Annotated in this window: 51 protein-coding genes (1 of these 51 cut by a window edge); 23 read left to right on the forward strand and 28 right to left on the reverse strand. The window is 71.1% G+C overall.

Annotated elements, in window-relative coordinates; genetic code table 11:
* Window positions 1–366 precede the first annotated feature (366 nt).
* Entirely contained in the window at window positions 367–1146 is a 780-nt protein-coding gene (locus tag ACIRB1_RS21315; RefSeq protein WP_403466584.1) for a hypothetical protein, read from the forward strand.
* 44 nt (window positions 1147–1190) lie between these two features.
* On the opposite strand, the gene ACIRB1_RS21320 is transcribed toward ACIRB1_RS21315, so the two are convergent.
* The 5 genes from ACIRB1_RS21320 to ACIRB1_RS21340 all read right to left on the reverse strand — a co-directional run bounded on the left by ACIRB1_RS21320 (window position 1191) and on the right by ACIRB1_RS21340 (window position 5669).
* On the reverse strand, window positions 1191–2027 hold the full coding sequence (locus ACIRB1_RS21320) for a TIGR03943 family putative permease subunit (protein WP_403466829.1): 837 nt from the start codon (window positions 2025–2027) through the stop codon (window positions 1191–1193).
* Window positions 2024–3013, reverse strand: coding sequence for a permease (locus ACIRB1_RS21325; RefSeq protein ID WP_403466830.1), 990 nt, complete (start codon window positions 3011–3013; stop codon window positions 2024–2026). The genes ACIRB1_RS21320 and ACIRB1_RS21325 overlap by 4 nt, the downstream gene beginning before the upstream one ends.
* Before the next feature lie 201 nt (window positions 3014–3214).
* Window positions 3215–4558, reverse strand: a complete 1344-nt coding sequence (locus tag ACIRB1_RS21330) for a helix-turn-helix domain-containing protein (protein ID WP_352179989.1) — start codon at window positions 4556–4558, stop codon at window positions 3215–3217.
* 48 nt (window positions 4559–4606) lie between these two features.
* Entirely contained in the window at window positions 4607–4861 is a 255-nt protein-coding gene (locus tag ACIRB1_RS21335) for a DUF397 domain-containing protein (RefSeq protein WP_352179988.1), read from the reverse strand.
* A complete protein-coding gene (locus tag ACIRB1_RS21340) occupies window positions 4833–5669 on the reverse strand; it encodes a helix-turn-helix transcriptional regulator (protein ID WP_352179987.1) in 837 nt (278 codons plus the stop codon). Before ACIRB1_RS21340 ends, ACIRB1_RS21335 begins: the two co-directional genes overlap by 29 nt.
* A 112-nt stretch (window positions 5670–5781) precedes the next feature.
* Between ACIRB1_RS21340 and ACIRB1_RS21345 the strand changes: the two genes are divergently transcribed.
* Window positions 5782–6099 (forward strand): DUF6401 family natural product biosynthesis protein, encoded by a 318-nt coding sequence (locus ACIRB1_RS21345; RefSeq protein WP_328830490.1) that lies wholly within the window; start codon window positions 5782–5784, stop codon window positions 6097–6099.
* Window positions 6100–6404: 305 nt separating this feature from the next.
* On the opposite strand, the gene ACIRB1_RS21350 is transcribed toward ACIRB1_RS21345, so the two are convergent.
* The gene (locus ACIRB1_RS21350; protein WP_352179986.1) at window positions 6405–7229 is read right to left on the reverse strand and encodes a mechanosensitive ion channel family protein; all 825 of its coding nucleotides are present in this window, start codon (window positions 7227–7229) and stop codon (window positions 6405–6407) included.
* 169 nt (window positions 7230–7398) lie between these two features.
* Between ACIRB1_RS21350 and ACIRB1_RS21355 the strand changes: the two genes are divergently transcribed.
* The gene (locus ACIRB1_RS21355) at window positions 7399–8637 is read left to right on the forward strand and encodes an amidohydrolase (protein WP_352179985.1); all 1239 of its coding nucleotides are present in this window, start codon (window positions 7399–7401) and stop codon (window positions 8635–8637) included.
* A gap of 11 nt (window positions 8638–8648) precedes the next feature.
* On the opposite strand, the gene ACIRB1_RS21360 is transcribed toward ACIRB1_RS21355, so the two are convergent.
* From ACIRB1_RS21360 to ACIRB1_RS21385, 6 genes are all read right to left on the reverse strand, one after another.
* Window positions 8649–10007 carry an extracellular solute-binding protein gene (locus ACIRB1_RS21360; RefSeq protein ID WP_352179984.1) on the reverse strand — a complete coding sequence of 453 codons (1359 nt, stop codon included), beginning with the start codon at window positions 10005–10007 and terminating at the stop codon, window positions 8649–8651.
* Window positions 10007–12583 carry a caspase family protein gene (locus ACIRB1_RS21365; RefSeq protein WP_352179983.1) on the reverse strand — a complete coding sequence of 859 codons (2577 nt, stop codon included), beginning with the start codon at window positions 12581–12583 and terminating at the stop codon, window positions 10007–10009. Before ACIRB1_RS21365 ends, ACIRB1_RS21360 begins: the two co-directional genes overlap by 1 nt.
* A 4-nt stretch (window positions 12584–12587) precedes the next feature.
* The gene (locus ACIRB1_RS21370; protein ID WP_352179982.1) at window positions 12588–12938 is read right to left on the reverse strand and encodes a hypothetical protein; all 351 of its coding nucleotides are present in this window, start codon (window positions 12936–12938) and stop codon (window positions 12588–12590) included.
* Window positions 12939–13020: 82 nt separating this feature from the next.
* The gene (locus tag ACIRB1_RS21375; protein ID WP_352179981.1) at window positions 13021–14208 is read right to left on the reverse strand and encodes a hypothetical protein; all 1188 of its coding nucleotides are present in this window, start codon (window positions 14206–14208) and stop codon (window positions 13021–13023) included.
* 86 nt (window positions 14209–14294) lie between these two features.
* Window positions 14295–15515: a PP2C family protein-serine/threonine phosphatase gene (locus tag ACIRB1_RS21380; RefSeq protein WP_403466585.1), complete on the reverse strand. Its 1221-nt coding sequence runs from the start codon at window positions 15513–15515 to the stop codon at window positions 14295–14297.
* Window positions 15516–15519: 4 nt separating this feature from the next.
* The gene (locus ACIRB1_RS21385) at window positions 15520–15804 is read right to left on the reverse strand and encodes a hypothetical protein (protein ID WP_403466586.1); all 285 of its coding nucleotides are present in this window, start codon (window positions 15802–15804) and stop codon (window positions 15520–15522) included.
* A gap of 101 nt (window positions 15805–15905) precedes the next feature.
* On the opposite strand from ACIRB1_RS21385, the gene ACIRB1_RS21390 reads away from it, so the two are divergent.
* Window positions 15906–16391, forward strand: coding sequence for a hypothetical protein (locus tag ACIRB1_RS21390; RefSeq protein WP_352179979.1), 486 nt, complete (start codon window positions 15906–15908; stop codon window positions 16389–16391).
* An 85-nt stretch (window positions 16392–16476) separates the two neighbouring features.
* Here ACIRB1_RS21390 and ACIRB1_RS21395 read toward each other — a convergent pair whose 3' ends face one another.
* The gene (locus tag ACIRB1_RS21395) at window positions 16477–17040 is read right to left on the reverse strand and encodes an SH3 domain-containing protein (RefSeq protein ID WP_403466587.1); all 564 of its coding nucleotides are present in this window, start codon (window positions 17038–17040) and stop codon (window positions 16477–16479) included.
* A 201-nt stretch (window positions 17041–17241) separates the two neighbouring features.
* On the opposite strand from ACIRB1_RS21395, the gene ACIRB1_RS21400 reads away from it, so the two are divergent.
* Window positions 17242–18219, forward strand: a complete 978-nt coding sequence (locus tag ACIRB1_RS21400; RefSeq protein ID WP_403466588.1) for a hypothetical protein — start codon at window positions 17242–17244, stop codon at window positions 18217–18219.
* On the opposite strand, the gene ACIRB1_RS21405 is transcribed toward ACIRB1_RS21400, so the two are convergent.
* Entirely contained in the window at window positions 18101–19465 is a 1365-nt protein-coding gene (locus ACIRB1_RS21405) for a PLP-dependent aminotransferase family protein (protein ID WP_403466589.1), read from the reverse strand. The genes ACIRB1_RS21400 and ACIRB1_RS21405 overlap by 119 nt on opposite strands.
* Window positions 19466–19553: 88 nt before the next feature.
* Between ACIRB1_RS21405 and ACIRB1_RS21410 the strand changes: the two genes are divergently transcribed.
* The 7 genes from ACIRB1_RS21410 to ACIRB1_RS21440 all read left to right on the forward strand — a co-directional run bounded on the left by ACIRB1_RS21410 (window position 19554) and on the right by ACIRB1_RS21440 (window position 29551).
* Entirely contained in the window at window positions 19554–20306 is a 753-nt protein-coding gene (locus ACIRB1_RS21410; RefSeq protein WP_403466590.1) for an alpha/beta fold hydrolase, read from the forward strand.
* A gap of 76 nt (window positions 20307–20382) precedes the next feature.
* The gene (locus tag ACIRB1_RS21415; RefSeq protein ID WP_403466591.1) at window positions 20383–21381 is read left to right on the forward strand and encodes an endonuclease/exonuclease/phosphatase family protein; all 999 of its coding nucleotides are present in this window, start codon (window positions 20383–20385) and stop codon (window positions 21379–21381) included.
* Between the two features lie 26 nt (window positions 21382–21407).
* On the forward strand, window positions 21408–23435 hold the full coding sequence (locus ACIRB1_RS21420; RefSeq protein WP_403466592.1) for an FUSC family protein: 2028 nt from the start codon (window positions 21408–21410) through the stop codon (window positions 23433–23435).
* A 261-nt stretch (window positions 23436–23696) separates the two neighbouring features.
* Window positions 23697–25505, forward strand: a complete 1809-nt coding sequence (locus ACIRB1_RS21425) for a VWA domain-containing protein (RefSeq protein WP_403466593.1) — start codon at window positions 23697–23699, stop codon at window positions 25503–25505.
* A 188-nt stretch (window positions 25506–25693) separates the two neighbouring features.
* The gene (metG, locus tag ACIRB1_RS21430) at window positions 25694–27421 is read left to right on the forward strand and encodes a methionine--tRNA ligase (protein ID WP_352179972.1); all 1728 of its coding nucleotides are present in this window, start codon (window positions 25694–25696) and stop codon (window positions 27419–27421) included.
* 13 nt (window positions 27422–27434) lie between these two features.
* Window positions 27435–29006, forward strand: a complete 1572-nt coding sequence (metG, locus tag ACIRB1_RS21435) for a methionine--tRNA ligase (protein ID WP_403466594.1) — start codon at window positions 27435–27437, stop codon at window positions 29004–29006.
* Window positions 29007–29074: 68 nt separating this feature from the next.
* A complete protein-coding gene (locus ACIRB1_RS21440; protein ID WP_403466595.1) occupies window positions 29075–29551 on the forward strand; it encodes a hypothetical protein in 477 nt (158 codons plus the stop codon).
* Between the two features lie 159 nt (window positions 29552–29710).
* Here ACIRB1_RS21440 and ACIRB1_RS21445 read toward each other — a convergent pair whose 3' ends face one another.
* From ACIRB1_RS21445 to aspS, 4 genes are all read right to left on the reverse strand, one after another.
* Window positions 29711–31060: a polysaccharide lyase family 1 protein gene (locus ACIRB1_RS21445; protein WP_403466596.1), complete on the reverse strand. Its 1350-nt coding sequence runs from the start codon at window positions 31058–31060 to the stop codon at window positions 29711–29713.
* Between the two features lie 154 nt (window positions 31061–31214).
* The gene (locus tag ACIRB1_RS21450) at window positions 31215–31598 is read right to left on the reverse strand and encodes a hypothetical protein (RefSeq protein WP_403466597.1); all 384 of its coding nucleotides are present in this window, start codon (window positions 31596–31598) and stop codon (window positions 31215–31217) included.
* A gap of 165 nt (window positions 31599–31763) precedes the next feature.
* Entirely contained in the window at window positions 31764–32735 is a 972-nt protein-coding gene (locus ACIRB1_RS21455; protein WP_403466831.1) for an intradiol ring-cleavage dioxygenase, read from the reverse strand.
* 145 nt (window positions 32736–32880) lie between these two features.
* The gene (gene aspS / locus ACIRB1_RS21460; RefSeq protein WP_403466598.1) at window positions 32881–34644 is read right to left on the reverse strand and encodes an aspartate--tRNA ligase; all 1764 of its coding nucleotides are present in this window, start codon (window positions 34642–34644) and stop codon (window positions 32881–32883) included.
* Between the two features lie 165 nt (window positions 34645–34809).
* Between aspS and ACIRB1_RS21465 the strand changes: the two genes are divergently transcribed.
* Window positions 34810–36996, forward strand: coding sequence for a SpoIIE family protein phosphatase (locus tag ACIRB1_RS21465; RefSeq protein ID WP_352179966.1), 2187 nt, complete (start codon window positions 34810–34812; stop codon window positions 36994–36996).
* Here ACIRB1_RS21465 and ACIRB1_RS21470 read toward each other — a convergent pair.
* A complete protein-coding gene (locus tag ACIRB1_RS21470) occupies window positions 36924–38012 on the reverse strand; it encodes an AI-2E family transporter (RefSeq protein ID WP_352179965.1) in 1089 nt (362 codons plus the stop codon). The genes ACIRB1_RS21465 and ACIRB1_RS21470 overlap by 73 nt on opposite strands.
* 117 nt (window positions 38013–38129) lie before the next feature.
* On the opposite strand from ACIRB1_RS21470, the gene ACIRB1_RS21475 reads away from it, so the two are divergent.
* Window positions 38130–38366: a hypothetical protein gene (locus ACIRB1_RS21475; RefSeq protein WP_352179964.1), complete on the forward strand. Its 237-nt coding sequence runs from the start codon at window positions 38130–38132 to the stop codon at window positions 38364–38366.
* Between the two features lie 65 nt (window positions 38367–38431).
* On the forward strand, window positions 38432–38635 hold the full coding sequence (locus ACIRB1_RS21480) for a cold-shock protein (protein ID WP_352179963.1): 204 nt from the start codon (window positions 38432–38434) through the stop codon (window positions 38633–38635).
* Between the two features lie 96 nt (window positions 38636–38731).
* Here ACIRB1_RS21480 and ACIRB1_RS21485 read toward each other — a convergent pair whose 3' ends face one another.
* From ACIRB1_RS21485 to ACIRB1_RS21500, 4 genes are all read right to left on the reverse strand, one after another.
* Window positions 38732–39703 (reverse strand): pirin family protein, encoded by a 972-nt coding sequence (locus ACIRB1_RS21485; protein WP_352179962.1) that lies wholly within the window; start codon window positions 39701–39703, stop codon window positions 38732–38734.
* A gap of 129 nt (window positions 39704–39832) precedes the next feature.
* Window positions 39833–40306 carry an SseB family protein gene (locus ACIRB1_RS21490; RefSeq protein ID WP_019073480.1) on the reverse strand — a complete coding sequence of 158 codons (474 nt, stop codon included), beginning with the start codon at window positions 40304–40306 and terminating at the stop codon, window positions 39833–39835.
* 64 nt (window positions 40307–40370) lie between these two features.
* Window positions 40371–41936: a zinc ribbon domain-containing protein gene (locus ACIRB1_RS21495; protein WP_403466599.1), complete on the reverse strand. Its 1566-nt coding sequence runs from the start codon at window positions 41934–41936 to the stop codon at window positions 40371–40373.
* 185 nt (window positions 41937–42121) lie between these two features.
* Window positions 42122–42901, reverse strand: coding sequence for a GntR family transcriptional regulator (locus ACIRB1_RS21500; RefSeq protein ID WP_352179960.1), 780 nt, complete (start codon window positions 42899–42901; stop codon window positions 42122–42124).
* Between the two features lie 241 nt (window positions 42902–43142).
* On the opposite strand from ACIRB1_RS21500, the gene ACIRB1_RS21505 reads away from it, so the two are divergent.
* From ACIRB1_RS21505 to ACIRB1_RS21515, 3 genes are all read left to right on the forward strand, one after another.
* Window positions 43143–44969: an acyl-CoA dehydrogenase gene (locus ACIRB1_RS21505; protein ID WP_403466600.1), complete on the forward strand. Its 1827-nt coding sequence runs from the start codon at window positions 43143–43145 to the stop codon at window positions 44967–44969.
* Between the two features lie 120 nt (window positions 44970–45089).
* Window positions 45090–46403 carry a M18 family aminopeptidase gene (locus ACIRB1_RS21510; RefSeq protein ID WP_352179958.1) on the forward strand — a complete coding sequence of 438 codons (1314 nt, stop codon included), beginning with the start codon at window positions 45090–45092 and terminating at the stop codon, window positions 46401–46403.
* Between the two features lie 89 nt (window positions 46404–46492).
* Entirely contained in the window at window positions 46493–46732 is a 240-nt protein-coding gene (locus tag ACIRB1_RS21515; protein WP_352179957.1) for a DUF6458 family protein, read from the forward strand.
* 131 nt (window positions 46733–46863) lie between these two features.
* On the opposite strand, the gene ACIRB1_RS21520 is transcribed toward ACIRB1_RS21515, so the two are convergent.
* Window positions 46864–48696, reverse strand: coding sequence for an NHL domain-containing thioredoxin family protein (locus tag ACIRB1_RS21520; RefSeq protein ID WP_352179956.1), 1833 nt, complete (start codon window positions 48694–48696; stop codon window positions 46864–46866).
* A gap of 29 nt (window positions 48697–48725) precedes the next feature.
* Complete coding sequence (locus tag ACIRB1_RS21525; RefSeq protein ID WP_352179955.1) at window positions 48726–49124, reverse strand: cupin domain-containing protein; 399 nt, start codon at window positions 49122–49124, stop codon at window positions 48726–48728.
* Between the two features lie 52 nt (window positions 49125–49176).
* Here ACIRB1_RS21525 and ACIRB1_RS21530 point away from each other — a divergent pair, with 52 nt between their 5' ends.
* Both ACIRB1_RS21530 and ACIRB1_RS21535 read left to right on the forward strand, forming a co-directional pair.
* The gene (locus tag ACIRB1_RS21530) at window positions 49177–50202 is read left to right on the forward strand and encodes a GlxA family transcriptional regulator (RefSeq protein ID WP_403466601.1); all 1026 of its coding nucleotides are present in this window, start codon (window positions 49177–49179) and stop codon (window positions 50200–50202) included.
* On the forward strand, window positions 50199–50690 hold the full coding sequence (locus ACIRB1_RS21535; RefSeq protein ID WP_352179953.1) for an LURP-one-related family protein: 492 nt from the start codon (window positions 50199–50201) through the stop codon (window positions 50688–50690). The genes ACIRB1_RS21530 and ACIRB1_RS21535 overlap by 4 nt, the downstream gene beginning before the upstream one ends.
* A 23-nt stretch (window positions 50691–50713) precedes the next feature.
* Here the strand turns inward: ACIRB1_RS21535 and ACIRB1_RS21540 are convergent, their stop codons facing one another.
* The gene (locus ACIRB1_RS21540) at window positions 50714–51538 is read right to left on the reverse strand and encodes a carbon-nitrogen family hydrolase (RefSeq protein ID WP_403466602.1); all 825 of its coding nucleotides are present in this window, start codon (window positions 51536–51538) and stop codon (window positions 50714–50716) included.
* 180 nt (window positions 51539–51718) lie between these two features.
* On the opposite strand from ACIRB1_RS21540, the gene ACIRB1_RS21545 reads away from it, so the two are divergent.
* On the forward strand, window positions 51719–52543 hold the full coding sequence (locus ACIRB1_RS21545; RefSeq protein WP_352179951.1) for a maleylpyruvate isomerase family mycothiol-dependent enzyme: 825 nt from the start codon (window positions 51719–51721) through the stop codon (window positions 52541–52543).
* A 334-nt stretch (window positions 52544–52877) separates the two neighbouring features.
* Window positions 52878–53675 (forward strand): SAM-dependent methyltransferase, encoded by a 798-nt coding sequence (locus ACIRB1_RS21550; protein ID WP_403466832.1) that lies wholly within the window; start codon window positions 52878–52880, stop codon window positions 53673–53675.
* A gap of 181 nt (window positions 53676–53856) precedes the next feature.
* On the opposite strand, the gene ACIRB1_RS21555 is transcribed toward ACIRB1_RS21550, so the two are convergent.
* Window positions 53857–55176 (reverse strand): MFS transporter, encoded by a 1320-nt coding sequence (locus ACIRB1_RS21555; RefSeq protein WP_352179949.1) that lies wholly within the window; start codon window positions 55174–55176, stop codon window positions 53857–53859.
* A complete protein-coding gene (locus ACIRB1_RS21560; protein ID WP_352179948.1) occupies window positions 55173–55880 on the reverse strand; it encodes a GntR family transcriptional regulator in 708 nt (235 codons plus the stop codon). Before ACIRB1_RS21560 ends, ACIRB1_RS21555 begins: the two co-directional genes overlap by 4 nt.
* A 334-nt stretch (window positions 55881–56214) precedes the next feature.
* Here ACIRB1_RS21560 and ACIRB1_RS21565 point away from each other — a divergent pair, with 334 nt between their 5' ends.
* Window positions 56215–56621 carry the 5' end (the start) of a serine hydrolase gene (locus tag ACIRB1_RS21565; protein WP_352179947.1) on the forward strand. The gene runs 505 nt beyond the window's last position, so the window shows 407 of its 912 coding nt (coding positions 1–407); the start codon lies at window positions 56215–56217; its stop codon lies beyond the right edge, outside the window.

A 56621-nucleotide genomic window follows, 5' to 3' on the forward strand; every position in this document is an offset into this window, starting at 1 on the left:
TGCGGTGTGCTCTTCCGATCTGGCGCGAGGAACTGCGCGACCGGCCCCCACCGAACCCGCACCCGAAAACCGCAAGGAAGCCCCCCCCTCAAACCGCCCGGAGCGTCACCCCCCAGGGGCGCGGGGAACTGCGCGACGAGCCCCCACCGGCCCGGCACCCGAAAACCGCAAGAGAGCCAGCCCCTCAAACCCCCCGGAGCGCCACCCCCCAGGGGCGCGAGGAACTGCGCAACCAGCCCCCACCGAACCCGCACCCGAACCGCACCCGGGGTACCCCCACTCACCCGGACGGCCCGGCGCGCTGGTGGACGGCCCAAGGCGATGGTGCCGTTGGGGAAACGCACCCCGCCCCAGGAGGGACCCTCGATGACCCGTACCCCGGCCCGTGTCCTCCTCGCCGTGATACTCGCCGCGGGCACCCTCACCACCGCCGGCTGCGCGAACGAGGCCATCCTGCACGAAGTGACGACCGCCCCCTCCCCCTCGGCCGTACGGACCACCCCCGCAGCCCACGCGTCCTCCGCCGCCGCCCCCGTCCTCACCCCCGCCCAGGCCCAGTCCGCCCTCATCACGGACGTGGACCTCGGCGCCCCGTGGACCCCGACGCAGGGCACGGCGACCTGGCGGGACTCCCTGCTGAAGGCGAAGACGAACATCCCCGACTGCCAACGCCTGCTGGACGCCCTCTACGCCGACGAACTCCTCGGCACCCCGGCCACCACCCAGGCGGTGACCACCCTGGACGACCCGGACGACGACGCCCAACTCCGTTACCAGGTCGCCGCGTTCCCCCAGGCAGACGTGAACCGCACCCTGGACTGGCTCCGCACCCTCCCCCAGAAGTGCGCGAACTTCACGGCGACGACGACCCGTTCCGGCGTCCAGACCATCCAGGTCACCGAGGCCACCCTCCCCGAGGTCGGCGACGCCCGCGAAGGCCTCCACCTCACCGTCACCGGCACCACCCCCGAGGGCGACCAGTCGACCCTCACCCTCGACACGGCCGCCGTCCGCATCGGCGACGACACCATCACCCTCACGAACGGCGGCCCGGGCACCGTCCCCGCGGACGCGACACAACAGGCGGTGCGGACCGGCACCCAGCGGCTGACGGATGTGCAGAAGCAGGGACGGGTGCAGGTCTAGCCCAGGCCCGCGACGAGCGAGCAGCCTCCTGAACCGAGCCGGCGTCAACGCTTGTCATACGGGTCAGCCGGTTCCTTCACCTGTTTGACGGTGGTCGCCTTCAGCACCGGCGGCCACGCCCCGTCCGTTCCCAGCCTGCCCTTCGGGAGCCATGTGCCGGTGACCGTGACCCAGCTGTCGGTCTGCGGGGCGCCGTCGACCTCGTCGCCGCGGATCTCGACCTTGCTGATCGTCGCGTCGGCGGCGCAGCAGGTGACGAGGAGGCGGGTGAGGTACCAGGTGCCGTCGGAGCCGTGGGTGACGAAGCCGGTCATGCGGAGGGTTCGGCCCTTGAGGGAGTGGCCGGTGTCGTAGATCGCGCGGGAGCTGTACTGGGCCACCGAGATGTCCAGCGGGTCCCCGCCGGGCAGCGCCGAGAAGGTGCCGACGCCCTGTGCCGCCCGTTGGGCCTCCTCGCGGGATGCGCTGTACGAGCCGAGGGCGGGGGGTGGAAAGAGGAGCAGGGCCAGGGCGGGGAGTGTCAGCAGCCAGGCGATTCCCGGACCGCCGTGCGTATGCCCATGCGCGTCCCCATGCCCATGCCCATGTCCGTCTCCACGCCCATGTCCGTCTTCATGCCCACGCGCGTGGTCGTGCCCCTCTTCCTCCCCCGCTTCCCCCGCTTCCTCCTCCTCGGCCTCCTCCCCGTCCTCCCCGTTCCTCTGCCGCATCCCCCTCACCGCCGCCACCAGCCCCAGCAGCGTCAACAACCCACCGGACACCACCAGATACGGCCTCAACGCCGGCTGCACATACCGCAGATACAGCTCGCTGAAGAGGGAGATGCGCAGGATCGCCGCGCCCACCAGCAGCAGCAGGACCGCCGAGCCGTGGCGCCTCACAGCAGCCACCAACCCACCAGCGTGCCGGCGGTCACCGCCACCAGCCATGTCGTCGAGGAGAAGCGGAAGGCGAAGGCGCGGCCGAAGGTGCCTGCCTGGAGGGCGATCAGTTTGAGGTCGACCATGGGGCCCACGACCATGAACACCAGCTTCGCCGCCGGAGAGAAGCCGCTCAGGGATGCCGCGACGAACGCGTCCGCCTCGCTGCACACGCACAACACCACTGCCAGCAGGGCCAGTAGGAGGAGCGACAGCCACGACGAACCCGTGAAGACGGCCAGGACCGAGCGCGGTACGGCGATGTTGAAGGTCGCCGCCGCTGCCGCGCCCAGGACCAGGAAGCCGCCCGCGTGCAGGAAGTCGTGCTGCAACCCGGCCACGAACGCCTTCACGCCGACCGTCGAAGATGCGGTCCGCGTGCGCTTGGGCAGGCGCAGCCACTCCTCCCTGCCGAATCTCGCCCAGAGCCAGCCCATCACCACCGCCGTCGCCAGCGACGCGACCAGGCGGGCCAGCACCATCTGCGGCTGGTTCGGGAACGCGATCGACGTGGCCACCAGGACCACCGGGTTGATCGCGGGCGCCGAGAGCAGGAATGCCAAGGCTGCCGCCGGGGCCACGCCCCTTCTCATCAGGCTGCTCGCCACCGGTACCGACGCGCATTCGCAGCCGGGGAGGACGGCCCCCGCCGCGCCCGCGATCGGGACCGCCAGGGCCTGGTTGCGGGGGAGGAGCCGGGTGAACACCCGCTCGGGTACGAACGCTCCGATCGCCGCCGACACCACCGTGCCCAGCAGCAGGAACGGCACGCCCTGTACCGCGACCGCCGTGAAGACCGTCCACCAGGCCGCCACGGGCGGGGTGTAGAGGTCGATCGCCAGCATCGGGCCGAGGACCGACACCACCGTCGCGATCGCCAGCAGCGCCGCGCCGCCGAGGACCGCGTAGACGATCGCGCGCACGGCCAGTCGCAGGCCGTCGGCCACGGTCCGGTCATGCGGGCCGTCGGCCACAGTCCGGTCGTGCGGGCCGCCGGCCGCAGCCCGGGCGTGCGGGCCGTCGGCCACGGTCCGTTCGTTCTGCACGCGCACGCGCCTGTCTCATCCCGTTTCGCACGACTACGGCCACGACTCGTCCGTCGCTCCGTCGCACGCTAACCGTCCGGGCTGTGCGCTATCTCCGTTTTGTCAAAGAGGAGGCTGTGCGGGGGCCGGGCCCAGGGTCGTGGTGCCGGGGGCGGTGCGGTGGCCCAGGCCGGTGCGGTACGCGTCGAGGGCCGCCTCGACCCGGCCGGTGCGGCGGAGCAGGTCGCCGAGCATGCGGCACAGATCGGCCAGGTCACCGGCGGCGCCCGCGCGTTCCAGCAGGCTGAGGGCGCGGACGTAGTGCTCCTCGGCCGCCTCCGTGTCCCGGGAGTCCTCGGCGATGATGCCGAGTAGGCGGTGCGCGGCGGCGGAGTGCAGGGCGCCGCGTTCGGAACTGAGGTCGCTGAGGACGTCGTGGAGCAGGACGGCGGCCTCGTCGGACTTGCCGCGCTTGTGGAGTACGTCGGCCAGCTCGACGGCGACCTGACTGCTGTAGAGCGCCGCGCGCTTCGCCGTCAGCATCGCCAGCGCCTGCCTCAACTCGACCTCTGCGCGCTCGAGTTCGCCGTCCTGCGCGTAGACGTAGCCGCGCATCCAGTGGCAGTTGGCGAGTTCGGTACGGAACTGGAGCTGGCGGTACAGGTCGGCCGCCTTGGCGAGGGAGGCGTCGGCCTCCGCCACCTTGCCCTCCGCTATCAGCGTCCGCGCCACCGACCGGTGCATGCGCGCCAGCAGCGCCGGGTCCGCCACCTGCGGCGCGAGCGCGAGCGCCAACTCCGCCGCCTGGGCCGCCCGCGCGTGCGCACCCATGTCCATGTACGGCCCTATCGCGCTCGCGTAGAGCAGCAGCAGGGCGTCCGGGTCGTGCAGGCCGCCCCGGTTCAGCTCGTCGAGGGTCGACTCCAACAGGTAGACGGCGTACCGGAGTTCACCGGTCAGGTAGTGCGCCACCGCTCGGCCGCGGATCGCCGGGACGCGGGACGGGAGCGGTTCGTCGGCCAGGCGTTGTTCGGCGCGCTCGAAGTACAGGCGGGCGGCGGCGAGGTCACCGGTGTCGAGGCCGCACTCGCCGAGACCGAGCAGCGCCACGGCCTCCTCGTCCGCGAGTCCGAGCAGCTCCGCTTCCTCCAGGAGGTCGGCGTACTGCTCGGCCGCCTCCTCCGACTCCCCGGTGGCCAGGGTGCGTTGGGCCTCGGTGAGGCGCAGTCGGAGTTCGGTGGCGAGGTGGGCGGGACGGCCGGTCGCCAACTCCTCGTAGGCGACGCCGAGTCGCTCCGCGAGGTGACGCAGCGCGTCGTCGGAGGGGCGGACCCGGCCGGCCTCAAGCGTGGAGATGTACGCGGGCGTGTAGGCGGGCTCGGCCAACTGCCGCTGGGTGAGCCCGCGTTCGTGCCGCAACTGCTGGACCCTGCGCCCGATGACTTCCGGGTCGTCCCGTCTCACCATGCATTAATCATGCCAGTAAGCGGACTTACGGACTGGCCAGTAAGTCAGTTACATGGACAGGGAGTTGATGAATTCCTCGAAGCGGGCCCGGTTGACGGTCAGAACGGCACCGTCCGGGTTCTTGGAGTCACGGATCGCGACGCAGGGGGCACCGGTGGCGACCTCGACGCAGTCACCGCCGCTGCTGCCGCTGAAGGAAGACTTGCGCCACGCCACGGTGCCGATCGGGGCGCACTCGACACACTCGCCGCCATTGGTGCCGCTGTAGCTCGACTTACGCCACGTCTGTCGGTTGGTCTCCATAACGCTCCTCCGTCACGCGTGCGATCAGGTCGGCCGAGCCCTCCACCGAGAGGGCGGCGGCCTGCAAACGAGCGTATCCGACCGAACGTTCCCTGATGACTTCCGGGTTGGCCGTCATGTGCCCTTGGTCGTAACCCTCGGAATAGTGGATGTCGGGGTCGTCGTCGAAGCGCAGGAGGGTGAACGAGCCCATCATTCCGGTGTGCGCTCCCACGGAGAACGGCAGCACCTGGATGTTCACCCACGGGTTGTCCCGGAAGCTCACCAGATGGTCGAGTTGCTTACGCATGACCTTGCGGTCACCGACCATCCTGAAGAGCACGGACTCGTCGAGGATGACCCAAACCGCCGACGGCTGCATCTTGTCCAGAATGCGCTGCCGTTCCATGCGAGCCGAGACCATTTCCTCGACCTTGTCCGGCTCGTCGACAACTAGGAGAGCCGCCGCGTACTCCGGCGTCTGAAGCAGACCGTAGGCCAACTGGCACTGGTAGGTGGAGATATAGGCGGCCTTCGCCTCCATGTCCGCATACGCCTGGAACCAGTTGGGAAGTTGGCTCCGAAGCACCATGCCGATCATGCGCGTGAAGGACCCGTCCGTCAGGAACGCCGCGTCGAGGCGTTCGGCGAAGTTCCGGGTCGGGACCTTCTGCGCCGTCTCGATCTGCCCGATGAGCGAGCCGGTGCAGTAGAGGATCTTGCCCAGGCCCTCCAGCGTGAGGCTCGCCGCCTCCCGTAACCGGCGGCACTCGTAGCCGAAGTAGTCCAACGGGGACGCACTCGGGTCGAGTTGGCGAACGTTGACCATGCGACAGCCACCTCCGAGTAGTTACGGCCTGTCGCCGAGAGTAACCATCCGGAGCGCCCCGGGTGATGAGAATCACGAACTCTCCATAACGCACGTAACGTACGGTGGAGAAATGTCCCCTTTGGCCAAGATCAGCAGCGCGTACGGGCCCCGCTTCGCGGAGTTCGCGTTCGAGCCCGCGTTCGTGGCCGAGGTGGACCAGCACGTGGCTGAACTGCGCGAACGGCTGTCGGCCGGCGGGCCCGGGCTGACACCTCCGGCGCCGGACCACGCGGACCTCACGGACTACGCGCTCGGGTTCCTCGACGCGCTCGCGGAGCTGGACTGGCGGGAGCCGGTCGGGCACGACTACGCGGTGTGCAGGCTGACCGCCATCAGCTGGCTCGTACACCGGCACGGACTGCTGCCCGAGCAGCGCCAGGGTGACTGAAAACGGGTTTCCATTGGCTCAACTCCCCCTGGGCCTCTTCCCGTTGCGTACTCCGACCCCCTAAGTTAGGCACGCATTAAGCGTGTTTAATTCGCTACTGTCGCTGCTGTTGCCGTCGCTGTCACTGTCGTTGCGAGGTAGGTATGTCCGCGCGTTACGTCAGAGGATTCTGCGCCGCCGTCATCGCTGTCGCCGCCCTGATCGGAGCGGCGAACGCGAGCCCGGCCAAAGCGGCCGAGCCCGGTCCGGCCCACGAGGCCACGCGGGTTCTGCATCTCCACGCGGCCCCGTAGGGCTGCCCCGACTCACATGCCCGACGACCCGGGCATGTCCCGTCGACCGTCCGTCCCCCTGTCCGTGCCCCTGTCCGTCCCCAGGTCGGTGCGCTCGCGCACCGGCTGGTTGGTCATCGCGTCCTCACGGCCCGACTGGTAGGCCGTGAGGCTGCCCTTCGCGTTGGTCGTCTCGCGCTCCGCCGCCGTCAGCATGCGCTCCATGCGCTGGCGCATCGGGCCGATCATGCCGCCGCCGACGCCGACGATCATGATGCCGGCGACGGTTGCGAGGGCCGCGTACAGCACCGGCTGGGTGACCGAGGTCGCGATGCCCGCCTGGCCCAGCGCGGCGATCACGCCGAGGGCGACGATGCAGGCCCAGACGATGGTGGCGAGCATCCTGCCGTACGACATCGACGAGAGGGCGCTGCCGACGATGCCGCGCACCGCGTTGGCGATGGCCATCGCGACGACGACCAGGACGACCGCGACGATGCCGCGCGGGAGCCAGGCGACGATGCCGTTGATCATCGTGCTGACCGGGTTGGTGCCGAAGACACCGAGCGCGAGCTGAAGGGTGATCAGCATCAGCGCGTAGTACACGATCTTGCAGACGATGCCGGTCATGTCGTACTTGGAGTCCCGCAACATCCGTTCCGTACCGGCCCGTTCGGAGAGTTTCTCCGAGCCGACCTTGCGGAGTACCCGGTCCAGGACCCGGGCGATCATCTTCGACACGAACCAGCCGATGGCCAGGATGACCAGGAAGCCGACGAGCTTGGGCACGAACTGCGCGACCTTGGACCAGGCGTCGTTCAGCCCCTGGGTGAAGTTGACGGCGAGGGTGGTGGCCATGAGCGGCACTTCCTTCGGTGGGTGCTAGTGGGTTCTGCCGGCCCCCTTGTTTCCTAGTCATCAGTGGAGCAGCGCCGTCAGGACCCGGCCGGGTGGGCTGGGCCGTACGGGTGAAGTGCGGGGGCGGGGCCAGTGCCGGAACGCCGAACTGCCGTCCTACGCTGACGCCATGACGTCTGCCGCCGCGCGTATCGCCCTGGACCTCACCGCCGACCTCCCCGTCTCCGGGCTGGAGGACTTCTACCGCGATCTGCATCGGCATCCCGAACTGTCCGGTGAGGAGCGGCGCACGGCCGGGAAGCTGGTCGAGCGGTTCGCCGAGGCGGGGTTCGAGACCCTGGAGGGGGTCGGCGGGACCGGGGTCGCCGGGGTGCTGCGGAACGGGGACGGGCCGACCGTGCTGCTGCGGGCCGACATGGACGCGCTGCCGGTGCCGGAGGAGACCGGGCTGCCGTATGCCTCCTCGGTGGACGGGGTGATGCACGCCTGCGGGCACGACATGCATGTGACCTGGCTGGCCGGGGCGGCCGGGGCGCTGGCCGCCGGGCGGGACGCCTGGTCGGGGACGCTGGTGCTGGTGGGGCAGCCCGCGGAGGAGACGGGCGTGGGTGCGGCGGCGATGGTGGCCGACGGTCTGTACGAGCGCGTCCCGCGTCCCGACGTTCTGCTGGGCCAGCACGTGGCGCCCGGACCCGCCGGGTTCTACCCGCACTCACCGGGGCTGATCATGTCGGCCACGACCGATGTCGACATCGTGATCCACGGGCGGGGCGGGCACGGCTCACGGCCCGAGACGACCGTCGACCCGGTCGTCACCGCCGCCTATCTCGTCACCCGGCTCCAGACCGTGGTCTCCCGCGAGATCGCCGCCCGCGACTCCGCCGTCCTCACCGTGGGCCGGATCGAGGCGGGCACCCGGCACAACATCATCCCGACCACCGCACGGCTCTCCCTGAACCTGCGCACCCAGTCCCCCGACGTACGGGACCGGATGATCGCCGCGATCCGGCGGATCGCCACCGGTGAGTGCCTCGCCGCGGGCTGCCCGAGCGAGCCCGAGATCACCTTCGGCAACGACTTCCCGATCACCGTCAACGACGCCGACACCGACCGGCGCGTCGCCGCCGTGCACACCGAGGTCCTCGGCGCGGGCACGGTCTTCGACCCCGGCCCCGCGATGGGCAGCGAGGACTTTCCGCATCTGGTCCCGGACGGGGTGCCGTACTCCTACTGGTTCGTGACGAGCACCCCGGCCGATGTGTGGGACGCGGCGCCCGGCACCGATCTCATGGAGAAGTTCCACGCCGTGCCCAGCAACCACAGCCCGCATTTCGCGCCCGACCTGGTGACGGTCGCGCCGGGCGTACGGACCCTGGTGTCGGGCGCGTTGGCCTTCCTCACCGGCTGAGCGGGGCCGCGTCAGTCGGGGAGGGCCTTCCTCAGCGCGGTGTCCAGCCTCTTCGCCAGGGTCGCGTCGCTCGGCGGGTCGTCCCCGAACAGGGGGCCCAGCTGTGCGGTGAAGGTCTGGGTGAACGCGCCGTAGAGCGGAGTGCGCGGGCGCTGCACCGCCTTGCGCAGTGCGGGGAGCAGGGTGGTGCGGGCGTACGCGGGGCGGCCGGCCGCGTCGCGGGGCATGCGGTCGGTGGTCTCGCCGCTGGGGGAGGCGGACGGCGTAGGGGCGGTGCCGACGCCGCAGGTCACGTTGTTGTCCTGGTAGGCGGAGGTGCGGGTGGCCGCGAAACCCGCGTCCAGCAGGCAGCGTTCGCTCTGTCTGCCGGTGAGGTACTTGATCAGGTCGGCCGCCTTGGCCGCCCGCCCGGACGACTCGGTCACCGCGAGGTTCTGCCCGCCGAGCACCGCACGGCCCGGCAGCGGGGCGACCCCGAGCTGGTTCGCGGCGAACGACTGGTGGAGGGTGCGGTAGGCGTACGGCCACTGCCGCAGGAACTCCGTCCGGCCGTCCGCGAAGTCGCCGAGCGAGTCGGCCTCGTCGGACTGGAAGGCGGCCGGGAGGGTGTACGAGGGGTCGGTGCGGCTGCGGAGTTCGGCGATCCCGGTCGTCAACTTCCCCACGGAGGAGTCGTAGTGGCCGTCGCCGTTCGTCAACTCGAAGTCCGGGTCGGCGGACGCGAACGCCTCGATCGCGTTGACGGTACGGCCCTCGTAGGCGCCCAGCTGTGTGGTCCAGCCCGCGACGTCGGGGAGGGCCTGTCTGACGGCGCGGCTCAGTTCCTGGAGCCGGGCCCAGCTGATGTTCTGGTTCAGGTCGGGCTGCGAGACTCGCGCCTTCTTCAGGAGATCGGTGCGGTAGTAGAGCAGTCCGACATCGCTGTTGAAGGGCGCCGCGTAGACCTTGCCGTCCCAACGGGCCGTGTCCGCCACGGACGTGATGACATCGGCGTCGACCGTGCCGTCGGGCAGCGGGCGGACGAGGTGCGCGGCGGCGAACTCCGGCACCCACGTCACGTCCAGGTTGACCACGTCGTAGTCGGCGCTCCCGGACTGGAGGGCGCCGAGCAGCTGGCTGCGCTGTTCGTCGGCGTTGCCGGGAAGCTCGACCAGCCGCGCCCGGTAGCCCGAACCCGCGTTCTCCTGCTGGACGTTCCAGGCATGGATGAGCTGCTCGCGGATGCCGCCCTTGCCGGTGACGTCCTGGCCGCTGGCCACCACGATCTCGCCCGGCCCCTCGTCGTCGGCAGGCCCGGCCGAGGTGTGGCCGCCCGTGCAGCCCGCGAGCAGCAGCAGGGTCAGCAGTGCCGCGTACCGGCGCCGGGCCATCAGTCCTCCCCCGTTCCGGCGCGCGCGACCTCGTCGTGCAGGCCCGCGCCGAGATCCGTGTCGGCGTCCAGGCAACGGCCGCCGCTCGCGGCGGAGATCCGCTCGTCCGGCTTGCCCTTGTCGCAGCCGCCGCCCACCAGCGACACCATCGCCACCGGCACCTTCACCGACCGCGCCTTCGCCAGTACGGCGTCCAGGTTCCCGCCGGTGAGCCGGTTGTCGTCCTCGTCGTCGGTGACGTAGACGATCAGCCGGGGCCCGTTGTCGTCGGCGCCGCGCTCGGCCATGTAGCCGAGGGCGGCGAGCAGCGCGGCGTGCGGATCGGCCTGGGCGTCCTGGGTCGCTATCGCGCTGATGACCTTCCCGGCAGCGGCGCGCTGGTGCGGGCCGAAGGGAAGCACCTCCTTGTACGGGGCGTGGCCGTCCAGCCCGGAGACGCCCCACACGCCGTAGTGATCCCCCTCGCCGAGCCCGCCGAGGGACTGCTTCACCAGGCCGGGGCCGCCGCTCGGGCCGTCCCAGAGGGCGCCCATCGAACCGGAGTCGTCGATCAGGAAGAGCACCCGGCCGGTGCCGTCGGCCTTGCGGTAGCCGGTGAGCGCGTCGTCCATGGCCTGGTGCTCGACGTGTCTGGTCGGCAGGTCCGCCGGGGTGGGGTCCACGCCGGTGCCGGGCGAGCGCGGGTCCAGCAGGCCGCGGTCGCCGTCGGCCGAGCGGAAGCCGTCCGCCGCGAACACGGCCCGGCCGCCGCTCCCGGCGAGCCACCGGTGGAAGTCCTCGGCCGCCGTGTCCCGCGCCTCCCGGTCCCGGTCGGCGCCCTGCCAGCGGACGCGCACGAAGGCCGGTTCGACACCGGCCGTGTCGTCCGGGTACTCGGCGACCCGGGCCACCCGGGTCGCGCGGTCGCAGCCGACCCCGCTCTTCAGCAGGAACTCGGGGACCAGCGCGGCGGTCACGCGGTCCACGGTCGGGTCGTCGGGCAGCGTGCACAGCAGGTCGGCGGCGGTGGGCGCGGGCGGCCCCGGCGAGCGCACCAGGCCTTCCGCGCTGCGCGCGTCCGAGTCGTGGTAGAGCCCCATGGTCGCGAGCAGTGCCGCGTCGGTGAACTCCGGGTCGGGGCGGCTCACTTCGGCGTCCGGAGCCCGCCCGCGCAACACGGTGATGAGTTCGTTCAGCCGCAGCCCGGCCCCCGAACTCCCCTTCGCCGCGAGGTTCCTGGGCACGGCGAGCACCAGCGGCGAATAGGCGAGGGGCTTGGCGTCCGTGGTGAGCGCGACGACGGCATCGATGTCCTGGTGGGCGGTCACCCGGGCGGCGTCGGCGACCGAGGCCGGAATCCAGATGTCCGGCTGCGGGCCGATGTCGCGCTGCGGATCGGTGTCGTCGCCGGGTTTCTGCCAGGCGTCCGACTGGCGCTGGAGCGCGGTGACCATGTCGGCGGTGCCCGCGCTGTAGACGGTGATACCGCTGCGCCGGCAGCCGTCGCCGGTGGTGTTCGCGTCCGAGGTGAGATACGCGTCGGCGGCCGAACGGACGGTGGACTCCAGATCGGGGTCGGCCTGCACCCGCAGTTCGAGCGGCGGACCGCACGAGGCACCGCCCGCGGCGAGGGTGTAGATGCCGTACGACCCGAGTCCCAGGGCGGCGAGGGCCAGCACCAGGATGATCCGGGTCGCCTTCCGCGGCATCGCCCCCCACCGCCCGGACCACCGGGCGACGACACCGCCGAGCCTCCGCAGCACGCCGAGCGGCGCCTGCCACGCGCGCCGTAACGCGGACGGCCCGCGCTCGGGACCGGTGTCCACCCGCACCGGAGGATCAGGCCGCTCACCCCGCACCGGCCGGGCCGACAGCAGCACGTCCTCCTCGGGCTCCCACCGGCCGCGCGGCTCCCAGGGATCACCGCGCAGGGTGCTGTACCCGTCCTGGCGCATCAACTCCCGTAACTGCCTGGAGAGTTCGACGAACCGCACCTCGCCGTCCCGGTCGAGGAGCCGGACGAGCCGCTCGGTGAACGGCGTCGGTCCTGTGCCGTCGCCCGCGTCGATGCGGTGGTTGGCCTGCACGCTCAGCTGGAGCAGCACGCGCCGCCGGTCGCGGAAGTTCTCCCAGATCCAGCCCGCGTTCCCGGCGAAGCAGCAGTCGAGGACCACCACGATCCGCTCGGCGCGGCCGGCGGCCAGCATGGTCAGCATCGTGGTGACCATCTCCGCGCCCGGGAACACCGCCTGGCCGCCCGCGACCACGCTCGCGTTGCGCATCTGGAGGAAGAGTTCGTCGCCCGCCGCGGTGATCGCGCCGTGCCCGGCGAAGTACACCAGGAGCAGCCCCTCGGCCTCCTGGGCCGCGGTGCGCAGCGCCCGGTCGAAGTCGTCCAGCGTCGGCGACCGCAGCACCCGCACCTCGTGGTCGCCGAACACCCGGCCCCTGGGCAGCACGTCCCGCAGCAGGTTCAGGTTGTGCTTGACGGCCGGGAGATCACCGGGCACACCGAACGGCGGCACGGTGGTGTCGTACTCCGAGACCCCCACCAGGAGCGCCCGGTTGACCTTCCCCCGCGGGTCGAAATCGGACACCGGGCTACCCGTTGCCGTCGGAGGACACCACATCCACGTCCACGTGCGGCGGCTCTCCGTGCTCGACTTCCCGGCGGTTGTCCCGCCAGGCCACGACGGCCCGTCTGATCTCCTGCACCAGCTGACTGAACACAGGCGCGGCAGCCGAGCTGACGAGCGCCACCACGATCTCCGAGCCGACCCCCATGGGCGCCCCGGACTCGGGTTCGCTCGACCGCGCCTCGCTGATCCGCAGGCCGCCCGCGCGCACCCGCTCCTCCAGCGGTTCCTCCCGTGCCAGCCACGCCATCAGCGCGCCGACATCACGCGCGTCCGCGGTCCCGTCCAGCCGTAAGCGAATTCTCTGGTCGGCCACTCCATCCCCCTCAGCCCTGACGCACCATCATGGCACCGCTGTTGACTCCAGGGGAGGGCGATGCGGGGAGATTCACGAGTCTTCACGAGGTGAGCGGCTGTGACTCCAACTGCCCCAACTGCTTGCGCACATGATCCAGAGCGCCCTTCCGCCGACCCGGCACCAGCCCCCTCAACTCGGCGAGCGCGAGCCCGAGTTCACGGGCGGGAACGGGATCGTGAATCTGCCCCCACTGATGGTGCGCCCGGTCCACGGCGGCTTCGACGGCAACCGTCCCAGGCGCCTGCCCCGCCGCGAGCCGCGCCCCCGCCACCGCGAGCCACGCCTGACAGCTCCGCACCGGGTCCCCCGCCAGCATCGCGAGATCCGCCCGCACTTCGGTCCAGTGCAGAGCCTCTTCGGAACCCCGGCCGTGAGCCCGCACGGCGGCCTGCTCGTGCTCGGCGGCGAGGGCGTCGGCATCGGGGTGACGGCCGGCTTGAACGGCGGCGGCGATGGCACCGTGCGGGTCGGCGTCCTGCGGCCGACCTGGGCTGTTCAGACTCCGGCCGGGATGATTCAGCCCGCCCGGCGTTTGCGGACGAGGCCCCTTCAGGGCCGATGGGGGTCTGGGGGCGGAGCCCCCGGGCACGGCACCCACGAACCCCGGCGAGGCAAGGAGCACATCCGCGTACGCCTCCGCGCCCAGCCGCTCCACCGCCTGCTGATGCAACTGCTCCACCGGCGGTCGCCACCCGCTCCGCAGGATCGTCGCCACCGCCTTCATGTACGACGGAACGGCCACCACCCGACGGGCCGGCGGCGGTGCGACGCGACCGTAGACGGCGTTCGTACGGCCCGAGTCGAGCGGCTGCGCCCGCAACCACTGCCAGGTCTCCGCGTCGGTGTGCAGATCGAGGAGCAGGGTCGTCGTGCCCGGCGCCCGCAGGCGCAGCTCCTCCCGCACCCACGCCCACGGAAACCCGGTGTAGCGAACCGTCGCCGGAGTGGTCCGGGCCAGCGCCAGATGCGGAAGGCGCTGTTTCCGGTCGAGTTGGAGCTGCCCGGCGACGAACACGGTCAACGGCCCCGGCGCCGTCGCCGCGGCACGCAGCCGGGTCAGCACGGCCTGCGGCTCCAGCGGATCGGCCAGTTCGACAACGTTGGCGGTGTCGGCACCCGACAGCACCGAGGGCTCGACCGCCGCCAGCACCGGCAGAACGGAGGCCGCGTCCACCAGCCGGCCCCTGCCGACCGGCGAGGCCGCGAGCAGCAACACCGTTCCAGGCATGGCGCCCACCCCCGAACCATCCGTCACTCACTTCGTACCGAAGCACCGTAACCTCTGCTCACCCTCTGCTGCCGCAAAGGGTGATGTCAGGACCTCCGTACCGCGAAGATCGTGGTGTCGTCGGCGAGATGTCCGCCGCCGTGCCGCAGCGTGCCGTCCCGGACGAAGGCGACGAGACGGTCCGGTTCGGTGAGCTGCGGATCGGCCAGTACGCCTTTTCTGACAAGGGACTTGAGCGGATAGAAGACGCCGTCCCCGTTCCGCGCCTCCGTCACCCCGTCCGTGACGACGAGGAGCGTCTCGCCGGGCGCGAGCCTGATCCGGAGGGTCGGTGGCGGCCCGTCCATGTGGGCCAACTCGCCCAGCCCGAGCGGGAGTCCGTGCCCGGGCGGCAGGGACCGTACCCCCCGCGGCCCGACCACCAGCGGGGGTTCGTGACCGAAGTTGACGACCTCGACGACGTCCGGTTCGGCCACGGGGAAGCCGAGCAGCACGGCGGTGGCGAACCGGTCGACGTCCTCCCCGGCACCCAGCGCGGCGAGATGCAGCCCGTGCCGGTGCATCCGGGTCTCCAGCCGCGCGGCGACGGTCGCGAGCTCCACCTCGTGATAGCCGGCCTCACGGAACGTGCCGAGCAGCGCCGCCGCTGCCTCCACCGCGCCCAGGCCCTTGCCCTGGATGTCGCCGACGAGGGCGCGGGTGCCGTGCAGGCCGGGCTGGATGTCGTAGAAGTCGCCGCCGACGCGGGCGAAGGCGTCCGCGGCGAGATAGACGGCCGCGTGGTCGAGGCCGCCCCAGCCGGGAGGGAGCGGGCGCAGCAGGGTGCGGCGGGTGGTCTCGGCGACATCGCGCATGTGCAGCATCCGGCGCTCGCCGCGGACCCGGACCGCGCAGGCCAGCACGGCGAGGACGCCGCCGACGCCGACGAGTATGAAGTCGGGCAGGCCGGTCTGGTACTGGCGCGGCCAGGCGTGGTCGGCGAGCGCGTAGGTGGCGACGCCGAGCACGGCGAACACCGCCGTGCCCCACACCCCGCAGATCGCGGCGGCGATGCCGGGCACGAGCACGATCCAGGAGACGGTCCGGAACTCGCCGCCGGTGTACCAGTCGACCTGGAGGATGGTGATGAGCACCAGCAGCGGCGGAATCCAGGCGACGCTGCGCCCGCCCACCCGCAGCAGATGCTGGCGCCGCAGCGCGTCGGGGTCCCCGGCGCGGGGCAGCCGGTCGAGCGGGGAGCGCCCGGAGTCGCCGGGGCGCCAGGGTCTGAGCCCGCGGCGCACCGGTCCGGTCCCATGGCCGCTCACGGCGTCAGTACGCGACCGGCATCCGGGCGCGCGGGTGCGTGTGCCGCTCCATCTCGTCGACGCGCAGGCGGCCGGTGCGGGTGCCGGGGGCGGTCGCGGCGGCGGGGGAGACGGGGGAGGCGTACGTCCGGCCGGGGCCGTCGTCCAGGGCGCGGAGGGGGTCGCGCGGATCGCTGCCGCCCCCGGTCCCGGGTTCGCTCGACCGGGGGGAGCCGCCTCGCGGCGGCGCACACGCGGCGGCGACGCGGCCGGCGATCGTGCCGGTGGCGCCGAAGAGTACGAGCTTCATGCGCCCCAGCGAAACACGGGCCGACCGAGGCCGCACTCCGACTTGCCACCGTCTCCGCCGGGGTGTGCATTGGTAGTACGGGGAAAGAGAGGAGTGCTCTCATGGCCCAAGCGGCACCCACGCCCGGCGGAATGAGCGGCCCGAACCGAATGGCAGGCCCGCGCACCACCGGCCCGCGTGGCTTCACGAGCAATCTGCCCGACATCTTCGACACCCGCGTCCACCGCGTCGCGAAGATCGCGATCCCGGTCGTCCTGGGGCTCGTCTACGGCTACTGGGCGGCGGCCAACCGTCGCAGCGGCGGCCCCATCACCGGCTGGAACATCCTGTTCGGCTTCGTCACGGCACTCGCGTTCATCGTGCTGTGCCTGGCGGTCGCGCAGTTCGCCCCGCTGCTGAAGCGCGAACTGCACTCACTGGTCAAGTCCGGCTTCGCGGGCGCCGCGCTCGGCTTCCTGTACAGCCAGACCGGCGAGAGCGTGCTGCGCTCGGCGGCCATCGGTCTCGCCACCACCGCGGGCGTGTTCCTGGTGTTCTTCTACCGCTACTACACGCGCGAGGACGGAGCGGGCAACCGGGTCCGCTGACCGCGCGGGCAGCACCACGTGGCCCCCGGCACCGAGTCGGTGCCGGGGGCCACGCACTGCTCACGATCCCTTCGCCACGGCCGCCTCAGGGCGCCCAGCTCCAGATCCCGCCGCCGGTCGACGAACCGGAGGCGCTCCAGCTCCAGGTGCCCGCGCCGCTCGACCCGGAGGCCGAGACGCTCCACGAGGACGAGCTGTTGTCGTTGTTCCAGTCGGAACTGTTGCTGTGCCAGCCGGAGTTGCCGCCGCCGTCCTTCCAGCCGGGACACGGGTCCGAGCAGGACGGCACACCCTGGCCGCCGGTGTCGACGAACGCGGCGCTGGCCCAGGCTTGGGCGCCGACGAGCCAGTACCAGTCGGGATTGCCGTTCACGCTCTGTCCCCTGACCACGCATTGGACGCGGTCCTGACTGCCGGGTGAGAGCGAGTCGACGACGGGTGAGTGGGTGGTGGGCGATTCCCGCACGTTCAGATCCGTGCGGGAGACGATGGTGCCCCAGATCGGACTGCCGCCACCGCCACCACCGCCATGTCCTTCGGCGTACGTGGTCGGTGCTGCCGACGCCGTGGTGCCCGCCGCCGCGACGGCGAGGGTGCCACCGGTGAGCAGGGCCGCGGCCAGAGTCCGCAGGGCCGGAGTGGTGCGCATGTTCGGCCTCCTTCTCCCCAGCTCCAGGAAACACCCGTTCGGGTGATGCCTCCACCGGAGAGCGGACCGCCCAGTTCCGCCAAGGGTTCCGCGGGGTTCCACGCGACCCGGCCCACCCATTCGGTTCGACATTTAACCCATACGCAGTCAAAAACCTCCGACCCGCTCGCGTACGGCGCCTCCCGGGCCTGTCCTGGGGAGGTGCCCCCACGTCTCCGGAGCGCCCTGTCGGCCGTCCTCGTCGCCCTCTCCTGCCTCCTCACGCCCTTCGGCGCGCTGGCGGCCTGGGCGGCGTACGGCCTGACGGACTCCGGCCGCTACGTCACGACGATGGCACCGCTCGCCGCCGACCCCGCCGTACGGGACGTGATCGCGGACACCGTCGGCACGGGCATCCTGCGCGAGGTGCGGGTGGGCCGCACCCGGATCGGCGGGACCAGGGTCGACGGGGTCCGGATGAGCGCGACCCAGGGCGTGATGGCGCCCTTCGTGCACGACGCCCTGCACTCCTTCACCAAGACCCGGGCCTTCCGCGTCGCCTGGGACGAGGGCAACCGCGTCACTCACGACGCCGTCCTGCGCGCCCTGGAGGACGAGCGGCAGGACGGCACCGTCACCGTCGACCTGGCCCCCGTCACCGCCAGCGTCAAACACCAACTCGCCCACGAGAACCTGCCGTTGGCGAACAACATCCCCGTCCGGCACACCGAGGTCGCGGTTCTGCCCGCCGGTGAACTGGGCCCGCTCCGGAAGGAGTTCCACGTGCTCCAGGTCGCCGGTTTCTGGCTTCCCGTGGCCGCCGCCGTCTTCGCCGTCACCGGCATCGCCGTCGCCGTGCGCCGCCGTCGCGCGATCACCGCCACCGCGCTCGGCACCGCCCTCGGCGGCGCGCTGCTCGGCCTCGCGCTCGTCATCGGCCGCCACTTCACCGTCGCCGACCTGCCGGCGGAGGTCACCGAGGCGGCGGGCGGCGCGATCTACGACGCCCTGACCGCGACCCTGCGCACGGTCGCCTGGCTGCTGCTGGGTGTGGGCCTCACGGTCGCCGGGGTCGCCTGGCTCACCCGCTACGCCCACCAGGCACGGGAGTTCGTCCTGCTGCGCCTCGTGCGAGAGCGGCGAGCGTCCGCAGCGCCCGGCGCAGATCGGGCACAGCAGCCGACGCGAGCCCAAGTCTGACCGCGTCCGGGGTCCGCTTCGGCTCGACCGCGAACGCGGTCCCCGGCGTGACCGCGATCCCGCGCTCCGCGGCGGCGGCCGTGAACGTGTCGGCCCGCCACGGCGCGGGCAGCTCCCACCACGCGTAATAGGCGAGCGGATCGGCCCGTACGGCGAACCCCGCCAACTCCTCGGCGACCAGCCGCTGCCGGGCCCCCGCGTCGGCCCGCTTGGCCTCGACCAGCCGCGCCACGGTCCCGTCCGCCAGCCACCGCACCCCGGCCTCCAGCGCGAACCGCCCCGCACTCCACCCACCCGACCGGATCGCGGCGGCCACCGCGTCGACCCGCTCGTCCGGTACGACGGCGAAGCCGACGGTGAGCCCCGGCGCGACCCGCTTCGACAGTCCGTCCACGACATGCACGAGACCGGGCGCGTGGGCGGCGAGCGGCGCGGGGGAGCCGGGATGGAGGAAGGACCAGATGCGGTCCTCGACGACGGGCAGCCCCAACTCCCCGACGACATCGGCGATTTCCCGCTTCCGTGCCTCACCGGTCGTCACGGAGGTCGGGTTGTGGAGCGTCGGCTGCACATAGAGCGCGGAGAGCGGCGCGGCGCGATGCGCGGCACGGACCGACTCCGGGCGCAGCCCGCCCCCGTCGGCCTCCAGCGCGACCAGTGCGACCCCGAGCCGCCCGGCGATCTCCCTGACCAGCGGATACGTCAGCGGCTCGACGCCGACCCGGCCGCCCGGCCGGACGAGGGAGGCGAGGGTGGCGGCGATGGCCTGACGGGCGTTGCCGGAGAACAGGACGCGGTCGGGGGCGGGGCGCCAGGCGGGGGTCGCGAGCAGGTCCGCCACCGCCTCGCGGGCCGCCGCCGTGCCGGTCGCCGGGGCCGGGCGCAGGGCGTCGGTGAGGACGTCCGGGCGGAGGAGCGGCGCGAGGGCGGGGGCCAGCAGCTCCGACTGGCCTGGCGCGGAGGGGTAGTTGAGCTCCAGATTCACCGGGGCCGCCGTCGACGGCTCGATGAGCGCCCGCCCGTACGGCCCCGCCGTCGCCGCCGCCCGGACGAATGCGCCGCGCCCGACCTCCCCCACCACCAGGCCCCGGCGCACGAGTTCGGCGTAGACCCGCCCCGCCGTGGAACCGGCGATCCCGCGCCGCCGGGCGAACACCCGCTGCGGGGGCAGCTGCTGGCCGGGGCGGAGGCGGCCGGAGGCGATGTCGGCGGCGATGCGGTCGGCGATGTGCCGGTAGTCGTCCACTGGTCCCCGTCCGGTGATCCCGGCCCGATTGCACCGAGGGCAAAGATTTTATTGCACCGAGGAATCGCGCGGACCTAGGGTCGGTCACATGCCACCCCTTACGCCCATAGGTGCCCCACTTGTCCTCATTCACGGCCACCCCTTCGACCACACCATGTGGACCCCGCAGATCGAGGCGTTCTCCCCCGCCCGCCAGGTCGTCGCCCCCGACCTGCGCGGCTACGGCCGTACGCCGGCGGCCCCCGCCGTCACCCGGTTCTCCGACTTCGCGGCCGACATCGAGGCACTGCTCGACGACCTGGAGGTGGAGACGTTCGTGCTGGCCGGGCTGTCGATGGGCGGCCAGATCGCGATGGACTGCTACGGCCGGTTCGGCGAGCGCGTCCGGGGACTCGTCCTCGCCGACACCTTCCCGGCGGCGGACACCCCGGAAGCCGCCCGCACCCGCAACGCCACCGCCGACCGGCTCCTCCGCGAGGGCATGCGCGGGTACGCCGACGAGGTGATGGAGCGGATGGTGGCGCCGTACGCCGACCCGCGGGTCAAGGCGCACGTCCACCGCATGATGACGGGCACCGACCCCCGGTCCGCCGCTGCCGCCCTGCGCGCCCGCGCCCAACGCCCCGACTACGCCGACCTGTTGACGAAGGTGACCGTCCCGGCCCTGGTCGTCGTGGGCGCCGACGACACCTACACGCCGGTCGCCGACGCGGAGGCGATGCACGCGGCGCTTCCCGACTCCACGCTCCGGGTGATCGAGGGGGCGGCACATCTGCCGAACCTCGAACGCCCGGCGGAGTTCAACGAGATGCTGGGGGAGTTCCTGGTACGCGTGGGATAACCCCCGGAAGCCGTGGATGATCTCGGAACACGTGGGATGATTCGGACACCTGCTCCCAAGACCGGAAGGTCATCACTTGGGCACCGCGACGACCGAGTGGCTCGCCTCCGACTTCGTGCCCGAACGCCACCGAGCCCGCCGCTTCTGGCGCTGGTGCGCCGGGCTGCTGTTCACGGGCGTGAGCGTGGTCGTCGGCTGCCGCACCGCGGACACCGACGGCATCACCCCGGTCCCCCAACTCCTGGCGTTCCTGCCCTGGCTGCTGGTCCCGACCGGCTTCGGACTGCTCCTCGCCCTGTTCTCCCGCTGGCGGCTCGGCCTGGTCTGGGGTGTCGCGCTGCTGGGGCTGCTGGCCTGGTTCATCGAGCCGTACGGGAAGAGCGCCGAGCCGAGCGGGCCCGCGGTCACGGAGTTCCGGGTGCTGACGTCGAACGTCGAGTTCGGGCGGGGGACCGGGTCGCTGGTACCGGTGATCCGGCGGGAGCGGCCCGACGTGGTGTTCGTCGAGGAGTGCGAGTACACCTGCCAGGCCACCCTGCGGCGGGACTTCGGCACCGGGTTCCCCTACCGGCAGGCGGTGGCGGCGGCCGGGTCGCACGGGTCGGTCATCCTCAGCCGCTTCCCGCTCAAGGGCACGCGGGGCGTCACCGGCACGATGGGCATGCCCGGCGCGGTCGCGGACGTGAGCGGCCACCCCGTGCGGCTCCAACTCGCCCACCCCATGCCGCCGTTGCCCCGCCAGGTCGCCCTGTGGCAGCGCGAACTGGGACGGCTCCGCGCCTTCGCCGCCGCCGACCCCACCACCCCCACCGTCCTCGCCGGTGACTTCAACTCCTCCCAGGACCACGCGGCCTTCCGCCGCATCCTGGACACCGGTCTGCGCGACGGCGCCCGCATGGCCGGCCACGACCGCACCCCGAGCTGGCCCGAGCGCTGGGCCCCCACCTTCGGCACCCAGATCGACCACGTCCTGCTGTCCCCGGACTTCTCCACGAACAGCGCCCGCTTCCTCGACCTCGCCCACACCGACCACCGCGCGCTACTGGTCGACATCACACTTCACCAGCACGGATAAGCGGAGGGGCCGCCCATAATGGGCGTATGTCCCGCGAGTTTCCCATCGGCCTCACACCCCCCGACTGGCTGGTGAGGAACCTCCAACCCCAGCAAGCCCCCCTCAACCGGCCGGCCGTCGCCCGCGCCGCCGTGGCGATGGCCCTTCCCCTCACCATCGGCCTGGCCCTCGGGCAGCCCGCCTACGGCGCCCTCGCCTCCATGGGCGCCCTCTCCGGCGTCATCGGCGACACCGCCGACGCGTACCGCATGCGCATCCTCAACATCGCGATCCCCCAGCTCTTCGGCGCGATCGGCGTCACCCTCGGCGCGGCGGCCTACGGCCACGGCTGGTGGGCGGTGGCCGCGCTCACCGGCATCGCGCTCGTCTCCGGGATGATCTCGACGATCGGCGCGGTGGCCTCCGTGGCCGGCCTGCTGCTGCTCCTCAACGCGGTGATCGGCGCCGGCCTCCCGCTCCCCGGCGCCTGGTGGGTGGCTCCCGCCCTGATGTCCGGCGGCGGCCTCCTCGTCCTCCTGCTCGCCCTGCTGGCCTGGCCGCTGCGCTCCGGAATCCCGGAACGTGCGGCGGTCGCCAACACCTACCGCACCGTCGCCGACCTCCTCGCGACCTGCGGCGACGACCCCACCGCCGGCTACGACGCGGCCCGCCGGGCCGTCACCCAGTCCCTCAACCAGTCCTACGACCTCGTCCTCGCCCGGCGCGCCCGCCACCACGGCAACAGCCCCGAACTCACCCGCCTGCTGGCCCAGTTGAACGCCATCACCCCGGTCGTCGAGGCGGCCCCGGCCGTCCACCAGTCCGGCCGGCCGCTCCCCCCGCAGATCCGCGACACGGTCCGCCACCTCGCCCACGCCGTGGAGACCGGCTACACCGGCCCGATAGGCCTCGACCTCCCCACCCCCACCGGCAAGACGACCCGCGCGGTCGACCACGCCCTGCGCCACGCGGCCGAGGTGGTGACGGCCCCGGACGTGGACCCGGGAGGCATCGACGACCGCCTCGGCCGCCCGGCCGCCCTCCGCATCCGCGCCGCCAGGGCCGCCCGCAACGTCCTGCTGTCCTCCGGCTCCTGGCGCTACGGCCTCCGCCTCGCCGTCTGCATCGGCCTCGCCCAGATCCTCGTCTCGACGGTCCCCGTGGCCCGCTCCTACTGGGTCGCCCTGACCATCACCTTCGTCCTGAAGCCCGACTTCGGCTCGGTCTTCTCCCGGGCCCTGCTGCGCGCACTCGGCACGGTGGTGGGCCTGGTCATCGCGGCGGCGGTGCTGTCGGCGGTCTCACGCGGCTGGTGGGACGTCCTGGTGCTGCTCCTCCTGGCCCCGCTGATCCCGGCCCTCACACCCCGGGGCTACGGCTACCAGACGGCCGCGATCACCCCGGTGATCCTCCTCCTCTCCGACATCCTCAACCACCAGGGCACGGCCCTGCTCCTCCCCCGCCTGGTGGACTCCCTGATCGGCTGCGGGATCGCGCTGGTCGCCGGCTACCTCCTCTGGCCGGAGAGCTGGCACACCCGGGTGGGGGACCGGCTGGCCGAGGCGGTGGCGGACACGGCGACGTACGTGGAGTCGGCGTTCGGCACGGCCGCTCCCTTGTCCGCGGGGGGTGTGGTCGCGGGGGGTGTCCTCGGGGAGGGTCTCGTCTCGGAGGGTGTCGTCGCGAAGGCGGAGGCCGACCCGGCGGCCCGTGCGCGTATGCGGCGCCGCCTCTACCGCGACCTCTCCGTCATCCGTACGGAGTTCCAGCGCGCCCTGACCGAACCCCCGCCCACCGGCCGCCTCGCCGCGGGCTGGCTGCCGCTGGTCGTCGCCGTGGAGCGGATCGTCGACGCGACGACGGCGGCGAGGGTACGGGTGAAACACGGGGCGCCTGAGCCGTCACCGGCCGAGGTGACCCAAGTGGCGCGTCAGCTGCGGGAGTTGGCGGAGGGCGTACGGCAGTCGGAGGTGCTGGTGGAGGTCCGCACGGAGCTGACGGGCCCGGCGGAGAGTGTGCTGGAACCGCTGCGGCAGGAGGTGGCGGCGGCACGGGCGATCGCGTCGCCGCACTGAGACGCGGGGGAGTTGAGTACCGGCCACGGGGGCCGCGTCGGGATGAACGGCGGGTGAACGGGTCGGCGGGGGAACAGTCGTCCGCGGCGGTGAACACGCCGGTGAACGGGTGAGCGAAGTGGCCCTCGAAACACGAGGTGTTGACGGACGGCGTCTCACGCGCCCCGACCCTGCCTAAGATCGCCGTCTGAGGCCGCTAACCTTACGTGTCCGTCCTGGCCAGGGATTGACGGGCTTCAACTCACGCGAAGGGTTGCGCACATGGGCATTCTCACTCTCCTGCGGAACGCATTCGGCAGGTCACGCAAGGAGCGTGCCGCCGAAGCAGAGGGTGCGGAACGCACTCCTTCGCACGAGCCACCGACCACCACGGAACCGGACGCCAAGGTCCCGTCCCCGTCCACCGAACCCGACCTCACGTCGACACCGACCCCCTCACCTGCGGTAACGGTCCCGGAACCCCGCCCGGCCTCCCCCCTGGAGGACGACGACGAACACGACCTCGTCGCAGCGGCCTTCGACAACGTGACCGTCCCGAAGCCGGCGACGTCCGTCGAGGGGGCGGAGGGTAGCGGGATCGGCGACGAGGCCGCGCCGAAGCCGGTTGCGGAGGTCACGGCGGAGCCGGTGACCGAGCCGGAGCCGATTGCCGAGGCAGAGGTGACGCCGATTGCCGAGGCCGAGCCGGTCGCCGGGGTTGAGGTGACGCCGGAGGCCGAGGCCGAGCCGGTCGCCGAGGTTGAGGTGACGCCGGAGGCCGAGGCCGAGCCGGTCGCCGAGGTTGAGGCGGTTGTCACGGAGCCGGTCACTGAGCCGAAGGCAGAGGAAGAGGCCGAGCCTACGGCTGAGGTGACGCCGGAGGTTGTGTCCGCGCCGGTCGCCGAGACCGAGCCGGAGGTGACGCCGGTCGCCGAGGTGACGCCCGAGCCGGTGGCCGAGGTCTCGGCGGAGCCGGAGGCTGAGCCTGCGGCTGAGGTGACGCCGGAGGTTGTATCCGCGCCGGTCGCCGAGACCGAGCCCGAGGTGGCACCGGTTGCCGAGGTCGCGGCGGAGCCGGTTGCTGAGCCTGCGGCTGAGGTGACACCCGAGCCGGTCGCGGAGACCGAGCCCGAGGTGACGCCGGTTGCCGAGCCGGAAGCTGAGGTCACGCCCGAGCCGGTCGCCGAGACCGAGCCCGAGGTGACGCCGGTCGCGGCGGAGCCGAAGGCTGAAGCCGAGCCGGAGGCTGCGGCTGCGGCTGCGGTTGAGGCGGAGCCGGTTGCCGAGAGTGAGCCGGAACCCGTCGCGGAGCCCACCCCCGTCCTCGCACCCGTCGCGGCAGCCGACGCAGTCACGGCCGCGGCCGCCGACGGCGAGTCCGCCCCACAGGGGCCACCCGCACCCGACGACGAGACCGTCACGGGCGGTGCGGGTGGGGAAACCGTCGCGGCCGGAGGCGTAGCCGAGGCCGTGGGCCGGGATTCCGCCGCCGCCGCTCTCGCCAAGGCGAACCTCACCGGTACCCGAGCGAAGCTCTACCTCGTCCTCGACCGCTCCGCGAGCATGCGCCCGTACTACAAGGACGGTTCCGCCCAGGCCCTCGCCGACCAGACCCTCGCCCTGGCGACCCACCTGGACCCCGACCCCACCCCCACCGTCCACGTCGTCTTCTTCTCCACCGAAGTCGACGGCACGACAGACCTCACCCCCACCTCCCCCGAGAACGCGATCGACGCGGCCCACGCCGGCCTCGGCCGCATGGGCCGCACCAGCTACCACGCCGCCGTAGAAGCCGTACTCACGCACTACGACAAGAACGCCACCCCCGGCACCCCCGCCCTCGTCGTCTTCCAGACGGACGGCGCCCCGGACGCGAAGACCCCGGCGACCCAGTCCCTCACCGACGCCGCGAAGTCGCACGCCTCCGTGTTCTTCTCGTTCGTCGCGTTCGGCGACCACGACAACAAGGCCTTCGACTACCTCCGCAAGCTGAAGACCGACAACACGGCCTTCTTCCACGCGGGCCCGACCCCCCTGGAGCTCACGGACGCGGAGCTCTACGACGGCGTACTGATCGACTGGCGCCCGTAAGCACGACGCACCACCCGGCCGTACCTCGCAGCACCTCGCAGCACCCCGCAGTATCCGCAGGCCCTGTGCCGCCCGCTTCTCACCCCGTAAAACGGGAGGCGGGCGGCACACCCATGTCGGCTACGATTTCAAGGTTCGCAAGCACGACCAGAAGCCACACCGACAGACCGACCTGGGAGCAGCCCCCGATGGCTCGACACCTCATCACCAGCGCCCTTCCGTACATCAACGGAATCAAGCACCTGGGCAACATGGTGGGGTCCATGCTCCCGGCGGACGTGTACGCCCGCTACCTCCGCCAGCGCGGCCACGAGGTCCTGTACATCTGCGCGACGGACGAGCACGGCACCCCGGCGGAACTGGCCGCCAAGGAGCAGGGCCTCCCCGTGGCGGAGTTCTGCGCGCAGGCGCACGACGCGCAGAAGGCGGTCTACGACGGCTTCGCGCTGGCCTTCGACTACTTCGGCCGCAGCTCGTCCCCGCAGAACCGCGAGATCACCCAGCACTTCGCCCGCCGCCTGAACGAGAACGGCTTCATCGAAGAGCGCGCGATCCGCCAGGTGTACTCGCCCACGGACGGCCGGTTCCTCCCGGACCGCTATGTCGAGGGCACGTGCCCCCACTGCGGCTACGACAAGGCCCGCGGCGACCAGTGCGAGAACTGCACCCGCGTCCTGGACCCGACCGACCTGATCAACCCGCGCTCGGCGATCTCCGGCTCCACGGACCTGGAGGTGAGGGAGACCAAGCACCTCTTCCTCCTCCAGTCGAAGCTCCAGCACGAGGTCGAGGAGTGGGTCGCGGCCCACGAGGAGGAGTGGCCGCAGCTGGCGTCCTCGATCGCCCGCAAGTGGCTCACCGAGGGCCTGCACGACCGCGCGATCACCCGCGACCTGGACTGGGGCGTCCCGGTCCCGGCCGACACCTGGCCGGAGCTGGCGGCGGAGGGCAAGGTCTTCTACGTCTGGTTCGACGCCCCGATCGAGTACATCGGCGCGACGAAGGAATGGTCGGACGCGGCGCCCGCCGGTGAGACGCGGGACTGGAAGTCCTGGTGGTACGAGAGCGACGCAACCGTCCGCTACACGGAGTTCATGGCGAAGGACAACGTCCCGTTCCACACGGTGATGTTCCCGGCCACCGAGCTGGGCATCCGCGAGCCGTGGAAGAAGGTCGACTACGTCAAGGCCTTCAACTGGCTGACGTACTACGGCGGCAAGTTCTCCACGTCCCAGAAGCGCGGTGTCTTCACCGACCAGGCCCTGGACATCCTCCCGGCGGACTACTGGCGCTACTTCCTCATCGCCAACGCCCCCGAGTCCGACGACTCGTCGTTCACCTGGGAGCACTTCACCGCGACGGTGAACAAGGACCTGGCGGACACCCTGGGCAACTTCGTCAACCGCGTCCTGTCGTTCTCGAAGAAGCGCTTCGGCGAGGAGGTCCCGGCGGGCACGGAGGCCGGGCCCGCGGAGGCGAAGCTGGGCGAGGAGATCGCCGGTCTGCTCGCCGAGTACGAGACCCAGATGGAGGCCCTCCAGTTCCGCAAGGCCGCGGCGGCGCTGCGCGCCCTGTGGTCGGCGGGCAACTCCTACCTGGAGGAGAAGGCCCCCTGGCTGGAGATCAAGACCGACCCGGAGGCCGCCGCCCTCACGCTGCGTACGGCGATGAACCTGATCCACCTCTACGCGGTGGTGTCGGAACCCTTCATCCCGTCGTCGTCCGCGGCGATGCGCGCGGCGTTCGCGCTCCCCGAGGACACCGCGACCTGGGTGTCCGCGGACGAGGCCCGCGCCCTGTCGAGCGTCCCCGCCGGCACCCCCTTCACGGTTCCCCCGGTCCTCTTCGCGAAGCTCACGGACGAGGACCTGGAGACGTACAAGGAGCGGTTCGGCGGCGACCAGGTCCAGGCCTGACGACGGCGACCCGATGACGTACTACGTCACCACCCCGATCTACTACGTCAACGACGCCCCGCACCTCGGCCACGCCTACACCACCGTGGCCGCGGACGTCCTCGCCCGCTGGCACCGCCGGCGCGGCGAGGACGTCTGGTTCCTCACGGGCACGGACGAGCACGGCCAGAAGATCCTGCGGACGGCGGAGGCGCACGGCGTGCCCCCGCAGGAGTGGGCGGACCGTCTGGTCGAGGAGTCCTGGAAGCCGCTCTGGTCCCATCTCGCCATCGCGAACGACGACTTCATCCGCACGACGGAGCGCCGGCACACGGACCGCGTCCAGGAGTTCGTGCAGGATCTGCACGACAAGGGCGAGATCTACAAGGGTGGTTACGAGGGCCCGTACTGCGTGTACTGCGAGGAGTACAAGCTCCCGGGCGAGCTGATCGAGGCCGAGGACGGCACCCCGCTGTGCGCCATCCACCGCCGCCCGGTGGAACTCCTCAAGGAGGAGAACTACTTCTTCCGGCTGAGCGAGTACGGCGACCGTCTCCTCGCCCACTACGACGCCCACCCCGACTTCATCCAGCCCGCCTCCGCCCGCAACGAGGTCGTGAACTTCGTCCGCCAGGGCCTCCAGGACCTCTCGATCTCCCGCTCGACCTTCGACTGGGGCGTCAAGGTCCCCTGGGACGAGTCGCATGTGATCTACGTGTGGGTCGACGCGCTGCTCAACTACGCGACCGCCGTGGGCTACAACGAGAACCCGGAGAAGTTCGGCGCGACCTTCCCCGCCGACGTCCACCTCGTCGGCAAGGACATCCTCCGCTTCCACGCGGTGATCTGGCCGGCGATGCTGATGGCCAACGGCCTGCCGCTGCCGGGCCGGATCGCCGCCAACGGCTGGCTGCTGGTGGGCGGCGAGAAGATGTCCAAGTCGAACCTGACCGGCATCGGCCCGAAGACCCTGACCGCGCACTTCGGCGTGGACGCCTACCGCTGGTACTTCCTGCGCGCGATCGCCTTCGGCCAGGACGGCTCCTTCTCCTGGGAGGACTTCACCGCCCGCTACACCAGCGAACTCGCCAACGGCTACGGCAACCTGGCGTCCCGGGTGACCGCGATGACCGCCCGCTACTTCGACGGTGTCCTGCCCGCCCCGGGGGAGGAGACCGAGCCGGAGCGCGCCCTCAAGTCGGCTCTGCTGAAAGCGGCTTCGGAAGCCGACCGGCGTATCGGCGACCAACTCGACTTCCAGGGCGGCATCCTGGCCGTCTTCGACTTCATCCGCCAGGTCAACGGCTATCTAACCGACCAGGAACCCTGGAAGACCGCCACGTCCGACTCCCCCGAGGCACGCACCCGCCTGGCCACGGTCCTCTACACGGCCGCCGATTCCCTCCGCGCGATCGCCGTCCTCCTGGAACCCGTCATGCCGGAGACCTCGGGCCGCCTGTGGGACTCCCTCGGCGCCTCGGCCTCCCTCGGCCCGCTGCGCGACCAGCGGATCGGACAGGCCGCGGACTGGCGTCGACTCCCGCCCGGCTCCCCGGTGTCGAAGGGCGCCGCTCTCTTCCCACGCCTGGCCGACCGTACGGAATGAGTCCTGGGCGCAGTCTCGCTGACCGACCCCGTCGCAGACAGGTCGGCGCGAACCCGTAGGGTTCCGCCATGGCAGTCCCCGAGGTCATCCCGATCGCCTACGAGCCGAACCAACGCAGCGGTGCCGTCGGCCGCTACGCGGACGGCCAGTTCCTGGCGTCGGTCACCTACGCGTTTCCCCAAGGCTTCCGCCCCGACGACGGCTGGGAAGAGCAGAAACGTCTCTACACGGTGCTCCACACCTTCGACCCCGCGGGCCGGTACCGCGACTCGGAGATCTGGTGCGCCGGCACGTGGGCGCAGCAGCAGAGCGCCCCGGACGGCGACGGTTCGGTCCTCTCGCAGGCCCGTATCCACCTGGCGAAACTGCTCCGCGCCCTCCCTCGCCGCAGCTACACCAACATCGCGATCCGCCCTTTCCAACGCACCGTCGACGGCGTCCTGTTCGGCCTGCTGGTCGAGGAGGACGAGGAGGGCGGCTGGGCCGAGCTGTATCCGGACCGGCACGCCTTCGGACCGCCGTGGGACGGCACGTACGACACCTGAGCGGCCGGCCGAGTCCCCTCCCGCCCCAGGCGCAGGGGACTCGTATGGGCAACTCACGGACGGCCGGCAGGAGATGGAGGGCCGCGGCGGTCGTGGCCGCGGCCCTGGGCGGGCGCGGGCTGCTCTGGCTGCTCTGAGGCAACAGCCCTTCGCGGCGGGCTAGTTCAGGACGCCTGCCCCGGTCGTGGTCGCCAGCTCTGTCGGCAGGTTCTTGGCGGAGGTCTCCAGGCCCGCGGTGAGGGTCGGGGTCCAGTTCACGGTCGTCTTCAGCTTCTTGGAGTGGGCGGCGTTGTAGGCGGCGACGAGGTCGGTGGCGGTGCCGTTGACGAGGTTGCCGCCCCCGGCGATCGACCCGGTGCCGTCCCCGCTGAACAGCTTGCTCGTCTTCTGGCCCGCGGGAATCCTCCAGTAGTTGTCCTCGGCGACGACCTGCGCCTTGGCGCGCGAGTTGACGCTGTACTGGAGGACGTACCCGTTGAGGCCGGTGGTGTCGTAGAAGTTGTTGTAGAGGTGGATCTGCCCGATCCGGGCCAGCGGCGCCCGCTGCACGATGCCCTTCCACACGTTGTGGTGGATGGAGACGCGGAGCTTGCCGACGCTGTCGGAGTCGCTGGCGCCGATGAGCATCGTCTTGTCGTGGTTGGTGAACTGGTTGCGCTCGACGGTCACCAGGTCCGAGCCCTTGGTGATGTCGAGGTCGCCGTCGTGGATCTGGTACTGGCGGCCGTAGTAGGTGGGGTCGGCGGTGTCGAGTCCGGGCGCGTCGGTGAACGTGTTGTGGTCGGCCCACACGTGCGTGGCGCCGCGCAGGGTGACGGCGTCGTACTGCGAGTTCCAGTTGCCGCTGTCCCCGTCCGTCGGGTCCCACTGCGGGAAGCAGTCCTGGGTGGCGGCGAAGGTCAGGTTCCGCACGATGACGTTGTCGACGCTCTGAATCTGGAGCGTGCCGCCGGTGATCCCGGCGTGCGTGCCGGGCACGCCCACGACGGTCGTGTTGGCCGGCACCCGGAACACGATGTTCTTTGCCTGCTTGGCCTGCGCGGCGGCCCGCGCGGTCTCCTGCTTCCCCGAGGGCAGCTTGGAGGTTCCGTACGTGGCCGGGTCGAAGGCCTTGAGATACGCGGCCAGCGCGTACCCGGTCCCGGCCGAGTAGGTGGCGCAGCTCAGCTTCTTGCCCGAGTCGTCGGTGTTGGCGTCGATCGTCCCCTTGATCCTGACGATCCGCGGGGTGGTGTCACTGGCGGACCCCAACGCCTTCACGAGCTGCGCCCGCGTACTCACGGTGAAGGTGTGCGCGGCATCGGCCTTCGCCCCACCGGTCGTCCCGGCCCCGGACGACGCCCAGCCGTCCTTCGCGGCAAGGGTCTGGTGGGCGAGATCGACGGAGGTACCGGCCGCGTTGGCGTTCAGCACGAGAAAGCCGGCGCCGACACCCGCGACGACCGAGGCGGCGGTGACGACGATGCTGCGGCGCGTGCGAAGTGAACGGCGGTGGGAGGGGGTTGCCACGGGGGAGTCCTTAACTGCTGTGTGCGGTGAGGGGGTTACGACTCCTCAGTAGCCGTGGGGATCGAGAAGGTTGCCGTCGGTCCGTGGATTTTTTCGTCCGCGCGACCTGCCCCGGCCGGCGTGGGCCGGAGCGTCGCTCACCCTCTGGCCGCGCCTACGCCGCCGAGTCCGCCAGCGCCGGCCGGCCCTCCAGCGCCGCCCGCGCCGCGGCGACATGCGCGAGCCCCTCCTTCGCCGCCCGGGTCGCCTCCGCGTACTCCGCCGCCGTGTGGGCCTCGGAGAGGCGGGTGCCGGCGGTGCGGTGGCATTCCGCGGCGGCGGTCAGGGCTCGGGTGGCTGTTTCGCCGGCGCCCGACCAGAGGCGTGCCTCGGGGACCGACAGGCTCGCGCCGAGGCGCAGTACCCAGCCGCTGGCCTCGGCCTCCGCGTCCAGGTCGGAGACGTCGGACCGGTCCCGGACCCGGTGCGAGCGACGCTGCATGGCGACGGCGAACGCCGCCCCGGCGATCAACAGCAGTGCGAGCACGACGTATCCCATCGCTGCCTCCAGGCCTTCACATGGCACGGGCCGGTCGGTTCCGGCCCCGTACGTCCATGACACGCCCTGCCTCTGTGCAGGCACATCGATATCCCTGTGGGTCCGCTGCGAGGTCTCCATGGTGGGGAGGCGGGGTGGGGTGGGCGTACGGGGCCGTGGGTTCGGTCAGGCCTCCGAGGGCGAGGGTGACGCCGACGGTGATGTGCTCGGCCCGCCCGGGCCTCCCGGTCCCCCGCCGTCCGACCCGTCGTGCGTCTCGTCCGGCGCCACCCCCAGGGTCAGCCGCGCCCGTACGCCCCGCCCGATCCGCCGCCTGTCGTACTGGAGGTACAGCAGGCCGCCCTCGTGGCCGTTCTGCGGGTAGATGCCGTCCTCGGTGAGGGTCGTGCGGGTCGCCGTGTTGGAGACGTACGGCTCCAGGACCGACGTCGCCAGCACCGACTTCTCGTCGAAGAAGAGCTGGCCCGTGTGGCAGGTGTGGCCGCCCTCGTAGCCCGCGTCCGTCCATGTGCCGTCGACGTGCACCTTGACGTGGATGTGGACGCAACGGCCCTGGTACCAGCCGGGGAAGACCGTCCTGAAGGTGACGTGGCCGTGGCGGTCGGTGTGCCAGGTGCCGCGCAGGAAGCGGTCGTCGTCGGTGGGTTCCTGGTGGCCTCCGCCGCCGCCGGGCGGGCCGCCCGTGGGGGTGCCGGTCGGGGTGCCGGACGGCGGCGGGCCCGTGGGGGCCGGGCCACCGCCGCCGCCCGCCTCGTAGCCGGAGTAGACGCCGGTCGCGTTGCAGTGCCAGATGTCGACGGCCGCGTTGCGCAGGGGTCTGCACGTGTCGGCGTCGATCACGGTGAGGTCGAGGGTGAGCGGGATGCCCTCCTGGTTCTCCGTAACGTCGCGGCGGAGCTTGTCCGCGTCGATGTAGTACGGGCCTTCGACCAGCTCCGAGGTGAGCGTGTAGCAGGTGTCCGCCGTCGGGCTCGCGGCCGCCGGGATGGCCTCCTGCGCGGAGGCGTTCGCCGCCAGCGCGCCGCCGACGCCCACCGCCGTCACCGCCGCGCCTCCGGCCACCAGGACCGTACGGCGCGCCAACTGCCCGTTGACCTTGGGGACTTCAGAATCCGTGGGGGGTACGGGGGAATCCATGGGGGGTACTGGGGAATCCGTCATGCCGGGGACGCTAGAGGCGCCCGACCTGACATGAACATGAGAATGCGCTGTGAATCCTGTGGCATACGAAAGGGGCTCGAAACCGTCGTCGGTTTCGAGCCCCCTCGCCTGCCTGGTGCTGCTACTTCGGCTGCGGCTTCCGCACCGACAGGTGCAGCTCGCGCAGACGCGCCTCGTCCAGCTCCGTCGGCGCGCCCATCATCAGGTCCTGCGCGTTGCCGTTGAGCGGGAACGCGATCGTCTCGCGGATGTTCGGCTCCTCCGCGAGCAGCATGACGATGCGGTCGACGCCGGGGGCGATCCCGCCGTGCGGCGGGGCGCCGAAGCGGAACGCGCGCAGCATGCCGGCGAACTGCTCCTCGACGGTGTCACGGTCGTAGCCCGCGATCTCGAAGGCCTTGAGCATGATGTCGGGCTCGTGGTTCCGGATCGCGCCGGAGGACAGCTCCACGCCGTTGCAGACGATGTCGTACTGCCAGCCCAGGATGTCCAGCGGGTCCTGGGTCTCCAGGGCCTCCAGACCGCCCTGCGGCATCGAGAACGGGTTGTGCGAGAAGTCGATCTTCCCGGTCTCCTCGTCCTTCTCGTACATCGGGAAGTCGACGATCCAGCAGAAGCGGAAGACGCCTTCCTCGAAGTGGCCCGCGCGCTTGGCGGCCTCGACGCGGACCGCGCCCATGATCTTCGAGACCTCTTCGAACTCGCCCGCGCCGAAGAACACCGCGTGGCCGGGGGCCAGCGACAGGCGCTTGGTCAGCTCGGCGATGTTCTCCTCGGTGAGGAACTTCGCGATCGGGCCCGTCAGCGAGCCGTCCTCGGTCACGCGGACCCAGGCCAAGCCCTTCGCGCCGAGGGTGACCGCGAAGTCGCCGAGCTGGTCGAAGAACTTGCGGGGCTGCGCCGAGACGTCCGGCACCGGCAGCGCGCGCACGTGCTTGCCGGCGAAGGCCTTGAACTCCGAGCCCTCGAACACGTCGGTGATGTCGGTGAGTTCGAGCTTGGCGCGCAGGTCCGGCTTGTCGGAGCCGTACTTCAGCATCGACTCGCGGAAGGGGATGCGCGGGAACGGCGAGGTGACCTCCTTGCCGCCGCCGAACTCCGTGAACAGCTCCGTCATCAGCTTCTCGATGGGCTGGAAGACGTCTTCCTGCTCCACGAAGCTCATCTCGACGTCGAGCTGGTAGAACTCGCCCGGCGAGCGGTCCGCGCGGGCGTCCTCGTCGCGGAAGCAGGGCGCGATCTGGAAGTAGCGGTCGAAGCCGGAGATCATCAGCAGCTGCTTGAACTGCTGCGGCGCCTGCGGAAGGGCGTAGAACTTGCCCGGGTTCAGACGGGACGGGACCACGAAGTCGCGCGCGCCCTCGGGGGAGGTCGCCGACAGGATCGGGGTGGCCATCTCGTTGAAGCCGAGGGCGACCATCTTCGAGCGGATCGAGGCGATCACGGAGGAGCGCAGCATGATGTTGCGGTGCATGCGCTCGCGGCGCAGGTCCAGGAAGCGGTACTCCAGGCGCCGCTCCTCGTTGACCCCGTCCTCGGTGTTGATCGTGAAGGGCAGCGGGGCGGCGGCGCCCAGCAGCTCGACCTCGCCGACCTCGACCTCGATCTCACCGGTCGGCAGATCCGGGTTCACGTTGTCCGTGCCGCGGGAGACGACCTTGCCGTCGACGCGGACCGTCGACTCCTTGGTCACCTTGTCGAGGGCCTCGTACGCGGGTGTGCCGGGGCGGGCGACGAGCTGCGTGATGCCGTAGTGGTCGCGCAGATCGATGAAGAGGATGCCGCCCAGGTCTCGGCGATTGTGCAGCCAGCCGCTCAGCCGGACGTCGGTGCCGACGTCAGAGGCGCGGAGCTCGCCGCAGGTGTGGGACCTGTACCGATGCATCGTCGTTCATCCAGCCTTCGCGGATCGGGGAGTGTTTCACGTGAAACGTCCGGGGCCGGAGCCCGGACGTCCCAAGGGTACCGGCCACCCATTGATCGCCTCCCCACCATTAACGCGAGGCTCCCTCGGTGGCAGGTTTCGATCCCGTCTTCTTAGAGTGGGGCAATGCGCACTGGTGAGCCCCTGCCCGCCGTGGGGGAGGTACTCGCCGCCCTCGCGACCGGTCTGTGGCGTTGGGATACCGCCTCGGATCTGGTCACGGTGGACGCCGAGGCCGCACGGCTGCTCGGGCTGCCCCCCGAACAGACCACCCTCACGGAGGCCCAGACCCGGGCCCGACTCCACCCCGTGGACTGGAACGAGATCACGGGGGTCGTCGGGCTGGCCGTCGCCGAGGGCACCCTCGCCGAGGTCCGCATCCGGATCATGGACGAGCGGGGCCGGATCATCCGCGTGGTCCGCAGCCGCTCCAAGCCGTCGTACAACCCCGAGAAACGGTCGTACGAGCTGATCGGCACCCTCCAGGAGGTCACCGAGCCCACACCGGGCACCCCGGCCGGGCGGACGGCGGTCACCGGTGACTGGCGGCGCTCCCGCGAGGCGTTCCTGCTGGACGCGGGCCGAGCGCTCGCCGAGGCGCGGTCAACGGCGGAGGTGCTGCGGGTCGCGGCGGGCCTGTCGATGCCGGGCTTCTCACCGGACGGGCTCGCCGTGTTCGGCGTCTCGGGCGACCGCCTGACGATCGTCGGCCATCACGGGCACCAGCCGGGCGACGAGGACCCGTTCTCGCACATGCCGATGGTGACGGACTACCCCGCCGCCGAGGTCGTACGGACGGGCCGTGCCGTCTATCTGTCCTCGCCCGAGCAGTACAAGGAGCGCTATCCGGTCACCTGGCCGCTCGCCCAGCACTTCCACCGGCAGTCGTGGGCGTTCCTGCCGCTGACCGTCGCCGGGCGGACGATGGGCGCCTGGATGGCCGCCTTCACCTACCCGGTCGCCTTCACACCCGACGAGCGGTCCGTCCTCACCACGGTCGCCCGCATGCTCGCCCAGGCCCTCTCCCGCGCCGGCGTCGCCGAATCCGAGCGCGAGCTCACCGACGGCCTCCAGCGCTCGATGCTGCCCACCCTGGGCCCGGAGATCCCCGGCATGAGCGTCGCCGCCCGCTACATCCCGACCGGCGGCGGCCTCCAGGTCGGCGGCGACTGGTACGACATGATCCCGCTGCCCGGGGGCACCCCCTCCGGGGGAGGCCGTATCGCCCTCGTCATCGGTGACGTACAGGGCCACGACGTGCGCGCCGCCGGGCTGATGGGCCAGCTCCGCATCGCCCTGCGCGCCTACGCCTCCGAGGGCCACCGCCCCGACGCCGTGCTGTCCCGGGCCTCCCGCTTCCTGCACGGCATCACCAACGGCGACGCCGAGAAGGCCGACCCGCGCTTCGCGACCTGCCTCTACGTCGAGGCCGACCCGGCGACCGGGGTCCTGGAGATCGCCCGCGCCGGCCACCCCGACCCGGCGATACGCATGGCGGACGGCACGGTGCTGACGCGGCCCACCGCGGGCGGACTCCCACTCGGCATCGACCCGGACGCCGACTACCCGACGACCACGCTCACCCTGGAGCCCGGCGAGACGATGCTGCTCTGCACCGACGGCCTGATCGAGACCGGCGGTCACGACCTCGACACCGGCTGGCAGCGCATCCGCACGATCCTGGAGGAGCACAAGGGCGACCTGGAGGAACTCGCCGACGCGCTCGTCCAGGCCGTCCACGGCCCCTCCTCGCACCACACCACCGGTCCGCTCGCGGACCGCCGCGAGGACGACATCGCCGCCCTCCTGCTGGCCCGGGAGGGCGAGACCTGCGGCTGCGGCGACACCGTCAGCGTGCCGCCGAGGGTCCGCCGTACGGTGCTCACGGTCGCGCAGGCCGAGCCCGAGCGGATCGCGGTGGCCCGGCAGCAGCTGCGGGAACTCCTCCACGACTGGACCGGCGCCGACCAGGTCGACTCGGCGGTGCTGCTCGTCTCCGAGATGCTCACCAACGTCCTCGTGCACACCGACGCCGACGCCCTGCTGACCGTCGAGGTGACCGGCGAGGTGGGCCGGCGGCGGATGCGGGTCGAGGTCACGGACGCAGGCGACGATCTCCCGCACAAGCGGCACCCCGGTGAACTGGCGTCCTCCGGGCGCGGGTTGCTCCTGATCGAACTCCTCGCCGAGACCTGGGGCGTCGACCCGAGGGGCGAGGGCAAGAGCATCTGGTTCGAGCTCTACGAGTCCGACGGCTCGGGCGACGGCGCGGTCGCCGGTGACGTCGCGGAGTTCGGTTCCTGGGACGCGTAGCGCTCCCGCAGTTCATGCACGACCCCGAAGGCGGCGGCGGTCAGCGGCACCGCGAGCAGCATGCCGAGAATCCCGGCGACGGAGGCGCCCGCGGTGATCGCGACCATCACGACCGCCGGGTGCATCTGCACGGTCCGGCTCTGGATCGCCGGCTGTAGCACGTGTCCCTCGAGGACCTGCACGGCCAGGACGACCCCGAGCGCCCACAGCGCGATCACGAAACCCCGGTCGGCGAGCGCGACCAGCACCGCGACCGCGCCGGAGAGGAACGCGCCGAGGTAGGGGATGTAGGCCCCCACGAAGACGAGCGCGGCCAGGCCGAACGCGCCCGGCACGTCCAGGACCAGCAGCCCGACGCCGATGCAGAGGGCGTCGATCAGCGCGATGACGGTGGTCCCCCGCATGAACCCCTCGACGCCCTCGAAGGCACGGCGGGCCATGGCCTCGACGACATCGGCGGTGCCGCGCGGGGCGAGCGAGCGCAGGAGTCCGGCGGCGCCGTCGGAGTCGCGGAGGAAGAAGAAGACGAGCAGCAGCGCCAGGACGGCCATCGCGATGGTCTCGCCGACGACACTGACCCCGCTGATGACGTTCGAGGCGGCCGTACCGCCGAACTTGGTCAGCAGCTCCTTGGCGTTGGACGCGAGATCGTCCACCGAGGTGCCGGCGGCCCCGAAGTGGTCGGCGAGGGACTTCCCCGCGTTCTTGAGCGAGGACACGATCTGGTCGCCGGTGTCGATCAGCGCGGCGACCACGATGTACACGGCCCCGCCGACCACGGCGACCACCGCGACACACGTGATCATCGCGGCCACCGACCGGTTCACGTGCGCCTTCACCAGCCGCCGGTACAGCGGCCCGAGCAGCGCGGTCCCCAGCAGCGCCAGCAGCACGGGCGTCACCGCGGTCTTCAGCTCGGCGCAGAGCCGGATTCCGACGTAGCCGACACCCGCGACGAGCAGGATGACGGCGCACCAGGCGGCGAGCCGTCGTACGGGATCGGGGAGGAGCTGCACACACCCACCCGATCACGCACCGGGCGGCCGGGCGCCCGGGACGAGCCGCCCGGGTGACGGCGGGCCGGGACCGGCGGTGTGGCGTGTCCGGGGGCTTCCGTCGGTCGTTGGCGGTGCATGAAGAAGATCATGATGCTGGCCGCGCTGCCCGCCGCCGCCCTCGCGTTCGCCGCCCCCGCCGCGCACGCCGACAACGACTCGAACTTCGGGAGCGGTGTGAACGCCGCGAACAACTGGAACTTCAGCGCGGCGTCCGTGTGCTTCCAGGAACTCGCCGTGGTGCCGGTGGGCGGCGCCGGGGTGGGCGACACCGTGAACCACTGCGTGAACGGAAACGTCCTGGACCCCTCCTGACGCGACTCTTAGTGCCGGTACAGTTACTTTCCGTTCAATGCGTCCAGCTCAAGGGAAGACATCGCATGGCTGAGGGAACTGTGAAGTGGTTCAACGCCGAGAAGGGGTTCGGCTTCATCGCGCCGGACGACGGCACGCCGGACGTCTTCGTCCACTACTCCGCGATCAACTCGGGCGGCTACCGCAGCCTTGAGGAGAACCAGCGGGTGTCCTTCACGACCACGCAGGGCCCCAAGGGCCCGCAGGCCGACCAGGTCCAGGTCGGCTGACCATCGCCCGACCCGGCGGTCACGCCGAACCGAACCGGCACAGACCGAAGCCCCGTCCGGCATGGACGGGGCTTCGGTCATTCCACGCGGTGGGGCTTACAGGCCGCCCTCACCCATTCCGTGCACGGCCGGGATCGTCCCCAGCCGGCCCTTCTGGAAGTCCTCGAACGCCTGCTGAAGCTCCTCGCGGGTGTTCATGACGAACGGACCGTAGTGGGCCATCGGCTCGCGGATCGGCTGACCGCCGAGGATCGCGACCTCCAGGTCCGGGGTGTTGCCGTCCTGCTGCTCGTCCGCGCGGACGGTCAGCGAGGAACCGGCGCCGAACACGGCGGTCTGGCCCATGTGGACCGGACGGCGGTCGGCACCGACCGAGCCCTTGCCCGCGAGGACGTAGACGAGGCCGTTGAAGTCCTCGCGCCAGGGCAGGGTCACTTCCGCACCCGGCGCCACCGTCGCGTGGATCATCGTGATCGGCGTGTGCGTGATGCCCGGACCCTGATGGCCGTCCAGCTCACCGGCGATGACGCGGAGCAGCGCGCCGCCGTCCGGGGTCGTCAGCAGCTGCACCTGGCCACCGCGGATGTCCTGGTAGCGCGGAGGCATCATCTTGTCCTTGGCCGGAAGGTTCACCCACAGCTGGAGGCCGTGGAAGAGACCGCCGGACATGACGAGCTGCTCCGGCGGCGCCTCGATGTGCAGCAGGCCCGCGCCCGCCGTCATCCACTGGGTGTCGCCGTTGGTGATGGTGCCGCCACCGCCGTTGGAGTCCTGGTGGTCGAAGATGCCGTCGATGATGTAAGTGACGGTCTCGAAGCCGCGGTGGGGGTGCCACGGGGTGCCCTTGGGCTCGCCCGGCGCGTACTCCACCTCACCCATCTGGTCCATCATGATGAACGGGTCGAGGTGGCGGTAGTTGATCCCGGCGAACGCGCGGCGCACCGGGAAGCCCTCACCCTCGAAACCGCTGGGCGCGGTCGAGACGGCGAGCACGGGACGTGCCACGGCGTCGGCCGGCGCGGCCACGCGGGGCAGGGTCAGCGGGTTCTCTACGGTCACTGCAGGCATGTCGGGACCTCCTTGTGCGTCGAGTTTAGTTGAGCGTTGAACTTTCTGCTACCCCACAACAGAAGAAGCCCGGAGGGCATTCCCTCCGGGCTCACACGGGAGACGGGGCGATCGACCGCCGCGGAGCGGTCAGCCGTACATCCGGCGCATGGCGAACTCCACCATCTGTTCGACCGCCTTCGCGTCGAACACCATCCGGTGCTCGCCCTCCATGTCGACGACGAAGCCGTACCCCGTCGGCAGCAGGTCGATGACCTCGGCGCCGGTGATGACGAAGTACTTGGACTCCTTGCCGGCGTAGCGGCGCAGTTCCTTGAGCGAGGTGAACATCGGGATCACCGGCTGCTGGGTGTTGTGGAGCGCGAGGAAGCCCGGGTTGTCGCCGCGCGGGCAGTACACCTTGGAGGTCGCGAAGACCTGCTGGAAGTCCTCGGCCGCCATCTGCCCGGTGGTGAACGCGCGCACCGCGTCCGCGAGCGAGGGCGGCGACGGCTCGGGGTAGAGCGGCGGCTGCTGGCCGTATCCGCCCACGCCACCGGCCATCTGCTGCTGGGGCGGGACGTACCCCTGCTGAGCGCCCACGTTCTGGTCGTAGCCGTACATGGGGGCAAGAGTACTGAGTGAACCTCTCCGGCCGCAGGCCGGAGTTTCTGTCCGACGAGCGCGTTCAGTCGGTGCGGGCGTACGCCCTGTCGGCACCCGGTGGGGTGGCAACACCTTGTTCACGGCTCTTGGTGTCCCGCCGGAGCGGGACGACAGCAACACCCTGATCGGCACTCAGGCCGTCTCGAGTGGCCCGGTTCCGGGCACTACTGCGGGCTTCCCGCCGATCGTCTCGACAGGCACGCTTGCGCGCCTTCTGATGACGGCCGTGGCGTTCCCGCTGGTCCGGCGACCAGCGTGGAGCGGCTCGCAGATACTTCACCCGGATCATGGCCCCGGGTGCAACCGGAACGAACGTCCCGTCGTTGACGGCCAGGGTGTGAATGTTCACCCCGCCCACCGCGCCCCGGTGCAGGACCAGAGCGCAGTTCTCGTTCACGCAGGTGTAGCGCCGCCCACGTGTCTTGCGACGGGTCAGGCAGTACGGGCAGGTCTGTGAGGAGTTCACCTCACCGATATGCCGTACTTTCAACCCGGTCTTGTAGGCGAGCTGGCGTTCTTGAGTGCCGCGCTCCCACTGCGACAGCTGCTGCCTGGTCGAGCGGGACGCACGACGCTTCTTCGCCGTGTCCCGCTCGATACCCCGGACATCCCCGACGACCAGGCGCACCACCACCCGCATCCCGTCCGGGGCCGCCTCCTCGTGCTGAGCGGTCACCTGCCGGACGAACCGATCGGCCTTCGCCGTCACCTGATGGTTGAAGTCACGCAGGCGCCGTTTCGTGCGTGAGGCGAGTTTCCCCTTCGCCGCCATGAGCCGACGGTGACGGCCCGACCCCTCGCGGCAGCGGGAGAGCTTGGACTGCAACTGGGCGTGCTTCTTGTTGCGTTCCCGCTTGATCGCCCTGGCCGTTCGCCCGTTGATCACCGTGACCTCGTACGCCCCGTCCGGAGTCCGCGCGGCCAGCGTCATCGGGTTGATGATGCCCTCGTCGATCGCGACGGTCACCACGCGGGTCCGGGCACAGAAGTCGTCGCCGACGTGAGCGTCCGTCAGGCCGTCCGCAGGGAGGTGATGCGAGATGTGCAACGCCCAGCGGCGGTCCCCGGCGTCCCAGCAGAGCTTCATCTCACCCCAGCGATCGGGGGTGACCAACTCGCCGTTCCTGTCGGTGAATTCAGGAACCGGCAGGACGATCCGCTCGCGGCCTCGCCCGAGCGAGAGTGCCAGCTCTCCGTCCCGGGTGACCCGCCACCCCGAACGGGCGCTGAACACCAGCGGTCTGTACGCCTTCTTCCGCCAGGGGAGGCGCACGCCGCGCATTCCCTTCGCCTTGTTGGTCCGGGCTGTGGCGATCACATCCGCCAGGTCGTACGCGACAGCCTGGGAGGTATGCGCGTGTAGCGGACGGTCTTCGGAAGGCAGCGCGGTCACGTACCGCCGCATGTCCTCTCGCCCCGGCGAACGTCCCTCGGCCCACTCGCCCCGCACCCAGGCCACCACTCTGTTCCACAGCAACGCCGATGCGTGGCAGGCCTGGTGGGCCCGTTCGTGTTCGGCCCGGTTCAGCCACACGGGGACCACGGCCGTCAGGACCCGGGACTTCTCCCCTCCGCCGCTCGGACTCACCGACAATCGTCCCGGCTTGCCAGGCGAAGCAGTCGAGCGTCGTCGCCACCGACCGTCGGCATCTGTCGCCCCGTTCCCCCTCACCCATACACTCATGTGTATGAGTGCCGTTTCAGCCTGCCGCCTTTGACCGGCCGAGTCAACCGGTTTCACTCGTAAGGGAGTTCGGCGCCCGGGTTTGGTCTTCAGTCCGCGGCCTGGATGCGGTACTCAAGCACGAAGCGGTCCGCGGCCATCACCGTGTCACAGACCTCGACGACCTGGCCTTCCGCGGACACCGCCTCACGCGTGAGCAGGATGACCGCGGCTCCCGGGCTGAGCGAGAGGGTGGTGCACTCCTGCTTCGTCGCGATCCTGGCTCGCACGGATTCCACGAACTCCGCGATCTCGAGGCCGTGTTCTTCCAGGCGCGCGTAGATCCCCTCGGGACCTGAATCCTCGGCGAGCAGCTGCGGGATCTCGTCGACGAGTTCCCAGCGCAGGTACGAGGTCGCCTCTTCGACCGGAACCCCGTCGCTGAAGTACAGACGCCGCCTCTCCAGCACCGTCGCCCCCGGGTCGACACCGAGGCGGCGCGCGATGTCCGTCGGAGCGTCGGCGGACCCGGCGTACAGATCGCTGACCCTCACCTCGCCGTCCGCCCACTCCGCCTCCGCCGGAAAAGCGGCCTGCGCGGCGGACCGGTCCGAGCGGCGGAAGCGGTCGGACGACTTCCGGTACGTCAGGGCCCGCGCCTTGACGAAGGAACCTCGCCCCTGATGCGTCTCCACCAGCCCGCTGACGCGGATCTCCGTCATCGCCTTGCGGACCGTACCCACAGACACCCCGTAGCGGGCCATCAGCTCGCTCTCGCTCGGGACCTGCAGCCCCGGCCGGAGGAAACCACTCCTGATCTGCTCCAGGACGTCGTCCGCGACCTGGAGGTACTTGGGTACTGCCGCTCGCCGCCCGGCCTCGCTCCGCATGCTTCTCCGCTTTCTCATCCGCTCATGTGCATGGGTACCGGTCCGGTCGGGGCTGGTCAACGCCACCGCGACCGACGAACAGGTACCGGTCCCGGCGAGTTAGACCCTCGTCACAGATGGACGGCTTGGGGTTGCTTCTTATTACCGACGGGTAGCATCATCGTAGCTACTGCTTGGTACACAGCTCGATACGCAGCTCAGTACACATCTCGTTGCACATATCTCTTACGGAGTCGTCGCCATGGGGCACTACAAGTCGAATCTCCGCGACATCGAGTTCAACCTCTTCGAGGTCCTCGGGCGCGACAAGCTGTACGGCACCGGTCCCTTCGCGGAGATGGACACGGACACCGCGAAGAGCGTCCTGGCGGAGCTGACACGCCTCTCGGAGAACGAGCTGGCCGAGTCCTTCGCGGACGCCGACCGCAACCCTCCCGTCTTCGACCCCGAGACCAACACCGCGCCCGTCCCGGCCTCCTTCAAGAAGTCGTACAAGGCGTTCATGGACTCCGAGTACTGGCGGCTGGGCCTGCCCGAGGAGATCGGCGGCTCCACCGCGCCCCGCTCCCTCATCTGGGCCTACGCGGAGCTGGTGCTCGGCGCGAACCCGGCCGTCTGGATGTACTCCTCGGGTCCCGCGTTCGCGGGCATCCTCTTCGAGGAGGGCAACGACGTCCAGAAGCACATCGCGAAGATCGCCGTCGACAAGCAGTGGGGCTCCACCATGGTCCTCACCGAGCCCGACGCGGGCTCGGACGTCGGCGCCGGCCGCACCAAGGCCGTCCAGCAGGACGACGGCTCCTGGCACATCGAGGGCGTGAAGCGCTTCATCACCTCCGGTGAGCACGACATGTCGGAGAACATCCTCCACTACGTCCTCGCCCGCCCCGAGGGCGCCGGACCGGGCACCAAGGGCCTGTCCCTGTTCCTCGTCCCGAAGTACGAGTTCGACTTCGAGACCGGCGAGCTGGGCGAGCGCAACGGCGTCCACGCGACGAACGTCGAGCACAAGATGGGCCTGAAGGCCTCCAACACCTGCGAGATGACCTTCGGCGACCGCCACCCCGCCAAGGGCTGGCTGATCGGCGACAAGCACGACGGCATCCGCCAGATGTTCCGCATCATCGAGTTCGCCCGCATGATGGTCGGCACGAAGGCGATCTCCACCCTGTCGACGGGCTACCTGAACGCGCTGGAGTACGCCAAGGAGCGCGTCCAGGGCCCCGACCTGGCGAACTTCATGGACAAGACCGCGCCCAAGGTCACCATCACGCACCACCCCGACGTGCGCCGCTCGCTCATGACGCAGAAGGCCTACGCCGAGGGCATGCGCGCCCTGGTGCTGCACACCGCCGCGATCCAGGACGAGATCCAGGTCAAGGAGGCCTCCGGCGAGGACACCGCCGCCCTGGAGGCCCTGAACGACCTGCTCCTGCCGATCGTGAAGGGCTACGGCTCCGAGAAGGGCTACGAGCAGCTCGCCCAGTCGCTCCAGACCTTCGGCGGCTCCGGGTTCCTCCAGGAGTACCCGATCGAGCAGTACATCCGGGACGCCAAGATCGACACCCTGTACGAGGGCACCACCGCGATCCAGGGCCAGGACTTCTTCTTCCGGAAGATCGTCCGCAACCAGGGCGCGGCCCTCAACTCCCTCGCCGAGGACATCAAGAAGTTCCTCGCGCTGGGCACCGGCGGGGAGGACCTGGCGGGCGCCCGCGAGCACCTCGCCAAGGCGGCCGTCGAGCTGGAGGCCATCGTCGGCCTGATGCTGACCGACCTCGCGGCGACCGAGCAGGACGTCAAGAGCATCTACAAGGTGGGCCTCAACACCACCCGCCTGCTGCTCGCCTCCGGTGACGTCGTCGTCGGCTACCTGCTCCTCCGGGGTGCCGCGATCGCCGCCGAGAAGCTGGAGACCGCCCCGGCCAAGGACAAGGCCTTCTACACCGGCAAGATCGCGGCGGCGAAGTTCTTCGCGGCCACGGTTCTGCCCGGCGTGACCCTCGCCCGCAAGGTGGCCGAGGGCGTAGAACTGGACCTGATGGAGCTGGACGAGGCGGCCTTCTAGGCGGCCGCGAACACGTTCCAGGACAACACCGGTACAGCTTCGCGAAACCCCACATCGCCCTTGTGAGGGCCCGCTCCCGACACCGGGGGCGGGCCCTCGTACGTCGTTAAGGTGAACCCCATGAGCGAACCCTCCCGCTTCGACCGCGGCCACACCGACGACCTGATGTCCTTCCTGGCGGCGAGTCCCACGCCGTACCACGCCGTGGCGAACACCGCCGAGCGGCTGGAGAAGGCCGGCTTCAGGCAGGTCGCCGAGACGGACGCCTGGGACACCGGGACGCCGTCGGCCGCCGCGGGGATCGGCGGCAAGTACGTGCTGCGCGGCGGCGCGATCGTCGCCTGGTTCGTCCCCGAGGGCGCCGCCCCCCACACCCCCTTCCGGATCGTCGGCGCGCACACCGACTCCCCGAACCTGCGGGTCAAGCCGCGCCCCGACACCGGCGCGCACGGCTTCCGCCAGGTCGCCGTCGAGATCTACGGCGGTCCGCTGCTCAACTCCTGGCTGGACCGGGATCTCGGCCTCGCCGGACGGCTGAGCCTCCGGGACGGCTCGACCCGGCTGGTGAACGTGGACCGGCCGCTGCTCAGAGTGCCCCAACTCGCCATCCACCTGGACCGTTCCGTGTCGGCGGACGGACTCAAGCTCGACAAGCAGCGCCACCTCCAGCCGATCTGGGGCCTCGGTGACGACGTCCGCGACGGCGACCTGATCGCCTTCCTGGAGGAGGAGTCGGGGCTCGCGCCCGGGGAGGTCACCGGCTGGGACCTGATGACCCACTCCGTGGAGGCGCCCGCCTACCTGGGCCGCGACCAGGAGCTCGTCGCCGGGCCGCGCATGGACAACCTGCTGTCCCTGCACGCCGGCCTCGCCGCTCTCACCTCCGCCGCCCACGAGAACCTGCCGTACATCCCCGTGCTGGCCGGCTTCGACCACGAGGAGAACGGCTCGCAGTCCGACACGGGCGCGGACGGGCCGCTGCTCGGCGGAATCCTGGAGCGCTCGGTGTTCGCGCGCGGCGGCTCCTACGAGGACCGGGCGCGGGCGTTCGCCGGGACGGTCTGCCTGTCCTCGGACACGGGCCACGCGGTGCACCCCAACTACGCGGAGCGGCACGACCCGACGCACCACCCCCGTGTCAACGGCGGCCCGATCCTCAAGGTCAACGTCAACAACCGCTACGCCACGGACGGTTCGGGCCGCGCGGTGTTCGCCGCCGCCTGCGAGAAGGCCGGCGTGCCCTTCCAGACCTTCGTCTCCAACAACTCCATGCCCTGCGGCACGACGATCGGCCCGATCACCGCGGCCCGGCACGGCATCAAGACCGTCGACATCGGCGTGGCGATCCTCTCGATGCACAGCGCCCGCGAACTCTGCGGCGACAGCGACCCGTTCCTGCTGGCCAACTCGCTGAGGGCGTTCCTCGAAGGGTAGTCAACCGCCGCCCGGCGCATGGGTGTTGTTTCCCCGGGTACCCGGTGTCCGACCGGGCCGACCGGACCGGACACAGGGAGGCGACACTCATGGGCCTGGGCGGATGCATCATCCTCATCGCCGTCGGCGCGATCCTCACGTTCGCGACCGACTGGCACATGCAGGGGGTCAATCTCGACCTGGTCGGCGTCATTCTCATGGTCGTCGGGCTGATCGGCGTCGTGACGTTCACCAGTATGGCCAAGCGCCGCCGCGTGGTGGTTCCGGGTCAGACGACGGTCGTCGAGGAGGACGAGACGCGCGGCTACCGCGGTGGCTACGGCGCCTGAGCGGTCGGCGGGCAGGACATGCACGCCCAAACCAGAGCAATCCGTGACGCGGTGCGCGATGGGCGCTTGTGTGAACCTCGTGAAGACTTTGTGCGGTTGAGGGCCCGGGGCTGAGGCAGCCCCGGGCCCTCTCAGTCGTCGTCCATCCCCGCCAGCACCAGGGGGAGCCGGTCCGCGCCGCCCTCGGCGAGGCGCACCGGAACGCCCCAGTCCTGCTGGTGGACGTGGCAGGCCGGATACGCGTTCGCCGGGTCGTCGTCGCAGGACGCGGCCATCGCGGAGACGTGCAGCACGCCTTCCGCCACGGCCGGGTCGAGGGTCAGGGTGCGGTGCAGGTCCGTGCCCGCGCCCTCGCCCGCGAGGAGCAGCTCGGGCGGGGTCGCGGAGACGAGGAGCCGGGTCGAGGGGCCGTAGCGCGTGTCGAGTTTCTGGCCGGCCGGGGCCTGGAAGATGACGTCCAACCGCAGCTCGCCGGGGGCGACTTCGGTGGCCGCGCGCCGGGTGCGGTGGGCGACGGACTCGACCCGCACCGCTTCGTCCGGGAGGCGCAGCCGGGTCAGCCGGTGCCGGGCCGACTCGACGACCAGGATCTCGTCACCGGCGAGCACGGCGTCACTCGGCTCCCTCAAGTCCGTGGCCAGCGTGGTGACTTCGCCGGTCGCGGGGTCGTAGCGGCGCAGCGCGTGGTTGTACGTGTCGCTGATCGCGACCGAGCCGTCCGGGAGCGCGGTGACGCCCAACGGGTGCTGGAGCAGCGCCTGTTCGGCCGGTCCGTCGCGGTGGCCGAAGTCGAAGAGGCCGGTGCCCACGGCGGTGTGGACCGCGCCGTCGGCATCCACCCAGCGCAGCGCGGACGTCTCGGAGTCGGCGAGCCACAGGCGGTCGGCGGTCGCGGCGAGTCCGGAGGGCTGGGCGAACCACGCCTCGGGTCCGGGTCCGTCGACGAGCCCCTCATTGGTGGTGCCGGCGGTGACGGCGACCGTGTCGTCGGCCGGGTCGTAGGCCCAGAGCTGGTGGACGCCGGCCATGGCGATCCACACCTTGCCCTGCCACCAGGCCACGTCCCAGGGGGACGAGAGGCTGATCTCGCGCGCGGGGCCCGCGGTGGGCTCGCCCTGCATCCACTGACGGCCCGTGCCGGCGAGGGTCGTGACGGCGCCGGTGGTGAGGTCGAGGCGGCGCAGCGCGTGGTTCACCGTGTCGGCGACGACGACCGAGCCGTCCTCCAGGAGCGTGAGGCCCTGCGGTTCGCTGAAGGTGACCGAGTCGGCCGGCCCGTCCTGGAGGCCGCGGGCGCCGGAGCCGATCCGCCGGACGACGCTCTCGCCGTCCGCTGCCAGCTCGACCAGCTGGTGCCGGGTGGTGTCGCTGACCAGGAAGGTGCCGCCGGGGAGGGCGATCGCCTTGCCGGGGAAGCGCAGCACGGTGGGCTCGGGCTCCGGCGGTACGTACGGGCCGTCGCCGCGCCGGAGCGTGCCCTTCGCCGCGTGCTCGGTCTCCAGCTCCGTCACCAGGCGCTCGATGGCGTGCGCGTGGCCCTCGCCCGCGTGCTGTGCGACGACGTAGCCCTCCGGGTCGATGACGACGAGCGTCGGCCAGGCGCGGACGGCGTACTGCTTCCAGGTGGACAGCTCCGGGTCGTCCAGGACCGGGTGCTCCACGCCGTAGCGCTCGACCGCGTCCTCGACCGCCCGGTGCTCGGCCTCGTGCGCGAACTTCGGGGAGTGGACGCCGATGATCACGACCGTGTCCCGGTGCTTCTCCTCCAGCTCACGGAGTTCGTCCAGGACATGCAGGCAGTTGATGCAGCAGAAGGTCCAGAAATCCAGGATGACGATGCGGCCCCGCAGGTCGGCGAGGGTGTACCGCTTCTCGCCCGTGTTCAGCCAGCCGCCCTTGCCGGTCAGCTCGGGGGCGCGGACGCGGGCTCGGCGGGGTGTCGGGGCCGGGGTTGCATCGGTCATGGATCAAGAGTGCCACCCGCCACTGACAGTCACGGCAGCGCGTGCCCCGTCGTCGCGTCCACGTGGTCCGGTACGGCCTCGTGGTGGTCGCCGACCGTGAGGGTGCCGGTCGGTTCGAGGAGGAGGATCTCGGAGGGGACCGGGGCGTAGGGCTTGTGCTCGGTGCCGCGCGGGACGGTGAAGACGGAGCCCTTGGGGAGGACGACCGTGCGTTCGCCGGAGCCAGGCTCCCGCAGGGCGATATGCAGTTCGCCCTCCAGGACCAGGAAGAACTCGTCGGTGTGGTCGTGCGTGTGCCAGAGGTGTTCGCCCTCGACCTTGGCGACGCGGACGTCGTAGTCGTTGACGGTGGTGACGATGCGGGGGCTCCAGCGGTCGGCGAAGGAGGCGAGGGCGGCGGGGAGGGAGACGGGTTCGGTGGCTGTCATGGGATCAGCCTGCGGGGTGCCGGGGCGGCTCCACGAGTGCTAGGAATCGCATATGCCGCAAGAATCCTCTCAGCAGCCGCACCGCCCCCCTCGATCTCATCGCCCGCATCGGGTCGCCGTCATCGTCGACGAGGGCACCAACCCCTTCGAGGTGGGCGTCGCGACCGAGCTGTTCGGGCTGCCGCGGCCGGAACTCGGGCTGCCCGGGCCGCTGTATGAGGTGCTCGTGTGCACGCCCGCGCCCGAGGTGCGGATGAACCACGGGTTCTTCACCCTCTCCGGGGCGCACGATCTCGACGCGGTGGACTCGGCGGACACCCTCGTGGTGCCGGGGCGCCCCGACAACGTCGTACCGCGCGGGGCCGCCGTGCTCGACGCCATCCGGCGCACCCACGCGCGCGGGGCCCGTGTCATGAGCCTGTGCACCGGCACCTTCGCGCTCGCCGAGGCGGGGCTGCTGGACGGGCGCCGGGCCACCACCCACTGGATGTGGGCCGAGCTCTTCCGCACCCTGCACCCGCGCGTGCGGCTCGAACCGGACGTTCTCTTCGTGGACGACGGGGACGTCCTCACCGCCTCCGGGAGCGCCGCCGCGCTCGACCTGGGGCTGCATGTCGTACGGCGTGACCATGGCGCGGAGATCGCCAACGCGGTGTCCAGGAGACTCGTCTTCGCGGCCCACCGGGACGGCGGGCAACGGCAGTTCGTGGAACGGCCGCTGCCCGATGTGCCCGACGAGTCCCTCGCGCCGCTGCTCGCGTGGGCCCGGGAGCGGCTGGGCGAGCCGTTGACGGTGGCCGGCCTGGCCTCCCGGGCGGCCGTCTCCCCCGCGACCCTGCACCGGCGGTTCAGGGCGCAGCTCGGGACGACGCCGTTGGCGTGGCTGACCGGGGAGCGCGTGGCGCTCGCGTGCCGGCTGATCGAGCGCGGGGAGGAACGGCTCGACGTGGTCGCCGCGACCTGCGGTCTGGGCACCGGCGCGAACCTCCGGACGCGGCTGCGGAGGGAGACCGGATTGAGCCCGTCGGCCTACCGGCGGCGTTTCGGACCCGCGTCCGGGGAAGCCGTAAGGGCATGAGATTCCTCGTACGCGATCGGATCCTCGGCTTCGGTGAGGATTACTGGATCGAGGACCAGCACGGCAACAAGGTGTTCCTGGTCGACGGCAAGGCCATGCGCATCAGGGACACCTTCGAGCTGAAGGACACGCACGGGCGCGTGCTCATCGACTTCCACAAGAAGATGCTCGCCCTGCGCGACACGATGGTCATCGAACGGGACGGCGAGCCCCTGGCGACCATCAAGCACAAGCGGTTCTCCCTGCTGCGCAACCACTACAAGGTGTCCCTGGTCGACGGCACCGAACTCGACGTCAGCGGCAAGATCCTGGACCGCGAGTTCGGCATCGACTACGATGGCGAACTCCTCGCCCAGATCTCCCGCCGCTGGCTGCACATCCGGGAGACCTACGGCGTCGACATCGTCCGGGAGGACGCGGACGCGCCCCTGCTGATCGCGGTGGCGGTCTGCGTGATCCACCTGGCGGAGAAGGAACGGGAGGACTGACGCCCCCTGCCGGAATCCGCTCCTCACCCGGCGCGGCGCGGCCGTTCCAGGCCCAGCACCCGGTCCTTGAGGGCCGGGAACTGGTCCCGCGTCACGGCCACCTTCGCCGGGTCGAAGTCCACCGTCAGGATCTGCTCCCCCGCGCCCGCCTCCGCGAGGACCTCGCCCCAGGGATCGACCACGATCGAGTGACCGGCCTGGGGAACTCCGGCGTGGGTACCGGCCGTTCCGCATGCGAGGACGAACGACTGGTTCTCGACCGCGCGGGCCTGGGCCAGCAGGGTCCAGTGGGAGCGGCGGCGCTCGGGCCAGCCCGCGGGGAGGACGAGGGTCTCGGCGCCGGCGTCGACGAGGCCGCGGAAGAGTTCGGGGAAGCGGAGGTCGTAGCAGGTGCCGAGACCGATGACCGTCTCGGGCAGACGGACCGTCACCAGCTCGCTGCCCGCGCCCATCAGCACCGCCTCGCCCTTGTCGAAGCCGAAGCGGTGGATCTTGCGGTAGGCGGCGGCCAGTTCACCGGAGGGGGAGAAGACGAGGGACGTGTTGTAGAGGGAGCCGGAGCCCGCGGCGGAGCCGCTGTCGGATGCTGTGCGCTCGGGGATCGAGCCCGCGTGCAGCCACACGCCCGCGTCGCTCGCCGCCTTGGCCATCGCCTCGTAGGTGGGACCTTCGAGCGGCTCGGCCTCGTCGGCGAACCGCTCGTAGGCGAACGCACCGGTGGTCCACAGCTCCGGCAGGATCACCAGGTCCGCACCGGCCTGCTCACGCACCAGGGACGCCACCCGAACCCGACGGGATTCGATCGATTCGCCCTCTTCTACGGCGATTTGAAGGAGAGAGGCGCGCACACTACCACCGTCCTGGCATTCGAGCCGTTCACACGGGCCTACGATCGTCACACGAAAGCACTGCCGGGGTGCCTCACAGCAGCGTAACTTAGCGTTTTAAGACACCCGCCGACAGCCACCTCCCGCTGGCAACGCCGCCCGCCACCCGACCTGTACCGACCGCCGAGGGGTCCCGTTTCCGTGAGTCTGCATCCCACTCTCCAGCCCTACGCCGACGCTTGGACCCACTCCATCGACGCGATATCCGAGCTGGTGACCCCGCTCGCGGAGGGAGAGTGGAACCGGCGAACGCCGTGCCCGGGCTGGTCGGTGCGTGACGTGGTCTCCCATGTCATCGGGCTGGACAACGAGATGCTGGGCGACCCCCGCCCGATCCACACCCTCCCGCGCGACCTCTACCACGTCACCAACGAGCACCAGCGGTACATGGAGATGCAGGTCGACGTACGGCGTCACCACACGGCACCGGAGATGACGTCGGAGCTGGAGTACACGATCATCCGCCGCAACCGCCAGCTGCGGAACGAGTCGCGCGACCCCGGCACGAAGGTGCGCGGCCATGTCAGCACCGAGGTCACGCTGGAAGAGTCGATGCGGAACCACGCGTTCAACGTGTGGGTGCACGAGCAGGACCTGCGCGCCGCCCTCGGCCGCCCCGGCAACCTGGACTCGCCCGGCGCGCACGTCGCCCGTGACGTGCTCCTCGCCGCGCTCCCGAAGGTCGTCGCCGACGACTCGGGCGCACCGCGCAGCTCGGCGGTCGTCTTCGACGTGCACGGCCCGATCGAGTTCCTCCGCACGATCCGCGTCGACATCCAGGGCCGCGGCACCCTGGAGACGGTCCCGGCCCTCGGCCCGGCCGCGACGCTGATCCTCGACTGGGAGACGTACGTACGACTGGCCTGCGGGCGGGTCTCCCCCGACTCGGTGTCGGACAAGATCAAGGCGGACGGCGATCCGGAGCTGTCGGCTTCGATACTGCGGAACTTCACGGTGACCAAGTAGGGACGGTCACCGGCGGGGAGCGGGGCGGTCACCCGGCGAGAGCGGCGCGGGGGGCGCGGACAGCGCGGGGCGGGAGCGACGCGGGGAGCGGCGGCGGCGGCGCTGGGATCGGCGGCGGTGCTGAGCTCGTGAACCGCGCGGGGATCGGCGGCGGCGCTGCGAGCGGCACCGGCGCTGGGCGTGGGGGCGCGGGAGCGGCGCCAAGAGCGCGAACGGCGTGGGGCGGTGGAACGGCGCCGGGAGTTGGAGCGGGTGCGGAGTTGGAGCGGCCGGGCGGAAACTCGGTGTTGCCGGGCCGCCAGCTGTCGGTAGCCTCCGCCGCATGTCTGACGTGATGTCCCCCCGAAGCGAGACCGCCGGCGGTACCGAGCCCGCCGAGCCCGGCGACGGGCCTCCCCGGCTCACCCGGCTCACCTTTCACAACCCCCTCTCCGAGGCGCGGGCCGACGGGATCGTGCGGCGGCTGGCCGGTGCGGGGCCGCGTACGGTGCTCGACATCGGGTGCGGCTGGGGCGAGTTGCTGCTCCGGGTGCTGGCCGCCGTACCGGAGGCGCGGGGCGTCGGGGTCGATGTGAACGCGCGGGATCTGGCGCGCGGGCGGCGGAACGCCGAGGCACGGGGGCTGGCCGGGCGGGTCGAGTTCGTCGAGGAGTCGGCCGTGGGGACGGGGCGCGGGCCCGCCGATCTCGTGCTGTGCCTGGGAGCAAGCCAGGCTCTCAGCGACGCGGAGGCCCCCGAGCACACCGCCGTGGCCCTGCGGGAGTTGCGGCGGCTCGTCGGCGACGGGGGGCGTGTGCTGCTCGGTGAGGGGTTCTGGCAACGCCCGCCCACGGAGGCCGAGTTGGCCGGCATGTGGCCGGGGGCGCACAGCGGCGAACACCATGACCTCGGGACGCTCGTCGATCTCGCCGTGGCGGCCGGGTTCCGCCCCGAGTGGACCGAGACGGCGAACGCGGACGAGTGGGAGGAGTTCGAGTCCGGGTACCAGGCGGACGCCGAGGTGTGGCTCGCCGGGCACGACAGCCACCCGCTGGCCGCCGCGACCCGCGAACGCCTCGACCGGCACCGGGCCCAGTGGATGAGCTACCGGGGCGTGTTGGGGATCGCCTACCTCACGCTCGTGGCGGCCTGACACTCACGACGACCTGACGCCCATGACGGCTGACGCCCACGGCAGCCTCACGCTTGTGGCCGCCTGACACTCACGGCGACCTGACACTCATGACGGCTGACGCCCATGACCGCTGACGCCCATGACGGCCTGACAGCCGCTCACGTCGTCACGACGTCACGTCGTCACGTCGTCACGACGCTCACGCGGGTACGTGCACCGTCTCCACCCGGCTCGCCACCAGCCGTTCGCGCTCGCGGCGGGCCGCCCGGCTGCGCAGCCGGAGGATCTGGCTGATGCCGAGCGCCTGGAGGACGAAGATCACCGAGAAGGCGATCGAGTAGTTGTCGCCGGTCGCGTCGAGAAGCACACCGACCAGGAACAGGGTCGTCATCGAGGCCACGAAACCACCCATGTTGGTGATTCCGGAGGCGGTGCCCTGACGCTCCGGCGGGTTGGCCGGGCGGGCGAAGTCGAAGCCGAGCATCGAGGCGGGGCCGCAGGAGCCGAGCACCGTGCACAGCACGATCAGCAGCCACATCGGCGCGTGCTCGCCCGGGTAGAGCAGCGTGACCGCCCACACCAGGGCCGTGGCGCCGACCGTGCCGAGCGCGAGCGGCAGCCGCGCGGTGTGGTGCCGGGCGACGATCTGGCCGTAGACCAGGCCGACGACCATGTTGGACAGGACGACGAGGGTGAGGAGTTCGCCCGCGGTGGCGCGGGACAGGCCCTGGGCCTGGACCAGGAACGGCAGGCCCCACAGGAGCAGGAACACCATCGCCGGGAACTGGGTGGTGAAGTGCACCCAGAGGCCGAGGCGGGTGCCCGGTTCACGCCAGGAGGCGGCGATCTGACGGCGGACGTAGGCCGCGCCGCGGTGCGGGAACGGCTCCGGCTCGTGCCCGTCCGGGTGGTCCTTCAGGAACAGAAGCAGCAGGACCAGGACCACGACTCCGGCGAGCGCGCTGCCCGCGAAGGCGGCCGTCCAGCCGATGCCGTGCAGCAGGCGCGCGATCACCAGGGTGGAGACGAGGTTTCCGGCCATGCCCACGAGGCCGGCGAGCTGGGCGACCATCGGGCCGCGGCGGGCCGGGAACCAGCGGGTGCCGAGCCGCAGCACGCTGATGAACGTCATCGCGTCACCGCAGCCGAGCAGGGCGCGGGAGGCGAGGGCGGTGCCGTAGGAGGGGGAGAACGCGAAGCCCAGCTGGCCCGCCGTGAACAGCAGGACGCCGATCGTCAGGACCTTCTTGGTGCCGAGGCTGTCCACGAGGAGGCCGACGGGTATCTGCATGCCCGCGTAGACCAGCAGCTGGAGGATCGAGAAGGTCGACAGGGCCGAGGCGTTGACGTGGAACCGCTCGGCGGCGTCGAGGCCGGCGACACCGAGGGACGTACGGAAGATGACGGCGACGAAGTAGACGGAGACGCCGATGCTCCACACGGCGACGGCTCGTCGGCCGCCGGGCGGATCACCGGGCAGGGACAGCGAAGAAGCGGAACTCGAACTGCTGCTGCTCATCGGACCTCGCCCCGAGCCAGGTGGGAGAACCAGTCGACGTGCTGATGGACGATTCCCGCCGCGGCCTCGGCGTCCCCCGTGCGCAGCGCGTCGAGGATCGCCGCGTGCTCGGTGAGCGTCTTGGCGATGCGGTCGGGGTGCGCGTGCATGATGGCGACGCCCATCCGGAGCTGGCGGTCGCGGAGTTGGTCGTAGAGCCGGGAGAGGATCTCGTTGCCGCCGCTGCGGACGATCTCGGCGTGGAAGCAGCGGTCGGTGACGGCGGCGCCGGCCAGATCCCCCGCTGCGGCCTGCTCCTTCTGCCGGTCGAGGAGTTCCTCCAGGCGGGCGATGAGCGTCGGGGACGCCGGTACGACCTTGCGGACCGCGTGCTGCTCCACCAGCATCCGGGTCTCGACCACGTCCGCGATCTCCTGCGAGGAGACGGGCAGGACCAGGGCGCCCTTCTTCGGGTAGAGCCGGATCAGCCCCTCGACCTCCAGCCGCAGCAGCGCCTCACGCACGGGCGTCCGCGAGACCCCGACGGCCTCGGCCAACTCGCCCTCGGTGAGCAGGGTGCCGCCTTCGTAACGCCGATCCAGGACACCCTGCTTGACGTGGGCGTAGACGCGGTCGGCGGCGGGCGGCTGCTTGACGGCGGCAGGGGAGGAACCAGCGGCGGCGAGGGGCGGAGCGGAGGACGGAGACGGGGACAGGGACGGCATGAGGACAGCATAGATACAACACGTACGCATGAGGACGGGCGTCCAGGATGCGGACGGAACCGGGAGGGGGGTGGGGGGCGTCTACGACGGTGCGCGTCTACGGGAGTGTCCCCACGGTGACACCTCTACGGGGACGCGTTTTCCGCGGCCGGTCGGCAGGGGGTGTCTCCGGGGCGGGATGTCGGGGTGTCGGGGTGTGTCACACCTTCGTGGACCCGGCGCAGCAACCGCACAACCTTCTGTGCTAGTTACGTGTCACACACATGCGGCCCTTCCATCCCCCCTCCAACTGGGCCGCTCCTCAGGGGCATTCAACGTATTCGGGGTACCTCAGTTGATTACTGCCATTACCGGCATCAAGGGCAGCCGCTTCCGCAGAGCCGCCGCGGTCACCGTGACCGCAGGCGCCGTGCTCGCGGGCGGTGCCCTGACCGCGGCACCCGCGCAGGCCGTCACCGCGCCGTCGATCGTGGCCAAGGGCGGCTACCTGATGAACAACGCCAACGGGTCGACGTTGTTCAACAAGAAGATGGACACCAAGCTGTCCACCGGCTCGACCACGAAGATCATGACCGCCAAGGTCGTGCTCTCCCAGTCGAACCTGAACCTCGACTCGAAGGTCACCATCCAGAAGGCGTACAGCGACTACGTGGTCGCCAAGAACGCCTCGCAGGCCCACCTGATCGTCGGCGACAAGGTCACCGTCCGCCAGCTCCTCTACGGCCTGATGCTCCCGTCCGG

This window comes from Streptomyces sp. NPDC096013, from assembly GCF_044763565.1.
Classification (GTDB): domain Bacteria; phylum Actinomycetota; class Actinomycetes; order Streptomycetales; family Streptomycetaceae; genus Streptomyces.

Bases quoted from the DNA above. Each gene is read 5' to 3' on its own strand.
- ACIRB1_RS21555 (WP_352179949.1), bottom strand. From the start codon at position 55,176: ATGAGCAGCAGCAGTTCGAGTTCCGCTTCTTCGCTGTCCCTGCCCGGT.
- ACIRB1_RS21550 (WP_403466832.1), top strand. From the start codon at position 52,878: ATGTCCCCCCGAAGCGAGACCGCCGGCGGTACCGAGCCCGCCGAGCCC.
- ACIRB1_RS21420 (WP_403466592.1), top strand. From the start codon at position 21,408: ATGTCCCGCGAGTTTCCCATCGGCCTCACACCCCCCGACTGGCTGGTG.
- ACIRB1_RS21425 (WP_403466593.1), top strand. From the start codon at position 23,697: ATGGGCATTCTCACTCTCCTGCGGAACGCATTCGGCAGGTCACGCAAG.
- ACIRB1_RS21505 (WP_403466600.1), top strand. From the start codon at position 43,143: ATGGGGCACTACAAGTCGAATCTCCGCGACATCGAGTTCAACCTCTTC.
- ACIRB1_RS21440 (WP_403466595.1), top strand. From the start codon at position 29,075: ATGGCAGTCCCCGAGGTCATCCCGATCGCCTACGAGCCGAACCAACGC.
- ACIRB1_RS21390 (WP_352179979.1), top strand. From the start codon at position 15,906: ATGGCCCAAGCGGCACCCACGCCCGGCGGAATGAGCGGCCCGAACCGA.
- ACIRB1_RS21410 (WP_403466590.1), top strand. From the start codon at position 19,554: ATGCCACCCCTTACGCCCATAGGTGCCCCACTTGTCCTCATTCACGGC.
- ACIRB1_RS21475 (WP_352179964.1), top strand. From the start codon at position 38,130: ATGAAGAAGATCATGATGCTGGCCGCGCTGCCCGCCGCCGCCCTCGCG.
- ACIRB1_RS21375 (WP_352179981.1), bottom strand. From the start codon at position 14,208: ATGCCTGGAACGGTGTTGCTGCTCGCGGCCTCGCCGGTCGGCAGGGGC.
- ACIRB1_RS21500 (WP_352179960.1), bottom strand. From the start codon at position 42,901: ATGCGGAGCGAGGCCGGGCGGCGAGCGGCAGTACCCAAGTACCTCCAG.
- ACIRB1_RS21520 (WP_352179956.1), bottom strand. From the start codon at position 48,696: ATGACCGATGCAACCCCGGCCCCGACACCCCGCCGAGCCCGCGTCCGC.
- ACIRB1_RS21530 (WP_403466601.1), top strand. From the start codon at position 49,177: ATGCCGCAAGAATCCTCTCAGCAGCCGCACCGCCCCCCTCGATCTCAT.
- aspS (WP_403466598.1), bottom strand. From the start codon at position 34,644: ATGCATCGGTACAGGTCCCACACCTGCGGCGAGCTCCGCGCCTCTGAC.
- ACIRB1_RS21450 (WP_403466597.1), bottom strand. From the start codon at position 31,598: ATGGGATACGTCGTGCTCGCACTGCTGTTGATCGCCGGGGCGGCGTTC.
- metG (WP_403466594.1), top strand. From the start codon at position 27,435: ATGACGTACTACGTCACCACCCCGATCTACTACGTCAACGACGCCCCG.
- ACIRB1_RS21560 (WP_352179948.1), bottom strand. From the start codon at position 55,880: ATGCCGTCCCTGTCCCCGTCTCCGTCCTCCGCTCCGCCCCTCGCCGCC.
- ACIRB1_RS21385 (WP_403466586.1), bottom strand. From the start codon at position 15,804: ATGAAGCTCGTACTCTTCGGCGCCACCGGCACGATCGCCGGCCGCGTC.
- ACIRB1_RS21340 (WP_352179987.1), bottom strand. From the start codon at position 5,669: ATGGTCAACGTTCGCCAACTCGACCCGAGTGCGTCCCCGTTGGACTAC.
- ACIRB1_RS21355 (WP_352179985.1), top strand. From the start codon at position 7,399: ATGACGTCTGCCGCCGCGCGTATCGCCCTGGACCTCACCGCCGACCTC.
- ACIRB1_RS21395 (WP_403466587.1), bottom strand. From the start codon at position 17,040: ATGCGCACCACTCCGGCCCTGCGGACTCTGGCCGCGGCCCTGCTCACC.
- ACIRB1_RS21315 (WP_403466584.1), top strand. From the start codon at position 367: ATGACCCGTACCCCGGCCCGTGTCCTCCTCGCCGTGATACTCGCCGCG.
- ACIRB1_RS21485 (WP_352179962.1), bottom strand. From the start codon at position 39,703: ATGCCTGCAGTGACCGTAGAGAACCCGCTGACCCTGCCCCGCGTGGCC.
- ACIRB1_RS21515 (WP_352179957.1), top strand. From the start codon at position 46,493: ATGGGCCTGGGCGGATGCATCATCCTCATCGCCGTCGGCGCGATCCTC.
- ACIRB1_RS21465 (WP_352179966.1), top strand. From the start codon at position 34,810: ATGCGCACTGGTGAGCCCCTGCCCGCCGTGGGGGAGGTACTCGCCGCC.
- ACIRB1_RS21330 (WP_352179989.1), bottom strand. From the start codon at position 4,558: ATGGTGAGACGGGACGACCCGGAAGTCATCGGGCGCAGGGTCCAGCAG.
- ACIRB1_RS21535 (WP_352179953.1), top strand. From the start codon at position 50,199: ATGAGATTCCTCGTACGCGATCGGATCCTCGGCTTCGGTGAGGATTAC.
- ACIRB1_RS21525 (WP_352179955.1), bottom strand. From the start codon at position 49,124: ATGACAGCCACCGAACCCGTCTCCCTCCCCGCCGCCCTCGCCTCCTTC.
- ACIRB1_RS21350 (WP_352179986.1), bottom strand. From the start codon at position 7,229: ATGGCCACCACCCTCGCCGTCAACTTCACCCAGGGGCTGAACGACGCC.
- ACIRB1_RS21480 (WP_352179963.1), top strand. From the start codon at position 38,432: ATGGCTGAGGGAACTGTGAAGTGGTTCAACGCCGAGAAGGGGTTCGGC.
- ACIRB1_RS21510 (WP_352179958.1), top strand. From the start codon at position 45,090: ATGAGCGAACCCTCCCGCTTCGACCGCGGCCACACCGACGACCTGATG.
- metG (WP_352179972.1), top strand. From the start codon at position 25,694: ATGGCTCGACACCTCATCACCAGCGCCCTTCCGTACATCAACGGAATC.
- ACIRB1_RS21490 (WP_019073480.1), bottom strand. From the start codon at position 40,306: ATGTACGGCTACGACCAGAACGTGGGCGCTCAGCAGGGGTACGTCCCG.
- ACIRB1_RS21335 (WP_352179988.1), bottom strand. From the start codon at position 4,861: ATGGAGACCAACCGACAGACGTGGCGTAAGTCGAGCTACAGCGGCACC.
- ACIRB1_RS21360 (WP_352179984.1), bottom strand. From the start codon at position 10,007: ATGGCCCGGCGCCGGTACGCGGCACTGCTGACCCTGCTGCTGCTCGCG.
- ACIRB1_RS21345 (WP_328830490.1), top strand. From the start codon at position 5,782: ATGTCCCCTTTGGCCAAGATCAGCAGCGCGTACGGGCCCCGCTTCGCG.
- ACIRB1_RS21455 (WP_403466831.1), bottom strand. From the start codon at position 32,735: ATGGATTCCCCCGTACCCCCCACGGATTCTGAAGTCCCCAAGGTCAAC.